General features: G+C 35.8%; 60 protein-coding genes and 1 riboswitch (2 of these 61 running past the window's edge). Of the genes, 38 read left to right on the plus strand and 22 right to left on the minus strand.

Going from position 1 to position 57,000, the window contains the following annotated elements:
- Positions 1-1,427, plus strand: the 3' portion of a protein-coding gene (locus VUJ46_RS21725; protein WP_326982743.1) for an NUMOD4 domain-containing protein. It extends 223 nt beyond the left edge of the window; the window shows 1,427 of its 1,650 coding nt (coding positions 224-1,650); its start codon lies off the left edge, out of view; it ends in the stop codon at positions 1,425-1,427.
- Positions 1,428-3,258: 1,831 nt separating this feature from the next.
- Here VUJ46_RS21725 and VUJ46_RS21730 read toward each other — a convergent pair.
- The 4 genes from VUJ46_RS21730 to VUJ46_RS21745 all read right to left on the minus strand — a co-directional run bounded on the left by VUJ46_RS21730 (position 3,259) and on the right by VUJ46_RS21745 (position 6,708).
- Complete coding sequence (locus VUJ46_RS21730) at positions 3,259-3,699, minus strand: PaaI family thioesterase (protein ID WP_326982744.1); 441 nt, start codon at positions 3,697-3,699, stop codon at positions 3,259-3,261.
- Between the two features lie 38 nt (positions 3,700-3,737).
- Entirely contained in the window at positions 3,738-4,334 is a 597-nt protein-coding gene (locus VUJ46_RS21735) for a 1-acyl-sn-glycerol-3-phosphate acyltransferase (RefSeq protein ID WP_326982745.1), read from the minus strand.
- A 305-nt stretch (positions 4,335-4,639) separates the two neighbouring features.
- Positions 4,640-6,367: a PspC domain-containing protein gene (locus VUJ46_RS21740; protein ID WP_326982746.1), complete on the minus strand. Its 1,728-nt coding sequence runs from the start codon at positions 6,365-6,367 to the stop codon at positions 4,640-4,642.
- 11 nt (positions 6,368-6,378) lie between these two features.
- Positions 6,379-6,708, minus strand: a complete 330-nt coding sequence (locus VUJ46_RS21745; protein ID WP_326982747.1) for a PadR family transcriptional regulator — start codon at positions 6,706-6,708, stop codon at positions 6,379-6,381.
- Between the two features lie 300 nt (positions 6,709-7,008).
- Here VUJ46_RS21745 and VUJ46_RS21750 point away from each other — a divergent pair, with 300 nt between their 5' ends.
- Together VUJ46_RS21750 and VUJ46_RS21755 are read left to right on the plus strand one after the other, a co-directional pair.
- Complete coding sequence (locus VUJ46_RS21750) at positions 7,009-7,701, plus strand: XAC2610-related protein (protein WP_326982748.1); 693 nt, start codon at positions 7,009-7,011, stop codon at positions 7,699-7,701.
- Between the two features lie 6 nt (positions 7,702-7,707).
- On the plus strand, positions 7,708-8,298 hold the full coding sequence (locus tag VUJ46_RS21755; protein ID WP_267405211.1) for an HD domain-containing protein: 591 nt from the start codon (positions 7,708-7,710) through the stop codon (positions 8,296-8,298).
- A 212-nt stretch (positions 8,299-8,510) separates the two neighbouring features.
- Here VUJ46_RS21755 and VUJ46_RS21760 read toward each other — a convergent pair whose 3' ends face one another.
- The 3 genes from VUJ46_RS21760 to VUJ46_RS21770 form a co-directional block, all read right to left on the minus strand.
- Positions 8,511-8,894 carry an acyl-CoA thioesterase gene (locus VUJ46_RS21760; protein ID WP_326982749.1) on the minus strand — a complete coding sequence of 128 codons (384 nt, stop codon included), beginning with the start codon at positions 8,892-8,894 and terminating at the stop codon, positions 8,511-8,513.
- 114 nt (positions 8,895-9,008) lie between these two features.
- A riboswitch (cobalamin riboswitch) is annotated at positions 9,009-9,197 on the minus strand.
- A gap of 49 nt (positions 9,198-9,246) precedes the next feature.
- Positions 9,247-10,047 (minus strand): hypothetical protein, encoded by an 801-nt coding sequence (locus VUJ46_RS21765; protein ID WP_326982750.1) that lies wholly within the window; start codon positions 10,045-10,047, stop codon positions 9,247-9,249.
- A gap of 30 nt (positions 10,048-10,077) precedes the next feature.
- Entirely contained in the window at positions 10,078-10,740 is a 663-nt protein-coding gene (locus VUJ46_RS21770; protein ID WP_326982751.1) for an ATP-binding cassette domain-containing protein, read from the minus strand.
- A 389-nt stretch (positions 10,741-11,129) separates the two neighbouring features.
- Here VUJ46_RS21770 and VUJ46_RS21775 point away from each other — a divergent pair, with 389 nt between their 5' ends.
- Positions 11,130-12,224 carry a GEVED domain-containing protein gene (locus VUJ46_RS21775; protein ID WP_326982752.1) on the plus strand — a complete coding sequence of 365 codons (1,095 nt, stop codon included), beginning with the start codon at positions 11,130-11,132 and terminating at the stop codon, positions 12,222-12,224.
- A 54-nt stretch (positions 12,225-12,278) separates the two neighbouring features.
- Here the strand turns inward: VUJ46_RS21775 and VUJ46_RS21780 are convergent, their stop codons facing one another.
- Together VUJ46_RS21780 and VUJ46_RS21785 are read right to left on the minus strand one after the other, a co-directional pair.
- On the minus strand, positions 12,279-12,767 hold the full coding sequence (locus tag VUJ46_RS21780; protein WP_326982753.1) for a YcxB family protein: 489 nt from the start codon (positions 12,765-12,767) through the stop codon (positions 12,279-12,281).
- Positions 12,768-12,776: 9 nt separating this feature from the next.
- Positions 12,777-14,924 (minus strand): endonuclease MutS2, encoded by a 2,148-nt coding sequence (locus tag VUJ46_RS21785; protein WP_326982754.1) that lies wholly within the window; start codon positions 14,922-14,924, stop codon positions 12,777-12,779.
- A gap of 40 nt (positions 14,925-14,964) precedes the next feature.
- Between VUJ46_RS21785 and VUJ46_RS21790 the strand changes: the two genes are divergently transcribed.
- Positions 14,965-15,525 carry a GNAT family N-acetyltransferase gene (locus VUJ46_RS21790; protein ID WP_326982755.1) on the plus strand — a complete coding sequence of 187 codons (561 nt, stop codon included), beginning with the start codon at positions 14,965-14,967 and terminating at the stop codon, positions 15,523-15,525.
- 157 nt (positions 15,526-15,682) lie between these two features.
- The gene (locus tag VUJ46_RS21795) at positions 15,683-16,324 is read left to right on the plus strand and encodes a uracil-DNA glycosylase (protein ID WP_326982756.1); all 642 of its coding nucleotides are present in this window, start codon (positions 15,683-15,685) and stop codon (positions 16,322-16,324) included.
- Here VUJ46_RS21795 and VUJ46_RS21800 read toward each other — a convergent pair.
- Positions 16,311-16,814, minus strand: a complete 504-nt coding sequence (locus VUJ46_RS21800) for a hypothetical protein (protein WP_326982757.1) — start codon at positions 16,812-16,814, stop codon at positions 16,311-16,313. The genes VUJ46_RS21795 and VUJ46_RS21800 overlap by 14 nt on opposite strands.
- A gap of 4 nt (positions 16,815-16,818) precedes the next feature.
- Positions 16,819-17,313 (minus strand): DUF456 domain-containing protein, encoded by a 495-nt coding sequence (locus VUJ46_RS21805; RefSeq protein ID WP_326982758.1) that lies wholly within the window; start codon positions 17,311-17,313, stop codon positions 16,819-16,821.
- Positions 17,314-17,658: 345 nt separating this feature from the next.
- On the opposite strand from VUJ46_RS21805, the gene VUJ46_RS21810 reads away from it, so the two are divergent.
- The 13 genes from VUJ46_RS21810 to VUJ46_RS21870 all read left to right on the plus strand — a co-directional run bounded on the left by VUJ46_RS21810 (position 17,659) and on the right by VUJ46_RS21870 (position 28,513).
- Positions 17,659-18,924, plus strand: coding sequence for a mechanosensitive ion channel family protein (locus VUJ46_RS21810; protein ID WP_326982759.1), 1,266 nt, complete (start codon positions 17,659-17,661; stop codon positions 18,922-18,924).
- A 117-nt stretch (positions 18,925-19,041) separates the two neighbouring features.
- Positions 19,042-19,377, plus strand: coding sequence for a DUF2085 domain-containing protein (locus VUJ46_RS21815; protein WP_326982760.1), 336 nt, complete (start codon positions 19,042-19,044; stop codon positions 19,375-19,377).
- 9 nt (positions 19,378-19,386) lie between these two features.
- Positions 19,387-19,617 (plus strand): hypothetical protein, encoded by a 231-nt coding sequence (locus VUJ46_RS21820; protein WP_326982761.1) that lies wholly within the window; start codon positions 19,387-19,389, stop codon positions 19,615-19,617.
- Between the two features lie 54 nt (positions 19,618-19,671).
- Complete coding sequence (locus VUJ46_RS21825; RefSeq protein WP_326982762.1) at positions 19,672-20,391, plus strand: pyridoxine 5'-phosphate synthase; 720 nt, start codon at positions 19,672-19,674, stop codon at positions 20,389-20,391.
- Positions 20,392-20,514: 123 nt separating this feature from the next.
- Positions 20,515-21,294, plus strand: coding sequence for an alpha/beta fold hydrolase (locus VUJ46_RS21830; RefSeq protein WP_326982763.1), 780 nt, complete (start codon positions 20,515-20,517; stop codon positions 21,292-21,294).
- A 115-nt stretch (positions 21,295-21,409) separates the two neighbouring features.
- Positions 21,410-21,658 carry a microviridin/marinostatin family tricyclic proteinase inhibitor gene (locus tag VUJ46_RS21835; RefSeq protein WP_326982764.1) on the plus strand — a complete coding sequence of 83 codons (249 nt, stop codon included), beginning with the start codon at positions 21,410-21,412 and terminating at the stop codon, positions 21,656-21,658.
- Between the two features lie 17 nt (positions 21,659-21,675).
- A complete protein-coding gene (locus VUJ46_RS21840) occupies positions 21,676-21,906 on the plus strand; it encodes a microviridin/marinostatin family tricyclic proteinase inhibitor (RefSeq protein ID WP_326982765.1) in 231 nt (76 codons plus the stop codon).
- Positions 21,907-21,929: 23 nt separating this feature from the next.
- Positions 21,930-22,160 (plus strand): microviridin/marinostatin family tricyclic proteinase inhibitor, encoded by a 231-nt coding sequence (locus VUJ46_RS21845; protein WP_326982766.1) that lies wholly within the window; start codon positions 21,930-21,932, stop codon positions 22,158-22,160.
- A gap of 83 nt (positions 22,161-22,243) precedes the next feature.
- Positions 22,244-23,230, plus strand: coding sequence for an MvdC/MvdD family ATP grasp protein (locus VUJ46_RS21850; protein ID WP_326982767.1), 987 nt, complete (start codon positions 22,244-22,246; stop codon positions 23,228-23,230).
- Positions 23,193-24,197, plus strand: a complete 1,005-nt coding sequence (locus VUJ46_RS21855; protein ID WP_326982768.1) for an MvdD family ATP-grasp ribosomal peptide maturase — start codon at positions 23,193-23,195, stop codon at positions 24,195-24,197. The genes VUJ46_RS21850 and VUJ46_RS21855 overlap by 38 nt, the downstream gene beginning before the upstream one ends.
- Before the next feature lie 244 nt (positions 24,198-24,441).
- Positions 24,442-25,455 (plus strand): NAD-dependent epimerase/dehydratase family protein, encoded by a 1,014-nt coding sequence (locus tag VUJ46_RS21860; protein ID WP_326982769.1) that lies wholly within the window; start codon positions 24,442-24,444, stop codon positions 25,453-25,455.
- Entirely contained in the window at positions 25,452-27,218 is a 1,767-nt protein-coding gene (locus VUJ46_RS21865; protein WP_326982770.1) for an AMP-dependent synthetase/ligase, read from the plus strand. Before VUJ46_RS21860 ends, VUJ46_RS21865 begins: the two co-directional genes overlap by 4 nt.
- Before the next feature lie 236 nt (positions 27,219-27,454).
- On the plus strand, positions 27,455-28,513 hold the full coding sequence (locus VUJ46_RS21870) for a diphosphomevalonate/mevalonate 3,5-bisphosphate decarboxylase family protein (protein WP_326982771.1): 1,059 nt from the start codon (positions 27,455-27,457) through the stop codon (positions 28,511-28,513).
- Between the two features lie 70 nt (positions 28,514-28,583).
- Here the strand turns inward: VUJ46_RS21870 and VUJ46_RS21875 are convergent, their stop codons facing one another.
- Positions 28,584-29,666 (minus strand): endonuclease/exonuclease/phosphatase family protein, encoded by a 1,083-nt coding sequence (locus VUJ46_RS21875; RefSeq protein ID WP_326982772.1) that lies wholly within the window; start codon positions 29,664-29,666, stop codon positions 28,584-28,586.
- 287 nt (positions 29,667-29,953) lie between these two features.
- Between VUJ46_RS21875 and VUJ46_RS21880 the strand changes: the two genes are divergently transcribed.
- Positions 29,954-30,400 carry a nuclear transport factor 2 family protein gene (locus VUJ46_RS21880; protein WP_326982773.1) on the plus strand — a complete coding sequence of 149 codons (447 nt, stop codon included), beginning with the start codon at positions 29,954-29,956 and terminating at the stop codon, positions 30,398-30,400.
- A 45-nt stretch (positions 30,401-30,445) separates the two neighbouring features.
- Positions 30,446-30,823 carry an SMU1112c/YaeR family gloxylase I-like metalloprotein gene (gene gloA2 / locus VUJ46_RS21885; protein ID WP_326982774.1) on the plus strand — a complete coding sequence of 126 codons (378 nt, stop codon included), beginning with the start codon at positions 30,446-30,448 and terminating at the stop codon, positions 30,821-30,823.
- A 330-nt stretch (positions 30,824-31,153) separates the two neighbouring features.
- On the opposite strand, the gene VUJ46_RS21890 is transcribed toward gloA2, so the two are convergent.
- Together VUJ46_RS21890 and VUJ46_RS21895 are read right to left on the minus strand one after the other, a co-directional pair.
- Positions 31,154-31,537, minus strand: coding sequence for a DUF1634 domain-containing protein (locus VUJ46_RS21890; RefSeq protein WP_326982775.1), 384 nt, complete (start codon positions 31,535-31,537; stop codon positions 31,154-31,156).
- Complete coding sequence (locus tag VUJ46_RS21895; RefSeq protein WP_326982776.1) at positions 31,537-32,367, minus strand: sulfite exporter TauE/SafE family protein; 831 nt, start codon at positions 32,365-32,367, stop codon at positions 31,537-31,539. The genes VUJ46_RS21890 and VUJ46_RS21895 overlap by 1 nt, the downstream gene beginning before the upstream one ends.
- Before the next feature lie 85 nt (positions 32,368-32,452).
- Here VUJ46_RS21895 and VUJ46_RS21900 point away from each other — a divergent pair, with 85 nt between their 5' ends.
- The 3 genes from VUJ46_RS21900 to VUJ46_RS21910 all read left to right on the plus strand — a co-directional run bounded on the left by VUJ46_RS21900 (position 32,453) and on the right by VUJ46_RS21910 (position 35,838).
- On the plus strand, positions 32,453-33,001 hold the full coding sequence (locus tag VUJ46_RS21900; RefSeq protein ID WP_326985118.1) for a DUF1543 domain-containing protein: 549 nt from the start codon (positions 32,453-32,455) through the stop codon (positions 32,999-33,001).
- A gap of 136 nt (positions 33,002-33,137) precedes the next feature.
- Entirely contained in the window at positions 33,138-34,250 is a 1,113-nt protein-coding gene (locus tag VUJ46_RS21905; protein WP_326982777.1) for a 5-(carboxyamino)imidazole ribonucleotide synthase, read from the plus strand.
- Positions 34,251-34,389: 139 nt separating this feature from the next.
- Positions 34,390-35,838 (plus strand): IS1182 family transposase, encoded by a 1,449-nt coding sequence (locus VUJ46_RS21910; protein WP_326980898.1) that lies wholly within the window; start codon positions 34,390-34,392, stop codon positions 35,836-35,838.
- A gap of 213 nt (positions 35,839-36,051) precedes the next feature.
- Here VUJ46_RS21910 and VUJ46_RS21915 read toward each other — a convergent pair whose 3' ends face one another.
- The 4 genes from VUJ46_RS21915 to VUJ46_RS21930 all read right to left on the minus strand — a co-directional run bounded on the left by VUJ46_RS21915 (position 36,052) and on the right by VUJ46_RS21930 (position 40,103).
- Positions 36,052-36,408 (minus strand): hypothetical protein, encoded by a 357-nt coding sequence (locus VUJ46_RS21915; protein WP_326982778.1) that lies wholly within the window; start codon positions 36,406-36,408, stop codon positions 36,052-36,054.
- A gap of 13 nt (positions 36,409-36,421) precedes the next feature.
- Positions 36,422-38,545: a cation:proton antiporter gene (locus VUJ46_RS21920; RefSeq protein ID WP_326982779.1), complete on the minus strand. Its 2,124-nt coding sequence runs from the start codon at positions 38,543-38,545 to the stop codon at positions 36,422-36,424.
- A 9-nt stretch (positions 38,546-38,554) separates the two neighbouring features.
- Complete coding sequence (locus VUJ46_RS21925; protein WP_326982780.1) at positions 38,555-39,118, minus strand: hypothetical protein; 564 nt, start codon at positions 39,116-39,118, stop codon at positions 38,555-38,557.
- Positions 39,119-39,197: 79 nt separating this feature from the next.
- On the minus strand, positions 39,198-40,103 hold the full coding sequence (locus VUJ46_RS21930; protein WP_326982781.1) for a DMT family transporter: 906 nt from the start codon (positions 40,101-40,103) through the stop codon (positions 39,198-39,200).
- Positions 40,104-40,259: 156 nt separating this feature from the next.
- Between VUJ46_RS21930 and purE the strand changes: the two genes are divergently transcribed.
- On the plus strand, positions 40,260-40,763 hold the full coding sequence (gene purE, locus VUJ46_RS21935; RefSeq protein ID WP_326982782.1) for a 5-(carboxyamino)imidazole ribonucleotide mutase: 504 nt from the start codon (positions 40,260-40,262) through the stop codon (positions 40,761-40,763).
- 350 nt (positions 40,764-41,113) lie between these two features.
- On the opposite strand, the gene rsmA is transcribed toward purE, so the two are convergent.
- Positions 41,114-41,884 (minus strand): 16S rRNA (adenine(1518)-N(6)/adenine(1519)-N(6))-dimethyltransferase RsmA, encoded by a 771-nt coding sequence (rsmA, locus tag VUJ46_RS21940; protein ID WP_326982783.1) that lies wholly within the window; start codon positions 41,882-41,884, stop codon positions 41,114-41,116.
- 92 nt (positions 41,885-41,976) lie between these two features.
- On the opposite strand from rsmA, the gene VUJ46_RS21945 reads away from it, so the two are divergent.
- From VUJ46_RS21945 to rluF, 6 genes are all read left to right on the plus strand, one after another.
- Entirely contained in the window at positions 41,977-42,876 is a 900-nt protein-coding gene (locus VUJ46_RS21945; RefSeq protein ID WP_326982784.1) for a cell division protein FtsX, read from the plus strand.
- Between the two features lie 3 nt (positions 42,877-42,879).
- Entirely contained in the window at positions 42,880-43,179 is a 300-nt protein-coding gene (locus VUJ46_RS21950; RefSeq protein ID WP_326982785.1) for a DUF3098 domain-containing protein, read from the plus strand.
- A 98-nt stretch (positions 43,180-43,277) separates the two neighbouring features.
- Entirely contained in the window at positions 43,278-44,096 is an 819-nt protein-coding gene (locus VUJ46_RS21955) for an undecaprenyl-diphosphate phosphatase (protein WP_326982786.1), read from the plus strand.
- 53 nt (positions 44,097-44,149) lie between these two features.
- On the plus strand, positions 44,150-44,851 hold the full coding sequence (gene truB, locus VUJ46_RS21960) for a tRNA pseudouridine(55) synthase TruB (RefSeq protein ID WP_326982787.1): 702 nt from the start codon (positions 44,150-44,152) through the stop codon (positions 44,849-44,851).
- Positions 44,848-45,423 carry a hypothetical protein gene (locus VUJ46_RS21965; RefSeq protein WP_326982788.1) on the plus strand — a complete coding sequence of 192 codons (576 nt, stop codon included), beginning with the start codon at positions 44,848-44,850 and terminating at the stop codon, positions 45,421-45,423. The genes truB and VUJ46_RS21965 overlap by 4 nt, the downstream gene beginning before the upstream one ends.
- A complete protein-coding gene (gene rluF, locus VUJ46_RS21970; RefSeq protein WP_326982789.1) occupies positions 45,423-46,142 on the plus strand; it encodes a 23S rRNA pseudouridine(2604) synthase RluF in 720 nt (239 codons plus the stop codon). The genes VUJ46_RS21965 and rluF overlap by 1 nt, the downstream gene beginning before the upstream one ends.
- Before the next feature lie 151 nt (positions 46,143-46,293).
- On the opposite strand, the gene VUJ46_RS21975 is transcribed toward rluF, so the two are convergent.
- On the minus strand, positions 46,294-47,478 hold the full coding sequence (locus tag VUJ46_RS21975; RefSeq protein ID WP_326982790.1) for a DUF1501 domain-containing protein: 1,185 nt from the start codon (positions 47,476-47,478) through the stop codon (positions 46,294-46,296).
- A 72-nt stretch (positions 47,479-47,550) separates the two neighbouring features.
- On the minus strand, positions 47,551-48,930 hold the full coding sequence (locus tag VUJ46_RS21980) for a DUF1800 domain-containing protein (RefSeq protein ID WP_326982791.1): 1,380 nt from the start codon (positions 48,928-48,930) through the stop codon (positions 47,551-47,553).
- A 288-nt stretch (positions 48,931-49,218) separates the two neighbouring features.
- Between VUJ46_RS21980 and VUJ46_RS21985 the strand changes: the two genes are divergently transcribed.
- From VUJ46_RS21985 to VUJ46_RS22015, 7 genes are all read left to right on the plus strand, one after another.
- Positions 49,219-49,782 (plus strand): hypothetical protein, encoded by a 564-nt coding sequence (locus VUJ46_RS21985; RefSeq protein ID WP_326982792.1) that lies wholly within the window; start codon positions 49,219-49,221, stop codon positions 49,780-49,782.
- Between the two features lie 115 nt (positions 49,783-49,897).
- Positions 49,898-50,947: a glucokinase gene (locus tag VUJ46_RS21990; RefSeq protein WP_326982793.1), complete on the plus strand. Its 1,050-nt coding sequence runs from the start codon at positions 49,898-49,900 to the stop codon at positions 50,945-50,947.
- Between the two features lie 144 nt (positions 50,948-51,091).
- The gene (locus VUJ46_RS21995; protein WP_326982794.1) at positions 51,092-51,658 is read left to right on the plus strand and encodes a YceI family protein; all 567 of its coding nucleotides are present in this window, start codon (positions 51,092-51,094) and stop codon (positions 51,656-51,658) included.
- A gap of 78 nt (positions 51,659-51,736) precedes the next feature.
- Positions 51,737-52,363: a YceI family protein gene (locus VUJ46_RS22000; RefSeq protein WP_326982795.1), complete on the plus strand. Its 627-nt coding sequence runs from the start codon at positions 51,737-51,739 to the stop codon at positions 52,361-52,363.
- Between the two features lie 157 nt (positions 52,364-52,520).
- Positions 52,521-53,162, plus strand: a complete 642-nt coding sequence (locus VUJ46_RS22005) for an alpha/beta hydrolase (RefSeq protein ID WP_326982796.1) — start codon at positions 52,521-52,523, stop codon at positions 53,160-53,162.
- Between the two features lie 106 nt (positions 53,163-53,268).
- Positions 53,269-54,612, plus strand: coding sequence for an ammonium transporter (locus tag VUJ46_RS22010; RefSeq protein WP_326982797.1), 1,344 nt, complete (start codon positions 53,269-53,271; stop codon positions 54,610-54,612).
- Between the two features lie 252 nt (positions 54,613-54,864).
- Positions 54,865-56,283, plus strand: coding sequence for an L-serine ammonia-lyase (locus VUJ46_RS22015; RefSeq protein WP_326982798.1), 1,419 nt, complete (start codon positions 54,865-54,867; stop codon positions 56,281-56,283).
- Between the two features lie 55 nt (positions 56,284-56,338).
- On the opposite strand, the gene VUJ46_RS22020 is transcribed toward VUJ46_RS22015, so the two are convergent.
- On the minus strand, positions 56,339-57,000 hold the final stretch of the coding sequence (locus tag VUJ46_RS22020) for a serine hydrolase domain-containing protein (RefSeq protein ID WP_326982799.1). Its footprint extends 982 nt past the window's final position; only the last 662 of its 1,644 coding nucleotides appear in the window; its start codon lies beyond the right edge, outside the window; the stop codon is at positions 56,339-56,341.

Consider the following 57,000-nt stretch of genomic DNA (forward strand, 5'->3'; position numbering starts at 1 on the left):
ATTTTAATAAACATCTAAAGGCCCATCTTTATAATGTAAGATGTAACCTCTGTATTGAAGGCAGGGTATATGGAAAATCAGTAGCCCGTTTGGTTTACTATCATTTTGTTGAAAAATTTGATATGGATGATCTTTCATTCCGTATGTCCTTTAAAGATGAAAATCGGTTTAATGTACATTTCAGCAATCTGGAGAGGCTAACTAGCGGTGAGGTTCGCAGTAAAGCTCTGAATACGGGCAGAGGAAAGAAAGGGAATTATAAGCAGGCAGTTAGCCAATATACAGTTGATGGAAATTTTGTTGCTACCTACGAAAGTATTTATGCAGCAAGTGAAACTTTGGGGATTCATCCAACCTATATTCTCCCGGTCATCAATAAAAAAAAGACTACCGCAGGAAAATTTAGATGGTTTACAAAAGATACTATGCCCACTAAAGAAGATTTTATCCCTGAAACTAAAAATAAACAGGAAAAAATACTTAATACAAGCCTCTGGACAAAGCTGGGGCAACCACCCATTGATGAGAATAATCCTCCAGCCTGTATGAATTTATCACTAAAGGATCTTTCCGGTGAAATATGGAGGCCGTTTCCTGATCTTGAGCAATATTTTGCCATCTCCAACAAGGGAAGAATAAAGCGACTAAACAGTTGGACGGAGAATAGAAACAAAACTTTTTGGAAAGAGCATATTATATCACTTTTTGTACTGAAGTCTGATAATAAATCATATTATTTCTATACTAAATTAACTTGTAATGGAAAGAGCTACAGCGTAGTCATTACCCGAATGCTTTATTATTGTTTTGTAGAAGAATTTGATCTTAAAAACAAAGATATGGTGATCGTAAACAAGAATGATCCACAATGGGATTTAGATATTTCGAAATTAACCTTACAGTCTACTAATGATATCCTTACAGAAAGGAATAAACTATATGCCACTAAGATAAGAACGATACTTAATTCCAAAGAAGTATTCAATAATTCTCTTTGGGAAAAACTCGGTAAACCAGAGATTAATAAAGAGAATCCACCGGCTATTTTTGATTTGTCTTTGAGCGACTTACCAGATGAACACTGGAAACCATTACCCGGTTTTGAAGGTAAATATGCTATTTCAAATAAAGGAAGAGTAAAACGGTTCAGTGGATGGGGAGTAGGCAATTATTTTTATGGAGAGGAACAGATTATCTCTCTCAATTTAAAGAAGACTGAATCTCCTTCTCTTTATTTTCATATTCATAAGAAGGAAGATGCAAACCCCAAAAGTCTTGTAAGGTTGCTTTACTATTGTTTTGTTGAAGAATTTGATCTGAGGAATACAACGTTGAGGGTGGTTAATGAAAATCAGGGGCTACTGGAGATAGATTTGTCAAAACTGCTATTATGCCCTATGGTAACTGCCTTTAAGAAAAAAAAATAAGATAGGGGATCATTATCAAAACTTGGAGAGAAATTGTTTAGATGTATTTTTTGCCACGAATGTACGAATATTTTTATTATCCACGGATGGCGCAGATTTTTACAGATGCTGCTGTTTCTGTTGGTTTTTCGCAAAGACGCGAAGATTGGTTTAATGCCGTATATTTTTAAGACGCAAGGATTTTATCTAAGATAAAATTGAGGGCTGAACATAATGGCCACGAATGCACGAATATTTTTATTATCCACAGATGGCGCAGATTTTTACAGATGCTGTTGTTTCTGTTGGTTTTTCGCAAAGACGCGAAGATTGGTTTAATGCCGTATATTTTTAAGACGCAAGGATTTTATCTAAGATAAAATTGAGGGCTGAACACAATGGCCACGAATGCACGAATATTTTTATTATCCACGGATGGCGCAGATTTTTACAGATGCTGCTGTTTCTGTTGGTTTTACGCAAAGCCGCAAAGCTATTTTTTAATGCTTTATGTCTTTACGTCGCAAGGATTTTATCAGAGATAAAATGGAGGGGTTTTAATATCGCCACGAATGCACGAATATTCTTATTTCTCACAGATTTCTCATATTTAGAGCCCATCATTAGAAAATCAAAGATTTTCAAAAACTTAGGTGCACTTCTATGCAGCTTAACATTAAGCTTAAATAACTAAAGTGTTAAAAAAACTTTTGTGACTTTTGACTCCGTCGAAATATCATTCATCGACTGAAAGGAGATAATCTTCGATTTGTGGTTAAATTTTTGTCACGAATGCACGAATATTTTTATTTCCCACAGATCGCAGATTTTCCAGATGATGCTGCTGATCTATTTTTACTTAATCTTCGTGATCTTTTACAAGTAGAACGGCTTGGTGAGCCTTAAAAATGGGGAGTTGTCAAAAAACTTGGTGAGCCTTGGTGTTCAATATTTAAAGTGTGAAAAAAGAAACTGCGTCACTTGTAAAATCTACGAGCGTAAAAAAACGTTCTGATGAGCTAAACAATTTTTTTCCAAGTTTTAAGATTGATCGATCTAAAACTGATTCTTATATTAAACCCCTTATAGAACATAAAAAAGATCTCCTTTCGGAGATCTACAAACACAAAATGATGAAAAAAAATTATTTCAGAATCTTCAAATTCTGAAAAATAGCTTATTAAAATAAACTACTACTACTACTTTGAGTGAATAACACTCAACACGTACTAACCGGAAAATCAGAAGTAGCCATTCTGATTTTCATAAACACTACTATGAAATAAAATCTATTTTTCGATTTTACTGATCACGATCCGATCTATGGGGTCACGAGGGTAAAATATTCAATTGTTTTATTGATGCAAAGCTATAGCAAAAACGGGGATCATGCTTTACTACAATTTTACTTCACAGGTTAAGTGTTTGTCAATCAGTTTTTTTATTTTTAACGCTCGCTGTGTTTAAATATACTTTTTTACTTTGTGTATTTCTGAATGTCGGTATTTTTGTGTTTTGTGATGGATTAAGTGGAGGGGCGGACCGTAAAGGGAAGGGGAGGAGTTGATCATTGTAGATCGTATTGGATCCGGGACTAAGGAATTTGATGTTATTTTTTTCAGGAATGTAAAACCTGCTATTTTCGTCGATTTAGATGCCCATCCCTGTGAGCTTTCAGCTTCTTTCTTGCTGTATTTCGTGAATTTCCGATCGTTGGACTGAGGTTATTGTGAGTTAATTTTTGTAAGGGAAGGGGGCCTCTAGACGCCATAACCTATTCCTCAGCAGGAGGATATCGTGCTGAAAAATAAAATGGGTGAGCTGGAGTTGATTCGGTTTTTGGAAAAGAAGCTTATCTTAAAATAATGGTATTGGTCATCGTAGTATGGTTGATCAGTTTTCCTTTTTCATCACGGATCTCGATTTCAGATACGTGCATTGATTTACCTTTTCTGATGAATCTTGCCATAGCGGTTACAATTCCGTCTTTTTTACTTCTTAAATGGTTGGAGTTGATATTGGTTCCCACTCCATAATACTTAGAACCATCGATGAAGATATTAGACAGGCTTGAACCCATTGTTTCTGCCAACACGCAGCTCGCGCCGCCGTGCAAAATGCCGAAAGGCTGGTGAACCTTTGGCTGAACAGGCATTGTTGCAGTCATGGTTTCGTTTTCAAGATCGATATCGATGAATTTTATTTCCAAATTTTTAGCTAAAGTTACTTCACCTCCCCAGCTGTTTAAAAAATGTAATATTTCTTCTTTCGTCTTACCTTCTGTATAGTGCATAATTATTAGTAATGGATAATTGATAATTTTGTTAGCTTCTAGCTTCTAGCTTCTGAATCGTTCCCCATGATATTCGGGTTCCAGTTTTCAGGGATTTTAGGAACAATATCATTTTTAATATAATACTCCTGAATTTCCGTCATGATTTCCGAAAAAGAAGCAGACGCAATTCTTTCATACGGAATGGTATATCCTAGATAAACGATATTTCTTTTGAAATCTCCTGCCGCCAGAACGATCGGGACTTTTGCTGCCAGCGCCATGTGGTAGAAGCCTTTTCTCCACTTAGGAACCCAGCTTCTTGTGCCTTCCGGAGTAATTACGAGGCTGAAATCTTCTTTCGCAAACTGATCAGCAACAAATTTTACCAGATCATTCTTTTGGCTTCTGTCGATCCCGATTCCGCCCAATCCTCGCACCACACTTCCGTACCAGGCTTTGGTATGCGCATCTTTAATGATAATCTTAATTGGTTTTTCTAAAGACCAGTAGGCAAGGTTTCCTAAAATATATTCCATATTATGGGTGTGGGGTGCCACCACAAGGATACAACGGTTAAGACTGTTTGCATCGCCTTGTAGAACGACCTTCCAGCCCAATAATTTTAGCATTGCTTTGCCGATTAGTTTTTTCATAGATCTCGTATTAAAACAGAAAAGTATAACCAAACTTTGGTTATACTTTACAAATATATTGAAATATTATTGCTCTTAAAACAAACCGCTGATTAAATCTACGATTTTCATTACTATTTCCAGGGCTACTTGTACCATTTGTTTATGTTTTTGATTTGGGTTATTAATTTTGTACGAATATACTATAATTTTCTGATATACAGTGATTAAAAATTATATTTTTTTCATGGTCGTGAGAGAAGAAGTGTGTGAACTTCAAACGGTTGGGTCTTCCGTTCACACCTTCTGCCACTCTCTGCAGTTTATTATTTGGTCTTTATAGAAATTTCGTTTTTACCTTCGTTTACTTTGATGTCTACATTTTTGCCTTTCATATGTTTAATGTTGCTTTTCATAGAATCAATTATCTGATCTGCCTGGTTGCTCGGAACTTTTTTCCCGTTAATAATGATGCTGTCGCTGTCGTCGTCATCAGAACTGTACTCAATCGTAGAACCATTTACGGTGATCTTGTTTTTTTCAATTCTTATGTTACCGTCTTCATCTCTGTCCTGATCATTATCGTTGATTCCGTCTCCGTTCAGATCTCCATCGAAATCAATTCCGTCTTTCTTTACAGGTATTACGATTGCTTTTGAAGGAATGACCAATTCATAATCAATATTATAATCTCTGAAACGGTGCTCGTAAGGATACTTGATGTAGTTTGGAAGAATGACTTTGTTGTTTACAATTTCTACCGGAATATTCACGTTTAGTGGAAGATTATATCCCTTCGCTTCTTTTTTAATAATTAAATAAGGTGTAGGAATATTCGCTTTTCTGGTAACTTCTACATGTACCCAATCTCTTTTGTATACAGATACTTTATCAGAATAAAGATCATCATCATATCCTTTAAAGTTGGAAGGAATCGTGATCTGTTTTACATCTACATACAAAGTATCAGATTTTGTACTGATCGCAATTTCTTCCGTATCTTCTTTATGGCCTTTCAGGAACATCTCTTTTTTCGCCATACTGAATCCGAAGTACGTACCCAAAGCAATCAGGGCAAGGAATAATGCGCCGATAACCCAACCTGTATTTCTTAATTTTGTTTTAGGTGAAATTAATTTAATACTTATCAATCCAAATAACATGGCGGGCAGTAAACTTCCTAATGTAATTAAGGCCATGATCACGTATTTCATGCTGTCATTATCGAAATAGAAATTCATTTCGCTGATCGGAGGGAAGTCACTGTCTGCGCCCATGAAACCGAACACTACAAAGACTCCGATTAAGCAAGAAATAGAGATGAATGCGAAGATTCCTCCTAACACGTAACGGATCACATTCCAGATTCCGCTGCTTGCGTTATTGATGTAAGGCTTGTTTTCGATGAATATTTCTCCGACCCTCTGAGTAGATTCATTGGCGAATTGTACCAATTTATTAGACTCATTCTTAAGATTGTCGAAGTTCATAGGCTTTCCCTGCATTTTCAGGAAATCTGCCGCAGATTCAGCTTTTGGTAAAACGGCCCAAAGGATAACGTAAAGTAAGAAAACTAAAGAGGAAGAAACGGCTGCTGTGAAAGCTCCTAAGACAAAAACTCCAAGCCAGATCGCTCTCATTGCCGTAATGTCCATTCCTACATATTGTGCTAAACCTGCACATACTCCGGCAATTTTCTGCTTTTCAGGATCACGGAATAATTGTTTTTTGTCGCTGTATCCTGCTCCTGAGTTGCTTTTTTTCGAAGAGTTTTTTTCAGAATAATAAGCTTCTTCCTGTTCTTCAATTTTTTCCGGTGTTCCAATTTGTGCAATTACCTTCTCTACATCAGAATCATTGATGACTTCACGTTTTCCCAAAGAATCTTTGAAGATTTCTACCATTCTGATTTCTATGTCATGCATTACCTCATCGGCTTCCGAAGCTTCCAGAGAGCTTCTCAGTGCGTTCAGGTAATCGCTAAGCTTGATATATGCATGCTCTTCTATGGTAAAAGAAAAACCTGCGAGTCCTATTGAGAGTGTTTTGTTCATAGCTTTGTTTTTTAATTTTTTTGAGTGATTTGGTTTACTGAATCGGTCAGCTCGGCCCAGGTATTCTGAAGTTCAGTCAAAAACAGTTTACCTTTTTCAGTGATCTGATAATATTTTCTTGGGGGCCCTCCGGTAGATTCTTCCCATCTGTAAGATAAAAATTCTCCGTTTTTTAATCTTGTTAAAAGAGGGTAGAGGGTTCCTTCCACTACATCCAGTTTTCCTTTTTTCAGTTCATCTATAAGGTCGGAAACATACATTTCACGATGATTGATAAGACTTAAAATACAGAATTCCAGAATCCCTTTTCGCATTTGCGCTTTGGTATTTTCAGTATTCATCTTTAATAAGTTTTGTTAATTAGTTATATACTAAAAACCGATTTACATTCCTAGCTAGTTGAACCTATTTCGATTTTACATTACAAAGATATGTAATTAAAATGGTATTATGCAATACAAAGTAGTGTTATTTTAAAAATAAAATGTTTAATTAATTGTAAATCAATGCAATAAATTTTAATTGAAAATTACTGAAGGTTTATATTAAATGAAAAATGGCTTTAAAAACTGTATTTTTTTGTACTTTTGTCTTGAAAACGCCGGAGATTTTTCGGTAAAATAATGTAAAAAATACCTGAAATGACTTATTTTAAATTTTTATTACCCCTGTTGCTGGCCGGAACTTCGGTTTTTGCTCAATATAAAATAGAATTAAAAAATATCTCGCCCAATTATCAGGCAAAGATCAGCATGGAAGACTGCTCTGGTGATGAATGCCGCGGAGAAGCAACTATTGAACTGATCAATAATGCAACAAAGAAAGTGCAGAACTTTACTTCAGGTAATTTTACTTTCTATATAAAAGATCAGCCGGCTCCCGTGAAGGGGCAGTTATCAACTGTTACCTTTGATGCATTAATGGAAAGTCCTGTTATTATCGACGATTTTAATTTTGACGGTACAGAAGATGTTGCGATACGAAATGGCAGTTTAGGAAATTACGGTGCACCTTCTTATGATGTCTATGTGTATAATATGACTCAAAAGAAGTTTGTTCCGAGCAAAGAACTTACAGAGCTTGCGAGTAATTATCTCGGATTTTTTGAGGTTGATCCTGAAAGAAAGCGTTTGATTGTTTACGGAAAATCCGGTGCCGCATTTCATTATACCGCAGAATATGCGGTAGTTCCGGGGAAGGGATTACTGAGAGTATTTGAAGTGGAAGAAGATGCAAGCGGTGGCGAAAAAGTAAAAGTAACCAAAAAAGAACTTATTAATCATAAATGGATAAAAACGGTTAAAAATTATCCCATTGAAGAATATTATAAATAATATAGAATGAAGATACAGAAGGAAATAGATTTTATTCTGGCGGTAGATGCCTTAAAAAATGTACAGAGAAGAAATTACAATGCAGATGATTCCAGAAGGGAAAACACCGCGGAACATTCATGGCAGATTATTATTCTGGCTCAGATTCTTTTCCCTTATGCCAAGAACAGGGCAGATATTGATCTTTTGAGAGTGATCAGGATGTTGTCTATTCATGATTTGGTAGAAATTGAAGCCGGAGATACTTTTCTTTTTGATGAAGCCGGAATGGTGGGCAAATTTGAAAGAGAAAAGGTATCTGCCCAAAATATATTCGGAATTTTAGATGAACCTTTAAGAACTGAGTTTTTCAATCTTTGGCTTGAATTTGAAGAAGAAAAAACTCCGGATGCTATTTTTGCCTGCGCTATCGACCGGATTATGCCTTTTATCCTTAATTCTCATACTTCCGGAAAAAGTTGGACTGAAGCTGGTGTTACCGAAAAACAAATCAGAAATATGCTGGAGAATGCAATCAGCAGAGCTTCAGATGAAATGGGAGAGGCTTTCCAAACATTATTGAATTTGAGCTTGGAAACTGAAAAGGTGTTGAGGTAAGTTTTTTAACAGAATATATCTTATTTCTCCAAGGATTGCATAGATGATTATATTTCAATTTTTAATAAAAGAAAATATTCTCTATCATTTGTGAATTCGTGGCAGAAAAAAATAAAAAAATCGGCGGGCAAAGACCCGCCGAAATTGCTTTAAAAAAACATTTTTGAAAATATTGAGCTCAGACCGCTAAAAGCAGTCCAAACATTTCTTCTTTATAGAATTTGAATTGGTTTTTTGAATTCATCGATCGCTACAAAAGTAAAATCTCCCACAATGGCTTTTTCCTTTTCATAAGAATACATTTGTTCTGTATAGATCTCAACGTTGACTTTCATACTTGTTTTTCCTACATGAGAAACTTTTCCTACCAGCTCCACAATGGTTCCCGCAGGAATAGGCTTTTTAAAATCTATTTTATCACTGCTCACTGTTACTACACGTTTTCTTGCAAATCGGGTCGCCGTAATAAAAGCCACTTCATCCATCAGCTGCATCGCTGTACCTCCGAAAAGAGTATCGTAATGATTGGTCGTATTAGGAAAAACCGCTTTGAAAATTCTGGTTTCGGATGTTTCAATTCTTTCTTCTGTAGTCATATTTCATTATTAAATTAAGGCAAAATGAAATAATATCAAACAACAGAATAATGACAGGAACATGAGAATTCCTGAAACATCCATCAGATCAATAAAACTTCAAATCGCGAAAGTTTTTTGTTTAAGAAAAAGGCAGGTCTCCTGACTCGTAACATCATTTATCTCCTTCCCATCTCGCCTCGCAGCGAAACAGTGGACTTTTGATAAAGACTTCAGTTACTTACAGTTGCGCGACAGTTCGTGATTTTCACACGATTCCCTTTTCATCTGCAGCTAAGCAGAACCTATTTCTGAAAAAGCAATCTGCTTTTCCGGGTGCAAAAATAAGGATAAAAACAGTAGAAAATAAGATTTATTCCGGATTATTATAAATTATTTGGTTGATGGCTCTTCCTTTATTGATGCTCCAGAGCGTGGTATAACGATTTTCACCGGAACCATTGATCATGTAAAGGAAAATATGATCGTCATCAAGCGCTGTTACTCCGATGTTTTCAAAATCCATAGAAGGCTGGAAGAGATTTTTAATCGCTTCTCTCACAAATACAGAACCTCTTCCCGGCTGTTGCACACGAATTGATTTTATCTCCATCATCCCTTCAGGAATTTCGTTGCCAATTCCCCAAGGTTTTACTTTATCAACCGTCAGAATTTTCCCGCTGGCATCTTTTTCCTGTCTTTTAAGATGAGCATACGAAGGATAAACATCAATAATAACCTTTGTTCTTTGGTTAGTCAGGATTTTAGGATTGGTATTATCTGTAAAAATTAATGATCTCCCGTTTTTAGATTTTGAAGGCGTAAATTTTGGAAGCTGATCGATAAAAGCCACACGCTCTTTATTCACCATTCCTTCTTTATTCAGGCTGTCATATCTTACGAAAGGCTTTTCAGAGTCTTGTTTTTCAGGATATTTAATCCAGATCCATTCCGTTTCTCCAGGCGCAGGTTTTACATAAACAAAAACATCTCCTGTTTTCATACGGATCTTATCAATGATTTTTCTATAATCATCTTTATGAACGCGTACCATCGCATAACCTTCCTGAGCTTTTACCACGCCAAAAGGTACTTTCGTCTGACCTTTTACAAAAGCTAAAGAAAATAAACTGAAAACAGATAAATAAAGTGCCTTGTTTACGGAAATCATCATGAATTTTTTTTGAATGTTCAAATATATAAATTAAATACTTTTCGGAAGATAATTCATCTGTTGCAATTCCTTTAAATCTTTAATTTTTTTAAGATACGTATTTGAAATCACGTATACTTCATCCGAAATGCTAAGAACTTCTTTAAAATGGTGATCTGAAATAATAATTCCTTTATGTTGGGATCTTTGCGTAATTCGTTTTTGAATTTCGTAGATAATTTTTGGCGAAAGTGCATTAAATGGTTCATCCAGTAAGATAAATTCGGCATCAGCATAAAGAATCAGTAAAACTTCAATTAATCTGGTTTCTCCACCTGAAAGATGAGCAACTGTTTCATTCAGAAAGGGTGTTATAAGACCAGACTTATACAAAAAATGTCTATCCTCTTCAGTACAGAAAAGTTTTATTAAGTTTTTAATCTTTATATTTTTTGGTAGAAAAGGGTGTTGTGGTAAATAGGCAATCTTTCCTTTTCTGTCGAACTGATTGGCGAGAATCTTAGTATTTACTTTTATAAATTGGTTGTCTCCCTGTTCAATTCCGAAAATAATCTTCAGAAGGGTAGATTTTCCGGTTCCGTTTCTTCCTAATAGTGCTATCGTTTTTCCGCTTTCACATTCCAAATATATATCACTTAGGATTTTTTTTTCGCCAAATGACTTAGTTACACTATCAACATAAAGTTTACTCATAACAATTTGGTGAAAATATTAATGAAAAAAGCTGTAGATAAGGTTAAAGTCCAAAGAAACCGTTTTGAAAACCCGAAATTAGCAAAAAAATAATATTCATCTTTTTTTCTTAATTCATAAATTAAATAATGAAGCGTAGGTAATAGAATGAAAAAGCATAATCCAAAATTTTCAATAGTAAAGGTAGTTATTGCACAAATAAATCCTGAAAATAAAAAAGAAGGAATAATAAGTTTTAAATAAAAAATGCTAAGAATTTGGAGATTTTTAATCATGATTAAATGTAAAATACAGATAAATTTATGAAATATAAATTAATATGGTGAAAATGTAATAAATATTTGAATTTTTTGCTTTATTTTTAAATTAATTTTAAAACCATGAAAAATATGACGAAAAATCTATTCTATATATTCCTTTTTTTATCAGGAATTTCTTTTTTCCAAAGTAAAGTTAAAATTACGGAAGAACCAAGATCGGCTTTTTTCCGTGACACCAATGTTCCGCTCAATGTTCAGGTATCCAATATCACACTCACTTCAGGCACTGTAACATGGACTGCAGATCCTAACACTCCAGATAATGCCGTAAGATTTAGATTAGTAGGATCAACAACTTGGTCGGTTGTTACCAGTCTGTCAGGTCAATCCGCTTTTAGTATGGTAGGATTAACACCTTGTACAGCATACGAAGTGCAGGTTGCCAAAATTTGTTCTGTGGTAGGAACCTGGTCTGAACCTATTATTTTCACAACCTCACTAAATTACTGCGCAAGTAATTCCACAAATAATAATGTGGTGCATATTTCTAATATTACCTTCAGTGCAACAGGTTTTCCGGCTATGATAAGCAATTCCGGAGCTTCACTGTATACAGACTACCGTCCGGATCCGGCGCGTCACATCAGTGCTAATATAGGAACTACCGGGAATACACTGGCCGTTAGCAGAACATGGAATGGTACACCAACTCCTTTTAGAGTACAGGCCTGGATCGATTTTAATGCTAATGGAATTTTTGATAATTCAGAAATGGTAATGAATACGAATTCCGGAACATCGCCCATTGTAACGAGTTCATTTAGCATTCCGGCGCTTGCATTTACGGGGACTAACAATGCGGTGTGCGGAACGGTCATGAGGGTTATTGTTTCACCGGAAATTATCAGCAACGGATGCGGAACTTTCGCAGAAGGTGAAGTGGAAGATTACGGAATTACATTCTCAAGCAGTTTCTTATCTACAAATGAAGTCAGCAAGAAAAATGAAGTGACGATTTATCCCAATCCAGCCTCGGAAATTCTTCATGTATCAGGAATTATCGCCAATGCAAATTTTGAAATTTATAATGTTTTGGGACAAAAAGTAGATGAAGGAACGGTCTCTAATAATAAAATTAATCTGCACAATATGACAAGAGGAAATTATTTTCTTCATGTAAAAGATAAAGATCAGTCAGTTCAATTAAAATTCATCAAAAAGTAAATAAAACAAAAGAGAGTGTCCATAAACCATAAACACTCTCTTTTTATTTTTAAATTAATCGTTTCTTAATTTTGACCGTACTTTATTATTTTTCACAATATTTCGGAATTCTAAAATCTGATCTTTCGTGAAAAACTTTTTCGGAACGATATTCATGATCTGAGCCGTTTGGTAGATCAAAAACCAGTCTTTCTTTTCTTTCACTTTATAAACCGTATTCCAGGCAAATTCTGAATCGAAGGTTTCTCCTTTAGATTGAATGTTTTCATTTGTAAACGTATAAGAAATATTTTCCTGAATCATTTGGTTTGAATAAAAAATTTTCCTTACGCTGAAATACGTTCTGATAATGATAAATACAAAAAATATCAGCAACCAGACGGATGATGACTCCAGAAATTCCCGATTGTCATTATCTGCATTGTAGTAATTGATTCCAAAAAAAATCAATGCGATTATAGGAAATACAATGATTCGTATTAATGAATTTTTTAAATTAAACATCAAAAAATCCTTGAAAACGATTCGTGTTTCTACCGTCATTATTAAAAATTAAATTCTTTCCAGCTCATCTGCATCAATCGTTGTCTTGAACGTGCCATAATTCACGATCACCTTATTTCTGGAAATTTTCTCAATCGTTCCGACACTTGTACTTCCTGAAATTCTTACACGTTGTCCCACTTTCATCCAAAGAGCGCGGTCGGTTTTACGTTTTTCTTCAAGCTTTTCGTTGGTCTCCGTGATTTTTTCAATCACTTCTTCTTTCTTCAGCTGTTGCGTAATTTTTCTTTTGACCACCTGAAGTCGCTTGCTTTCATCTTTATCAGCTCCGATTTTTCTGAACTTTTCCTGTTCCAGAATTTTTACGAAATCTTTCACCACATCTTTCCTCGATTTGCCTTTCACATAGCTGTCGATAAACGATTCGATCTTCGTTCCGAACTGAAGTTTACGGTGTTCTTCTTCATACAGTTTCTGGAAATTGAATAGCTTTTGTTGAAGCTGCTCATTCAGTTTTTGCAGATTATCACGCTTGTCTTCAACGGATTCTTTTCTTTCGGCAAGATCAGTTTTTAGTTTTTCAACTTCGTATTTTTCCTGTTGAAGTTTTACGATCGTTTTATCCAGATTCACAATATCATGCTCCACTTTTTTCTTCGCAGAATGAATAATAAATCTCGGAATTTTATTCTTTTCCGCAACTTCAAAAGTAAATGAACTTCCGGCTTGTCCCACTTCCAGTTTGTACATCGGCTCCAGCGTTTCTTCGTTAAATAACATTGCTGCATTTTCTGCGTGGGGAAGCTGTTCTATAACCAATTTGATGTTGGTGTAATGCGTTGTAATGATGGCAAAACTTTTCTTATCATAGAAAAATTCAAGGAAACTTTCTGCCAAAGCACCACCCAATTCCGGATCGGAACCTGTTCCAAATTCATCGATGAGTAACAACGTTTCTGCATCAGCTTCACGAATGATTCCGCCCATTTTCTTCAATCTTGATGAATAGGTCGAAAGGTGATTTTCAATAGATTGATTATCACCAATATCCGTCATGATTTTATCAAAGAAAAACATTTCGGATTTCGGGTGCGTCGGAACCAAAATTCCACTTTGGATCATCAATTGAAGCAATCCAACGGTTTTCAGCGTGATTGATTTTCCTCCCGCATTCGGTCCGGAAATACAGATAATTCTGTTTTGATCGGTTAAAGTCAGGGTTTGAGAGAAAATCGTTTTGTTTTCCGCTTTATTTCTTAAAAATAATAAAGGATGGAAAGCTTCTCTTAATCTTAACGTTCTGTGACGATTGATTTTCGGTAAAACTCCGTTAATCAGCTCAGCAAATTTTGCTTTAGCTCTCGTTAAATCGAGATCGAAAATATACTTCTGATATCTCCAAAGCTGAGGTTGAAATTCAGCCAATTCTGCGGTTAATTTTCTCAGAACTTTATCAATTTCCTTTTTCTCTTCTTCTTCGCTTTCTTTTAATTTGAAGTAATGTTTTACTACAGAATCCGGTTGCATGTAAGTGATTGAACCTGTTTTTGAAAGTCCTAAAACTCGCCCTGCGACTCTTTTCTTATAGGCAGATTTTACCGCCAACACTCTTTGATCGTCAATAATCGTTTCGCGAATATCATCCAAAAAATCACTTTGCCCATAATTGAACAAAGCGCGGTTGAAATTTTCAGTAATTGCTTTTTTAGCGTGTTGAATTTCTGTCCTTAATCCTTTTAAAATAGGAGAAGCTTCACTTTTTACTTCACCAAATCGGTTAAAAACTTTATCAACTTTATCAATAATCTCTTTTTTGAATTCCAACACAGAAACATCCTGAATTAAGGTAGGAAAAGTTTCAGGCATGGTGGGGAAAAACTTCTGCAGTTTCCCGATTTGCTCCGTGATGGTTTTGATTCTGATGAAAGCGTTGTTCTCAAGACGGTAATTCTCGATCAGCATTAGCTTAAGCTCACTTTCAATATCTTCATATTCATCAAACGGAATCGCATTTGAACTTTCAAAACTCGACAAATATTCGGACGTTTTTTTCAATGAAAGTTCTGCCTCGTCAATTTCCATCGGACGAAGTTGAAGAATTTTTTCTCTCGTTTTCGGAGAATACGCAAAAGGAGAAATTTCCGCGAGCAATTGCGGAAACTCTAATTCGTTTAAATCTTCTTTATTTATATACACAGTGCAAATTTAGTGAGAAAATGTGAATGTTAATTTGTAAATGAGTGAATTTGATGATTTGAAAATATCTATTGATCAGGATTTTTTATATTTGAGCATGAAACTTGAAACCGAAAGATTAGAATTAAAAGGAATCAACGAAAGCTACGTTGAAGATATTTTACGTATTCGAAGCAATGAAGTCGTTAATCAATTTGTTCGAAGAAATTCTCCGAAAAATAATTACGATGCGCTTCAATTTATTTTGACCATTAAAGAGAGAACCCAAAATAACCAAACGTGTTATTGGGGAATTTCTTTAAAGGATCAACCGAATTTGATCGGAACAATTTGTTTGTGGAATTTCTCTGAAGATCGAAAACAAGCGGAAGTCGGTTACGAATTATTACCTGATTATCACAGAAAAGGCATTATGTCTGAAGCTTTAAAAGCTGTTTTAGATTTTGGTTTTAATCATTTACATTTGCAGGAAATTGTTGCGATGACCAATAAGTTTAACGAAAACTCAAAAGGTCTTCTTTTAAAACATGATTTTGTGTTGGAAGAGGGAAGAGAGGATGAAGGTTTTCCTGATAATTTGGTTTTTAGCTTGAAGAAATAACGTTATGTTTATTATTTATACAAAGGAGAAATCTAATTTTTTATTCCTTAAATTTGTTGTTTAATAGAGATTCTCCACTGTGCTTCATTCAGAATGACAGTCTGGCGTTAAAATTGAATTCTCAAATTAAATCATTCTCAAATTTCAAATTAAAAAAATGACCTGGACAGAAATTTTAGCCCCCATAAAAAGCACTCCCTATTTTACCAACCTTTGGGAAAAAGTGAAACAAGAATACGCGACCACAAAAGTTTTTCCACCGAAAAATCAAATTTTTAGAGCACTGGAAATTACACCTTTTGATGATATTGAAGTGGTAATTATCGGGCAAGATCCTTATCATAACGATTATCAGGCGAATGGTTTGTGTTTTTCTGTTTCCGAGCAGGTTGCTGCACCGCCATCCTTAAAAAATATTTTTACAGAATTGAAAGATGATGTTGGCGTTGAAAGAACTTCAAAAGAATTAGACGATTGGGGGAAACAGGGCGTTTTACTGCTAAATGCGACGTTAACCGTTCGCGCACATACACCCAATTCTCATAAAGATCTCGGCTGGGAAACATTTACCAATTTTATCATTAAAGAAATTTCAGATAAAAAAGAAAATGTAGTTTTTGTTCTTTGGGGAGCTTTTGCACAAAAAAAAGCAGAATTCATCGATCCTACTAAGCATTTTATTTTAAAATCGGCGCATCCTTCACCATTTTCTGTCTATAGAGGGTTTTACGGAAGCAAACCTTTTTCAAAAATCAACGAATATTTAATCTCAAAAGGAAAGAAGCCTATCTCATGGTAGGCTTTTGTCCGGTTTTTTTGATGGTAATTCCTATTTTATAATTTCCGTTCAACGCTTTTACGCCATCTTTTGAATCAGGATAGGGGGTAAGTTCCGTTAAGGTAATAGTATATCCATTAAATTCTGCTGATTTAAAATAATTTCTTCCGGCGTTATCTGTTGTGGCAAGATGAAGATTGACCGGCCTTGTTGTAGTGCCCATAACCTGCACATCTGCTACTGCAGCACCTGCCCAGATACAATTGACATCTGCAGGGCAGCGGCTGTCCTCTGAGATTCCTGTAAAGGTGACATTCATTTGGTAGTCTTTTAGAAATTTATTTTCCCCTTCTTTAAAAAAGAGGGTTTCCCCGGTAAGATTCATCGGCTTTACCTTTTTTTCTTTAGTTTCTGAAACTGAAGATTTTGTTGCGGTTGCAGGCTCTTTCTGAGCATTGCAGTTCACTAGTGTTAAAAGTCCTAAACTGAATATAATGGTTTTATATAACATAACTTTAGTTTAAAATATTAAGCATATTCAACAATACTACCAAAAACATTGCCACGCCTACAATAAAACTGAAACCCGTTCCGTAAATAAACCCTACAAATGCTCCCTTTGTGGATTTCCACGCCTTGTGCAGGTCTTTGTGGTCATGCAATAATTCTCCTATAAAAACGCCCGCAAACATCCCGACTAAAAAACCTAAAGGAATAGGCAGAAATAAGCCTATGATCGTTCCCACGAAAGACCCTATACTTCCCCAGCGCGTTCCTCCGTATTTTCTGTTGGTTTTTGCAGGGATCACATAGCTTAACACCACGGAAGCCACCGTGAGTATTCCGAAAACCCAGACATACAGCATGGGGAGGCTTGCATCAGTACCGAATTTATATAGTAATAAACCACAAATGCTTAGCAGAAGTCCCGGTAAAACGGGCAAAAAAGTACCCAGCATTCCTATAAACAGAAGAACAAGGCAGAGTATATTAATTAAGGTGGTATCCATGCTGAAAATTTATACCGCAAAATACAAAATAAAGAAGAATTTTGTTTAAGGTAAATATTTTTTGGGATGATAATTGATGCAGTAAGACTAAGCAATCCGGTAAGATGGTATGAAAATATTTTTTTGAAGTCTTTAAAGGAAGCTGAAAATTAAAGTAATACTGTTTTCTTTTTTGATTTACCTTCATAAACTAAATATCAGTAGCGTTGGATGAAACCTGATGAATACGTATTCAATGATGTTACAGCCCCACAGGGGGTGAATAATGTAAAGGAAATTTCGGAGATAAAATGGTATAAAGCCAATTGTTTTTAAAATCGGACCTAAATTTTTAAATTTGCTGTAATGAATGACCAGATAAAAGAAACCAAAAGTTTTTTACAGGAACTTACCGAACCCCTTTATAGCTATATCAGCAAAATATCGCCTACCGGATTTGACTGGATTTTTCATATTATGATAAAGCTGCTTTTGCTTGGTGCCATTTTTTTGATACTGGATTTTGTATATAAATTTATTATCAATTTTGTATTCCGGTTTTTCCGAAATCAGGAAAAGTTTCCGGTAATACAGTCTATCTATCAGTCTAAAATTTCCAATTCCCTGGCGCATATCGGGGCGCTTATTTTTATTGGGGGGATTCACGAATCTATTTTTTACGGCGCATTGCCTGCCACAACTATATTCATCAGTCGATGTATTAATCTGGCTTTGGTAATGATTATTGCAGGTATGTTGTATCGAGCGCTCACGGCCTTTAGGTATTTTTTTACAATCAAACAGGATTTTTACAAAATCATGGCGCTGAATGCCATCTCTGAAACGGTGAAGATTCTGGGGATCTTTATTTTTTCCGTGGTGGGAATCTGTGTGGTCTTTGGAATAAAAGGAAGTACCATTGTAGGAAGTCTGGGGGCAATTACCGCGGTATTGGTTCTGGTTTTTAGAGATACGATTTTAGGGTTTGTAACAGGGATACACGTGGCCACCTCTAAAAATCTTAAAGTGGGGGATTGGGTAAGCATCCCAAAGTATGCCATTGAGGGAAATATCACTGAAATAAATCTTTTAACAACCAAAATCACCAATTTTGACAAAACAGTTTCTACCATCCCTACCTATGATCTTTTAACGACGGAGATTAAAAATATGCAGATCATGTCTGAATCTAATACCCGAAGAATAAAGAAATCTATTTACTTTAATATTACCTCTTTTAAATTTTTAAACGATGAAGATATTGAACGGCTTAAGCAAATCAATCTGATCTCGGATTATCTCGAAGGAAAAACTGCAGAGCTAAAAAAAGAGAAGGAAAATATTAAACATAAAGACAAAATAATCAATGGAAATCAATTGACCAATGTCGGGGTTTTCAGATATTATGCTCAGAAATATATTGAAAATGATCCGGATGTCAATCAGGACGCTACCAGAATGGTTCGCCAGCTCGATATTACCACACAGGGTTTACCTATGGAAATTTACTGTTTTGCAAATGATTCTAAATGGGAACATTTTGAACAGATTCAGGCTGATATTTTTGATCATTTAATGGTGGCTTCTAAGGAATTCGATCTTCAGATCATGCAGATCGGTCTGCCAAAATAATCTGTAGATCTTTTAATTTTATTATTTTAAGAATGTAATTAGTTAATTTGCATATGTTTATTGATTAAATTAATGTAAAAAGCGTTGTTGGAATATTTATTTTTGTATTTTCGTGACATGACAAAAATACAATGGGTAGATTGCCACAGAATGCCATCTAGATCTTTTTTCTATAAAAAGAAGCAATTTCCGGTATGTGCAAGATGCACAGGGATCTACATAGGCTTTCTTTTTATGATTCCTATGTTGTGGTTTCATCAGATTGGATTTTTTGTGAGTCTGCTTCTTATTCTGCCTACCCTTGTGGACGGTCTCACCCAGGCTTACCTCAATAGAGAAAGTAACAATTTTCTGCGTTGTGTTACCGGTGTTTTGGCCGGAATTGGAATGAGCGGATTAAGTGAACGAATTACTTATCATACATACAAATTCATCGAAATATTATTATCTTAAAAACAAACTATGAACGATTTTAATCAAGATTACCAAAAGAATTCAAACCAGCAGAATGAAGATTTACATGTTGGACTGAAGATTTTATCATTTTGTATTCCTTTGGCGGGTGCAATTATTTACTTTATTAAAAAAGATAAAGAGCCGGTGGCGGCGAAATCGGCCTGTAATTTGGCTTTGATCGGTTTAGGAGTTAATATTGTTCTTACCGTCGTGAGAATCGTCCTTCAAGGAAGTTAAAAATGTTTATACGAAAAGCCCAATTTTTAAATTGGGTTTTTTTATTTTTGTAGTATGACAAAATTAAGCGTAAACATTAATAAAATTGCAACCATTAGAAATGCAAGAGGAGGTGAAACACCCAGCGTGACAGAAGCTGCAATTAAAATTCAGGAGTTCGGAGGACAGGGGATTACCATTCACCCGAGACCTGATGAAAGACATATTACAAGAAAAGATGTTTATGATCTGAAGCCGCTGGTTACCACAGAATTTAATATTGAAGGGAATCCCCACAGGTCATTTATAGATATGGTTTTGGAGGTAAAACCGGAACAGGTGACTCTGGTTCCTGATGCTGACGATGCGATTACATCGAACGCGGGATGGGATACCCAAAAACAACTGGATTTTCTTAGTGAGATTATTGCAGAATTTAAAAATGCAGGAATAAGAACTTCAATTTTCCTTGATCCTAATCCTCAATTGGTGGAGTATGCTGCAAAAACAGGTGCCGACAGAATTGAATTATATACTGAAGCGTACGCAAAGAACTATTTAACTAATAAAGAACAGGCAATCAAACCTTATTATGATACTGCCGTTATCGCTTCTGGATTTGGATTGGGAATTAATGCAGGACACGATCTTAGTTTAGATAATTTAAAATATTTTGCGGACAATATCCCGAATTTGCTGGAAGTTTCTATCGGTCATGCGCTGGTTTCTGAAGCATTATACATGGGATTAGAAAATACAGTTCAGGCTTATCTGAAGAGATTGGCAAAATGGTAAATTTACAGACGATAGATAATAGATTTCAGATAAAAGACTAAAAATATAATGGTCAGTTTGTCATCTAATATCTGAAATCTAATATCTAAATATCTGAAATCTAATATCTAAATATCTAAGAAAATGGAAATTTTACATTCAAAAATATTTGGCGAAACAATTTCGTCTACACCTCTTTTGGTATTTCATGGATTATTCGGAATGCTGGATAACTGGGGAGGCTTTGGGAAAGATCTGGGAGAGTTTTTATCCGTTCATCTGATAGACCTTAGAAATCACGGAAGAAGTTTTCATTCCGAAGATATGTCTCATAATGATCTGGCTGATGATATCATGCGCTATATGAACCATTACGGAATTGAAAAGGCGCATATTCTAGGACATTCCCTCGGCGGAAAAGCAGTGATGCAATTCGCGATAAAATATCCTCAAATGGTTGATAAACTAATTGTTGTTGATATTTCTCCAAAGGCGTATCCTCCACATCATCAGGGCATTATTAAGGCATTGCAAAGTGTTGACTTTAATACGGTAAATTCAAGAAATGAAGTCGAAGCCATGCTCACACACTATATTCCTGAAAAATCCACCATCCAGTTTTTAACAAAGAATCTGTACTGGGATGATGATAAAAAGCTAAACTGGAGATTCAATCTCAAAACATTAGCTGAAAAATATACGGAATTTGTCTCTAATGCTGTGCAATTTGGTGTTTTTGATGGAGAGACTTTGTTTATTGCCGGAGAAAAGTCGAACTATATCCTTCCTCAGGATGAATTTTCCATTAAGCAGCAGTTCCCGAAAGCAAAAATAGTAACTGTAAAAAATGCAGGACACTGGGTTCAGGCAGAAAATCCTGTGGATTTTGCTATAATTGTAAAGGAATTTTTGAATTTGGGTTAATGTTATGCCGGTTTTAATTTAAATTTGTTAAAATTTTATTAAAATATATATTATTCTTCTCTGTGTGATTTTTTTTTAATACTTTAGAAGCACTAAATCACTAAATATTAATACCATGGAAAAGAAAAATTCTAAAAAACCTTTTTTTGCATCCTTCCTTGAAAAGCAGATCAAAGATCCGGAAACGATACAGGGAGGTTCGTCTCCGATTCTTACAGCAGCACTTGAAGATAGTCCTGTTACGACAAACCCTTTAAAAGATTCTGTTACTTCTGTCGTGATGGATACCGTAACTCGTCCCGGAGGCGATCATGTGACTCTGAAGTTTCCTTCTGACGGTGATGACGACACTCAAACCGTATAATCTGAGAACTGAAGAGTATGAAAAAGAAAAATCTGAAGAAGCCCTTCTTCGCTTTCTTTTTGGAGAAACAAATTCAGGAACCTCAAAATGTTCAGGGAGGAAGTACAGCCATCATTACGGCGCCACTTATTGATGCCAGTACAGCGCCTGTTATGGATGGTATTAGCAGTCCGGTTCAGGATCACGTTACCCTGAAGTATCCCTCTGACAGCGATGAGTCGGGAGAGATTTCAATCATTGAGCTTTAAAACAATATCTAAAAACTAATAATATGAACAATAAGAATGTAAAAAAACAGCCTTTTTTTGCTAAATTTTTGGAAAAGCAACTAAAAGATCCTGAAACAGTAAAAGGCGGTAGCGATATTATTACCATCCCTGAGAGAGATTCTAGTGTAACTAACAAATTTAATGATACGGCAACGCTTCCGGAAAAGGATCTTGCGCAGACACAGAAGTACCCTTCAGATGGTGATGACGATATCCAGTATATTGATCTTTAGACCCACAGGTAATTTAAACTATATAAAAAGGAAAGGAAGCTTAAAACGTTAAGTTTCCTTTTTTAATAAAAAAAAATAAATCAATGATCCTTTGTATTACCCATTCGCAGGATTTTTACAATATAGATCTCTTTTTTGAATATCTTCAGACCAAAAATATTCCGTATTTCAGGCTTAATTCCGATCATCTGAATCACCTTTATAAAATAAATGTGAATGAAGATTCTTTCGAACTTACTGATGAATCAGGAAATACCATTCACTCAAAGGATGTAAAAGCGGTGTGGCACAGAAAATCCTGGCGGATCACGGTTCCTGAAGAACTGGATGACCACTATGAAAAGATATTTACAAAGGAATATGTGGCACTTCGTGATAACCTGATCACCACACTGGAAAATGTTCCGTGGATCAATTCCTTTGAAAGTGAAAAGAGAATTGATACGAATAAAATGCTTCAGCTTAAAATCGCCAAAAAGAATAATTTAGTCATTCCTAAAACTCTTTTTTCCAACGATGAAGAGAAAATTACGGAATTTTTTCACCAGCATTGCAATGGAAAAGCGGTCGCCAAACTACACGGCGTGATTACTAAATCGATGAGCGGTGAAAACTTCCTTTCAACCACGGTTATTAATGAAGATAATCTGGAATATATTGCTGATATCGCCTACTGTCCCATGATTTTTCAGCCTTATATTGACAAAGAATATGAACTGAGGATTGTATATGTTGACGGTGAATTTTTTACTGGAAAGATCAATAACAGCGAAAATGTGGATTGGAGAGTTGCTCAGGAAAATTATTTTTGGTCTGATTATGATTTACCTCAACATATTAAGTCCAATTTATTATTCATGATGCAGGAAATGAATCTTTACTTAGGAGCCATTGATATGATTAAAGGAAAAGATGGAACATATTATTTCCTTGAAGTCAATCCGCAGGGAGAATGGGGGATGCTACAGAAGGAATTAAATTTCCCTATAGCACAAAGAATAGCAGACAATCTTATAAAAAGAATAAATATCCATGAACAAAATTTTAATTATCACTCATACAAAAGATAATTTTTCAATTGAAAAAGTGACGGAATATATTGACAAAAACGGATGTGAAGTCATTCGTTTCGATGTTGATTTATATCCTTTAAAAAATAAATTAACCACTTCATTTCAGGACGGAAAATGGAGCACAACGCTTGAAACCCCTGAAGCAAAACATCGTTTGGATGACATTGCAGCCATCTGGTATAGAAGAGCCTACAATATTGGGGAAGGTCTGCGTGAGGAATTGGAACCTAAGTTTTTTGGAGCCGCGATGGGCGAGATCCGTAATACGCTTTTCGGCTTTTTGGAGTCTGTGGATGCGTATTCATTGGGAAAACCCAGTATTTACAGAAGGCTGGACAGTAAGGAGGAGCAGCTGAAAATTGCTGAGAAAATAGGGTTGAAAATTCCTGAATCATGCCTTACCAACAATGCAGATGAAGCCAGACAATTTATATTAAAACATAAAAATGTAGTTGCGAAAATGCAGACCGGTTTCGCGATTTATGAAGATGGTGTTGAAAATGTGGTGTTTACCAACGTGGTTTCAGAAGATAAGCTGGAAGAACTGGATTCTCTTTTGTATTGCCCGATGCAGTTTCAAAAGATGATCGAAAAGAAAAAGGAACTTCGGGTAACCGTTGTCGGTCGTGATGTTTACGCCTTTGAAATTGATTCTCAACAGTCTGAAGATGCTAAAATCGACTGGCGAAAAGATGGGGTCAACTTAATTGATAAATGGGTACAGACCGAACTTCCCAAAGATATTGAAGATAAAGTTCTGGAATTATTGGATGTTTATCATGTAGATTATGGCGCGCTGGATATCATCGTTTCGCCGGATGATGAATATTATTTCATCGAGATCAATGCTGCCGGAGAGTTTTTCTGGCTAGATAACCTTACGGAAGGAAACCTTATTTCCAAAAGTATTGCCGATGTTTTGTGTGACAAAGCACCGAGAAGAGATAATATGGTTTTGATGTAAATTAAAGAAATTATAATTGATACGAATAGAAACGGACTTCAGTCCGTTTTTTTTGTTATAGCTAGAGTTGAAGTTGAAGCCCAATATGTATCAAATCTAAAATTTTGCGACTTTTATCGATATTTCACCTTAAAATCTCCTTTAAAAATCGCAAATTTGCAGTTGCCTATTTCGGCAGATTTTTCGGAATTGCCGATTAGAAAATATTGTTATAATTTAGTCCACAACCAAGTAAAAATAATGAATGGTTTTTGTAACAGGTGCCACCGGAATTTTGGGTAGAGTCGTCGCTCTGGAACTTCTGAAAAGAGGGAAAACAGTGCGCGCTTCAAAGCGTCCTACAAGTAATTTGGATGATGTAAAGCATTCTTATCAGTTTTACACTGAAAATCCGGATGAATTTTTTAGTAAAATTGAGTGGATTGATGTGGATTTTGATGATATTCAGTCCCTTCAGGATGCGCTGAAAGGAGTAGATGAGGTTTATCACTGTGCTGCAAAAGTGGGATTTAATCCTAAAGATGATAAAGAAATCTATCATACCAATATTAAAGGAACAGAAAATTTACTCTTTGCCTGTGAAGGTTCTGAGGTTCAAAAATTCCTTCATGTAAGTTCGATTGCGGTTCTTGATCTTTTTAATGAAAAAGGGGAGCTGGACGAGAGTTCCGATTTTAATCCCAAAGAAGAGCATTCTGCTTATGCCATTTCGAAACACCTTTCAGAAATGGAGGTTTGGAGAGCTTCTGCTGAAGGTTTGAATACCATCATCGTAAATCCGGGAATGATTATCGGAAGCGGAAATTGGGGCAACAGCAGTGGAGATATTTTCCCAACCTTTGAGAAGAACAGTTTTACGTTCTCGGGCGGTACAAGCTATGCAGATGTAAGAGACGTCGCGAAAATCTGTGTCGAATTGATGGAGAAAAATAGGTTTGCAGAACGTTTTATCATCATTGCTGAAAATAAAAGATATGCCGAGCTGGGAAGGCAAATCAGAAAGGCATTAGGCTTAAAAGAAGCGAAAATACTTTCCGATTTTCAGCTGAATGTAGGGGTTTGGGCAAACCGGCTTTTCGGATGGCTGATTCCCGTATTGAGAATGGCGACAAGAACGAATGTAAAAGCAATTTCATCGCTGAATATTGTTTCCAATCAAAAAATTAAAGATCGATTAAATTACCAGTTCATTCCGTTGGAAGAATCGGTAGATTTTCATCTTAAAAATTATATTAACGACAAAAAGCTGAAGAAATGAATCTTGCAGAGGCGATTATCCAAAAGAATGTAGAAAAACATCCCTTAAAAGCTGCTATTGGCTTTAAAAAGAAAGAAGGCGGATGGAAGGAGCTGAGCTGGAAAAAATTTAGTGAAGTGGTCTATAAAACTGCCAATGCATTAAGAAATGCCGGAATTGGGGAAAATGATAAAGTGGCTATTTATGCTGATAATTCCGGAGAGTGGATGATCTTTGATATGGCAATTATGTCCATAGGCGCGATTACCGTTCCTATTTACTCAACCAATAATACAGAACAGGCAGAATATATTATTACCGATTCTCAGGCTAAGCTTATTTTAGTAGGAAATCAGGCACAATATGATGCGTCTCTCGAAGTATTACAAAAGGGGAGCTGCCTTCAGACGATCATTATTTCTAAAAAAGCGGTCTGGATCAAAAAAGAATTCAGCAGTTTTTATCTAGAAGATTTTATCGCGAAATCATCACCAAAATTTGAAATTCAGAAAAAGGAATTTGATGATGTAGCGACTCTTATTTATACTTCCGGAACGACAGGAACTCCGAAAGGAGTGATGTTAACGCACGGAAATTTTATCAAAGCATTTGATGCTCATTTTGAATTTTTTAAGTTTAAAAATTTCGAAGAAGAATTATCACTGGCATTTTTACCGTTAACCCACGTCTTCGAAAGAAGCTGGAGTTTACTTTGTATGTATGGCGGTGCGAGAGTGTATTTCCTTGAAGATCCGAAGGATATTGCAAAAACATTAGAGGAAGTAAAGCCTACCATGATGTGCGCAGTTCCGAGATTTTTCCAAAAAGTATATGCAGGCGTTTTGGAAAAGGCCGAAGAAGGATCATCATTAAAGAAAAAGATCTTCAACTGGGCTGTGGAAGTCGGAAAACAGACGGCTGAATTCAGAAGAAATGAACAGGCGGCTCCGCTGGGTTTAAAGCTGAAAGAAGGAATTGCCGATATGCTGGTTTTCAGTAAAATTAAAGGAAAAATGGGCGGTAGATTATGGTTTTTACCTTGTGGCGGCGCGTCTTTATCCCCTGAAGTTACCCAGTTTTTCGAATCGGTGGGAATTCATATTACGGTTGGATATGGTCTGACGGAAACTACAGCAACTTTAACCCTTTTTCCGTTAACTCATTTTGAACATGGAACAAGCGGAAAACCTTTACCAGGCGTAGAAATGCGTATTGGAGAAAATGATGAAATCCAGGCGAGAGGAAACGGGATCATGAAAGGGTATTACAACAAACCTGAGGAAACACAGAAAGTTTTCACTGAAGATGGTTGGTTTAAAACAGGAGACGCCGGAAAATTTGATGACAAAGGAAATTTAATTATTACCGACAGAATCAAAGATCTGATGAAAACTTCTAACGGAAAATACATCGCTCCGCAACAAATTGAAAATCTTTTAACGAACAATAACTTTATTCAGCAGATTATTTTAATTGCGGAAGGAAGGCAGTTTGTTTCTGCGTTAATTGTTCCTAACTTTGAGTTTTTAAAAGAACATTTAAAGCGAAACAATATTCCGTTTACGAACTGGGAAGAAGTTGTTCAAAAGAAAGAAATTATCGATCTTTATAAAGAGAAAATAAAAGAATTACAATCTCATCTGGCAGATTATGAAAAGGTGAAGAAATTTACGTTGATGCCTGCAGAATTTGACATCAATACCGGAGAAATTACTCCGACTTTGAAGGTGAAAAGAAATGTGGTTCTTAAAAAATATTCAGATATTATTGAGAAAATGTATTAAGAGCCTGTTTAAAATTTTACCGTTTTATTTATTATCCTTAATGAAGTTGATCTTTGCTCAATTTTGATGCTCTTTTGAGCGTATTTTTCACTTCCTATTTTTGATTTAGCCCGCTAAATCTGCAAACACGAAGCAAAAAATTCATCTCAAAATAGCTATAAAAATTTTTGGCAATAAAATTTAAACAGCCTCTAAAAATTTAGCTTAATAAAGTTTTATCATTTTTAAATTAAACTATGACAACAACACAAGAATTTTTAGGAAAAGAAGAATTTTCGATATATACGCAAACGGTTTCGGAAAGCTGTCCTTCGAATATTGCCCTGATCAAATATTGGGGAAAATATGACAATCAGATTCCGGCGAACCCGAGCATCAGTTATACTTTAAATAACTGTAAAACCAATACCACAATGGAGTTTTTGGCGGATGAGCCTTTTTCTGTTCAGACTTTTTTGGCTGGAAATGAAGAACTGAAGTTTGCCGAAAAAATAGAAAAATATTTCAAAAATATTGAACAGTATCTTCCGTGGATTTTAAAAGGAAAATACATTATCAGAACTGAAAATACATTTCCTCACAGCTCAGGAATAGCGAGTTCGGCATCAGGTTTTGGAGCAATTGCAAAATGTCTGATGAAGCTTGACGGAGTTTTTTCGGGGATAGATTCAGAAGAAGAATCACTGAGAAAAGCTTCGTTTCTCGCAAGATTAGGAAGCGGAAGCGCATGCAGAAGTTTGTACAACGGATTAGTCGTTTGGGGAGAATCTCAGGTGAGAGGAAGTTCAGATCTTTTTGCGGTAAAATATCCTGATGAAGAAATTCATGATATTTTCAAAGATTTTAATGATTGGGTTTTACTGATTCATGAAGGGCAGAAAAGCGTTTCTTCAACGGTGGGACATGGTTTGATGAATACCAATCCGTATGCGGAAAGAAGATTCTTGGAAGCCAGAGAAAATTTTGGTCCGATGAAGGAAATTCTGGAAAGCGGAGATATGCAAAGTTTTATCCGCTTAGTAGAACATGAAGCACTTACTTTACACGCTATGATGATGATGAGCGAACCGGCTTTTATTTTAATGAAAACAGGAACGCTGGAAGTAATCAATAAAATTTGGGATTTCAGAAAAGAGACTAATTTACCTTTATTCTTTACATTGGATGCGGGAGCAAACGTTCATCTTTTATTCCCTAATGACGGTTCTGAAGAAAAAATTAAAACTTTCATCGAAGCTGAATTGCTACAGCATACTCAACATAATGGAGTAGTGAAAGACATCATGAAATTTTAAGATAAAATATCAATAGGAGCGGGCTTTAGCCCGCTTTTTTCGTTATAATGGAATTGACTTTAGTCAAAATTTAACCTTCCGTCACCACAGCATCACGTTCTCCATCCTCCTCTTTTCCTTCCCGAATCATTTCCTCAGCCTCCGCTTTTTCCTCCTGTGTAGCATGATCTATTCGTTCTTCCTGTTCATCATTTTGATGGTCAATGAAAAATTCACAATAAACCGGAAGGTGATCGGAACCAAAATTTTCAAGCGTTTTTAAATCTTTAATGAAAATATGCTCGCTGTGGAACATCAAATCAATAGGAAACCTCAGAAAACGGTATTTCGCATGAAAAGTAGAAACAAAAGAATGCCCGATTCTGGGGTCGATCAAATGACTTGTTTTTCTGAACAAAACCGAGGATTTCGACCAGGCAACATTATTAAAATCTCCCACTACAATCACAGGTTCTTTAATTTTTCTCACGCGTTTCGCAATACTTAGCAGATCGCCGTCTCTTTCCTTTGAGGTTTCTTCTTCCGTCGGACTTGGCGGTGGCGGATGTACTCCGAAAAATACAAATTGGAAGCCGTCTTTCGTCTGTAAATGAGCTTCAATACTAGGAATATCATCGGCAACGAAAAAGTAAGTTTGTGAATCTTTAACCTCAATTTTAGAGTAAAAATGCATTCCGTAGGTATTTTCCAGCGTCACTTTATGCTGATAAGGATAATCTTTCTCAAGCGGACGAAGGGCTTTTTCCCAATCACCATTGCTTTCCATGGTTAGGAAAATATCAGGTTGATATTTTTCTATCAATTGAGTAAATCTGTTATATTCATTATTGAATTGATACACATTAGCAGAAATAAAGTTCAGTTTTGCTGAAGATTGATATTGTTGAGTATGCTTTTTTACAGGATAAAGCGGGGTATATTTTACCAAAGTAACTGCGTGATGAATAAACAGAATAATTAAAAGTCCCTGATAATACCAGATATTATCCGAAGAACCTACGATAAAGCCTAGAATAAGCGTGAAAAGAATAAAATAGGTAATCTGTATTTTACCAAATTCTGGAACACGAAATATCCAGTGAGAATTTTGAATTTTCGGAAGGATGGTTAAAATTAGTAATAGTACAATCAGAATCAGGTAAGCTGTCCACATATATATTGAAATAAGAGGATAAATTTAACTCATTTTTATCATTTTTCAAATCAAGCGGTTTTTAAAGTTTGTTAATGTGTTCTCGGATTAATGCGGTTTTCTTTTTGAATTTGCCCCAATAAACCCTGAAGGGGGTAAATATCAGTAGCGTCGGGTGAAACCCGATGAATACGTATTCAATGATATTATAACCCCGTAGGGGTTGAATAATGTAAAGGAAATTTCAAAGATAAAATGGTATAACGTTTATTTTGCTTATTTTTATTCGTTTAGTTAAATACAAGATCATGAATAAATTACTTGCAGTCACAATATTTTTGAGTATTTTCTGTTTTGGACAAAGCGATCTGCACAAAGAGGTCGAAAAGCCTATTCGTCAACTGTTTTTAGGAATGAAAACCGCAAATCCTGAACTAGTAAAAACCATATTTGCCGAAAATGCTATTTTCCAAACGATTACTAAAGATGGAATTGTAAAAACAGATAAAGTGGAAGATTTTATTACATCCATTTCAAAGTCTTCCAAAGATGATCTGGATGAAAGAATTTCCATAGAAGCAATTCATGTGGATGGTCTTCTGGCAAGTGTTTTTACACCGTATTCTTTCTATTATAAAGCGAAACTTTCACATTGCGGTGCGAATAGTTTTCAATTAATAAAGCAAAATGGGGAATGGAAAATACAATATTTAATTGATACAAGACGAAAGGAAAACTGCAAGGATCAAAAGTAAAAAGTTTACAAAAATTATTAGAAGAAGAATTTAAAAAGTTTTAAAATGAAAATCCATCATATTGCCATTATTGGCTCAGATTACGAAGTTTCCAAGAAATTTTATACTGAAGTTTTAGGCTTAAATGCCATCCGTGAAGTGTATCGTGAAGAAAGACAGTCGTATAAACTCGATCTTGCGATTGGAGAGCATTATGTGATTGAATTGTTTTCCTTTCCCAATCCGCCGCAAAGACCTTCCAGACCGGAATCTTGTGGATTGAGGCATTTGGCATTTTCCGTGGATGATGTTAATGAAAAACGTCAGGAATTAATCGGTAAAGGGTTGGCTTGTGAAGATATTCGGATCGATGAATTTACAGGAAAAGAATTTTTCTTTATCCAAGATCCGGATCAGTTACCGCTGGAGTTTTATGAAGCTTAATTAATTGATATTTGATGCCACGAATGCACGAATTTTAAGTATTAATTCGTGCATTCGTGGCTAAAAAAATAAATTTATGCTGTGTTGTTCCTTTGGTAAATTTGTTTTTTTTACCGCAAAAGAATCAAAAGAAATTTTAGAAGTTTTTTGGATATTTCTTCAAAAGAAAACAAAATAAAAATTAAATAATTTTAAAACTATTGTGTTCTTCTCAACGACTTAGTATTTAGCTAAAATTCTAAAGTATTAAAAAATTTTGTGACTTTTGTGGTTTAAAAAGCACAATAAGACATTGAATTTGTATCAACGCTTCTGAAGAGATGATTAAAATTAATGTGCGTAACCCGTAAAAAAGCTAATCGCCATAATCGCTAACACGATAGAGGAAATGATTACATAAACGTAATCTTTTTCTTTTAAATACCCAATTAAAGCGAAAACAATTCTCATCAAAGGCGTGAAAATTAGCAAAAGAATTCCCAGCTGGATGATCGCAGAACCTTCACCCTTGCAAAGAGAATCCCAAAAATGCCCCCAAACTTTTTCGGAAGAAGTTCCGATAGCCAAGCTTGAATATTTTTTAGGCATTTTAAAGCCTTCCATGAATAATTTTACAAAACCAATCAGTGAAGTAATAACGGATAAAATTACGCCCAATCTCAGAAGATTTCCGACAGAGCGGTTCAAATCTACGTCTGTGAAGTCCTTTTTCATTATCTGAAACTTTTGTTGATACCGTTATACATCATATAAATTGACAAAATAGTGATCACAATCGCAAAGAACGTTTTCAGTTTTTTTGTTTTGGAGGCCATTAATGTTTTTGAACCGATGAAACTTCCCACTACAACTCCAATTAAAACCGGAGCTACAATTACAGGAATAATTTCACCTCTCTGGAAATAGATCAAAGCACTTGCAACAGCAGTTACTCCGATCATAAAGTTACTTGTAGTGGTTGACACTTTAAACGGTAATCTCATCATATTATCCATTGCCAAAACCTTTAATGCACCTGAACCGATCCCCAAAAGACCAGACATGGCACCTGCAAACATCATCATTAGAAATCCCGGAACAGTATTTCTTGCCGAATACGTTTTAATTACACCTTTATCAGGGAAAGTTCCGTGAAGCTTTAATTTATCCTCTAAACTTCCTTTAATTAAGGTTTCCTGATGATCAGGTTTTCCTTTTAGGTTTAAAATAACCGTTAAAAGAAGAATACTTGCGAAAATAATTCCAATGGTATTAGGATTTAGAATTCCCGAAACCAAAGCACCAACAATAGCGCCGGCTGTGGTTGCGATCTCTAAAAACATGCCGATTCTCATATTGGTAAATCCTTCTTTCACAAAAGCTACGGCGGCACCGGAAGAAGTTCCGATCACAGAAATAAGCGAAGCACCGATCGCATAATGCATAGGAACGCCGAAACCCAGCGTGAGTAAAGGAATGATGATAACTCCTCCTCCCAGACCCGTAAGTGAGCCCAGAAGTCCCGCCGAGATTGCTCCCAGGAAGAGAATAATAATTTCTGACATGCTACAAATATAAAACTATTGCAGAATTCTGCCAAACGTTTAAAAAAGATAAATTTTGACGTATTTTTGCAGGATGGAAAATCAGTTGAAATTATTCTATATCATCCTTGGTGCAACGCCAAAAGGCAGAAATATTGAGCAACACGATGTGTTTTTCGGAATTGCAGAAAGTCTTAAAGATCTGGTTCCTGAGATGAAAAATTTCTGGAAAGAGGCAGACGGAAAAATACATTTAGACTGTTATCAGGAGGTGAAATTTGCGGATGGATATGAAGTGAAAATTGTGGAGAAAGGGGAAAAAACATCGGAAGAGCAATTATATTTTATTAATCTTGGAGGTTATAAAAAAGGTTTTTTTGAAGAGTTTCATGAACAGCATTTGATGGTCGGGAATTCGATGGGAGATATTGTGAAAAAAGCAAAAGCAACTGACTTTTATAAAACGATGGGCTTTGAAGGAGCGGTGAGTCATATTGATGATAAGCATGGAGTAGATATTGACGATATTTTTAATGTAAGCGATATTTTGCCTCAGGAAATGAAAGAAAAATATTCCATTGTATTGACTAAATCGGATGCGGAAAATCAGGAAAACCCGATGGGATTGGGATATTTGAAAATTGATAAAATTTAATAAAACTTTAGTGTTCTTTCTTAAGTGAAACGCCTTTGCGCACTTAAAAGCATAAAGTATTTTAAATAGAACCTTTGCGAACTTTGCGTTTTAAAAAAGTTTTAAATTAAATCTAATAGAAAAAATAAAAGTAAAAATGAAAATAGGAATTTTAGGAGGAGGACAATTGGGAAGAATGCTGATTCAGGAAGCATTGAAATATGACGATCAGTTTTATACACTAGATCCGGCTTCTGATGCGCCTTGCCATACGATCTCTAACTTTACTCAAGGGAATTTTAATGACTATGAAACGGTTTTAAATTTCGGGAAAGATAAAGACGTGGTAACCATTGAAATTGAACACGTAAATGCAGACGCGTTGGCAGAATTGGAAAATCAGGGAATAAAAGTGGTTCCGAATTCAAAAATCATTAAAACGATTCAACAAAAAATCCTTCAAAAACAATTTTATAAAGAACACGATATTCCAAGTCCGGAATTTGAAGTGATGGACGGAAGTTCAGACGAAATAAAAATGCCACTGCCATTTGTACAAAAAATGAATACAGGCGGTTATGACGGAAAAGGCGTTCAGGTAATTCGTACTGCTGAGGATATGAAAAATCTTTGGGTTGAAGATTCTGTTATTGAAAAATTAGTAGACATCGACAAAGAACTTTCTGTAATCGTAGCAAGAAACGAAAACGGAGAAACCAAAATATTCCCGGTAACGGAAATGGTGGCAGATCCGAAACTGAATTTACTTGATTTCAATGTTTGTCCGGTTTATTTATTGGAAGAAATTGAAGATCAGATTACGGCTATTACTGAGAAATTTTTAGCTGCTGTGAATTCTCCGGGACTTTTTGCTATTGAGTTATTTTTAGATAAAGAAGGAAAAATCTGGGTGAATGAGACGGCTCCGAGATTGCACAATTCAGGACATCAAAGTCAGGAAGGAAATGCCAATTCTCAGTTTGAGCAGATGTATCGTGTGGTGAAAAATTTACCGTTGGCAGATACAGACGCGATTGTTTACAGCGGAATGCTGAATTTGGTAGGTGCGGAAGGATTCTCAGGAAAAGTAATTTATGAAGGCATGGAAGATGTGCTGAGATTGCCGGAAACCTATGTTCACCTTTACGGAAAAACAGAGACCAAGCCGGGAAGAAAAATGGGACATATTAACGTATTGGCCGATTCCAGAGAGGAATTGATGGAGAAGCTGGTGCAGGTGAAAGCGATGGTGAGAGTAATTGCGGAGTAAATAAAAGAACTTATTATATTGAAAAAGACTGCCCAAAAGGAGGGCACTGAAAAAGTAAACTTCATTAAAAAAAATAAGCAAAACTTTAAAAGTTTTGGTTATTTTTTTATCTTCAATGTAAATTTCAATAGCAAAGCAAATGTTAATACAGCAAGAAAAACTTCCGTTGAGTGCCTATTCCGGTTTGTATGATTTAATTGTACCGAAGGAAAACCTTCTTAGAAAAATTAATGAGCTGATTGATTTTTCTTTCATCTATGATGAGCTTTTGAGCAAATACTGCTTAAACAATGGTCGCAATGCTGAAAGTCCGGTACGGATGTTTAAATACCTGCTTTTAAAAAGTATTTATACAGTTTCTGATGTAGATGTGGTAGAGCGTTCCCGGTATGATATGTCCTTTAAATATTTCTTGGATATGACTCCGGAAGAAGATGTAATCAATCCCAGTTCCCTTACAAAATTCAGAAAACTGCGTTTGAAAGATAGTGATCTTTTAAGCTTGCTCATTGGTAAAACCGTGAGTATTGCGATTGAAAAAGGCATCATCAAATCCAGATCCATCATTGTAGATGCCACTCACACCTTGTCGATGAGCAATCCTTTTTCAACGATAGAAGTATTGCGGGAGCGCTCAAAACTGCTTCGCAAGACCGTTTATCAGTTTGATGAAGAATTTAAAACTAAAATGCCCTCAAAAAATATTGAAAATGATTTAAACAAAGAATTGGATTATTGCAGAGAACTCGAAAAACGCATTGAAAACGAAGCTTCTATCAGGGAGATTCCTGCTGTAAAGGAGAAGCTGAATCTTTTGAAGGAAACAGTGAGAGACACCGGGGAGCAGATGGTTTTTTCAAAAGATGCCGACGCTAAAACGGGTCACAAATCGGCTGACAGTTCTTTTTTCGGATACAAAACGCACTTGGCGATGAGCGAAGAGCGGATTATTACGGCGGCCGTGGTAACTTCGGGAGAAAAAGGCGACGGCCCGGAACTGCCAAAATTACTGCAGATGAGCCAGGACAACGGGATGGAGGTAGATGCCATCATTGGTGACGCTGCTTACAGCGGAAAAGAAAATCTGAAAATTGCGGGCGAACAAAATATTAAAATAGTAGCCAGACTTAATCCTTCCATCACCCAGGGTTTTCGAAAAGATGAAGACCGTTTTGATTACAATAAAGATGCCGACCGTTTTGTGTGTCCTGCAGGGCATTTGGCGATTCGCAAAGCTCGTGGCGGGAAGAAACACGTAGGCGGAAATCAAGTGGATACCTATTATTTTGATATTGAAAAATGCAAGGTTTGCCCATTAAAAGAAGGATGTTATAAAGAAGGAGCAAAATCTAAAACTTATTCGGTTTCCATAAAATCAGACTTACATAAGGAGCAAATGATTTTTCAGGAAAGCGATTATTACAAAGAAAAATCGAAACACCGCTATAAAATCGAAGCCAAAAACAGCGAGCTTAAAAACGTACACGGCTACGACAGGGCGATTGCAAATGGTATTGAAAATATGCAAATGCAGGGTGCAATGGCTATTTTCACTGTCAATTTGAAGAGAATCCTGAAATTAATATAGAGAAATCGATCTATACTCCGTCTTTTATAAACATCGCAGGCGTGGCGCAATATCAATCCCGTTAAACCTCAAAAATTTGATACTGAAAAAAAGAAAAAAAGCTTATTACGAAGGTTTAATTTTCGTAATAAACTCTTAATTCTAACTCCAAATCAATTGGTAATTCTATATGAACGGGGTTTTTCAGTGCCCTCGCCCAAAAGCAGTCTTTTTTTATTTGAATTTAGGAAAATCAATAGTCCATTTTTGTTCGTTGGAATTCCATAATAGATATGGGCCGTCGAAACCATCAATATAAATCAGTTCAAAATTTCCTTGATGATCTGTTGCGTAATCTAAATAAGGAGCTTTTTCTTTTAAAGGAAAACCTAATTTTCTTAAAGTATTCCAATCGTTATTGTCAGGGAGTTTTCCATTTGTTTTTTGATAATTTTTAATATTTTGAATGATCTTATTTCCAGATTCTATATCAGATTTTCGTGTTATCGTAATAGGTAAATTCCAGTAAATAGTAACAAAAATTATGATGAAAATTATAATTGATGCTCCAATTATTAATGCTTTTTTCATATTCACCTAAATCTTATTTAAAAATTTTCTTAATCACATTTCCGATTTCCATAAAATCATCGTGATTTCCTACAGAGCGTCTTTCAGAATTATCTTTATCAAAATCTGAGAAAGGGTAGATTAAAAGGTAATTGTTATCATGCAGCTTTCTGTTTAAAAGTTCCGGAATCAATCGCATTTGAGGAATAAAAGACTGCATTCCTTTTTTTGCCATGAAGAGAATCAGCGCTTCATCTTCTTTTAATTCAGAAGCAGTTTTTTCACCATCTCTCCAGGTTTTCATAATAATGAATTCGGCTTCAATATTGGCTTTTTTAATGATTCTCTGTAAAATACTCAGAATATTTTCCGGGGTATAAAAAACGATAGTGGCTCCGGAATTTCGGGCAATATTCCAAACCCTGAGCAAAGCATGGAAAAATCCAGCTTCTTTATGAGCATTTTCCGGAATCATCACTGCATATTTCTTAATCGTAGAAAGAGGTTGCGCTGCATGGTAAACCAATACATTAGCGTTGTCATTCTGAAGATAGCCATTATAAAGATTATAAACGAATGCTGGCGAGAATCCTTTTTCATCTTCCAGACCAATGATAAGATCTGTGATATTTTGTTCTTTAATAACGTTGTTGATTCCGTTTACCACATCATTGTCATATCTTTTTATAGTCTTGATTTTAACGTCGGCTGCAGAAGCTGAATCGGTAGCTTTATGTAACAATTTTTCAGCATTTTTTACCGAAGATTCATTTTTATCTTCATTAATCACGTTCAATGCGGTAAGATTTTCTGTATTGGAATGCGCTTTAATTAAAATTCCCAAGTTGACCATTCTTTCCACAGTTTCTTCGTGGTTGATTGCCAAAAGAATGTTTTCTTCTTCATGATTGTTCCCGGAAACGGTATCTTCATTGTCACTTTCTGCAATTTTCTGCGCACTCGACATGGAGATAAATGATGAGATGGTACAGGAAATTAATATCAACAAAATACTTCCGTTTAGAACATGTTCATTCAAAAGTCTTACAGGTTCTCCGGTTTCAGTTTCAGAAAGGATAATATTATACCCAACCATTACCGAGGCTAAGGTTGCCGCTGCTGAAGCAGAACTTAATCCAAAAATAAGTTTTCCTTCTTCTTTAGACAATTTAAATGTCTTTTGCGTTGCCACTGCTGAAAGATATTTTCCACCAATGGAAGCAACGAGCATAATTCCTGCTACTTCTATGGTTTCCCAGCTTTTGAAAAATACACTGAAATCGATCAACATTCCGACACTGATCAGAAAGAAAGGAATGAAAATAGCGTTTCCGACAAATTCCACACGATTCATTAAAGAAGATGTATGCGGAATCAGTCTGTTCAAGGCTAATCCTGCGAAAAATGCTCCGATAATGGCTTCAACTCCGGCTAATTCCGCCAAAAGTGCAGCCAAATAAATCATTACTAAAACAAATATATATTGTGATATTTTGTCGTCTACTTTTTTGAAAAACCATCGTCCAATAATCGGAAAAATAACAAGTACAATTAACGCGAAAACAATAAATGATACAGATAATTTAACCCAAAATTCTGTTCCTACATCGCCCTGCGACATTCCTACAATAATGGCAAGTACCAATAGGGCAAGGATATCTGTGATCATTGTTCCGCCAACGGTAATATTAACGGCTAGATTTTTAGAAATACCCAATTTGCTAACTAATGGATAAGCAATTAAGGTGTGAGACGAAAATAAGCTGGCGAAAAGAACCGAGGTTAGTACGGAAAAATGTAAAATATAATATCCGCCTAAATATCCTAAAATAAATGGAACGATGAAGGTATAAAGACCAAAAGTGAGGCTTTTCCATTTATTTTTTTTGAAATCTCCCATATCGATTTCCAGACCGGCGAGAAACATAATGTAGAGAAGGCCCGTTGTCCCAGTCACCACGATGCTGCTGTCACGCGCCAGAACATTGAATCCGTTGGGGCCAATAACCGCTCCGGCAATAATTAATCCTAACAGATGCGGAACTTTTATTTTGTTTAATAGAAGGGGTGCTGCCAAAATAATAATCAACACCAATAGAAATTTCAGTACCGGATCTTCGATAGGAAGACTCAGGTTGTGTATGCTTAGCAATGTCATAGGTGTTTTTTATTTAGTGGAACGTGTTAATTCTACAGAAAATTTAGCCAGACAATTGTCGACGGCAACCGTTCTTGTTCCCCGGATTTTATTATCCGAAATATCATTAAGCAGAACATTCATTTCTACTTTTTTCTTGGCTGTGGAATCGGTCTTGAAATTTAATTTGATCTCGTTATTTTCAAATTTTCCTGTATAAAGCCTGATAAGATTATTATTGTTGATGATCTTTGCCACCAGTTGGGTCGAGTCATTATCGAATTCCCAATTGTCGGTTCGTTGATCACCAACTACATAATCGCTGCAGTTAGATTCTGTACAAATTACTTTACCACTCCATAATCCTGAAATTTCTTCTGGCCATCTTACGACTTTCACTGAATCTTTTTTAGAAAAAATACTATCTTTCATTTTTAAAAGAGCCTGATATTGAGATTCCTTTTTGGCAAAAAGTTTTTCCTTTTCCAATAACTGCTGTTCTCGTAAAGCCAGATTGTTTTCTTTCTCCTTATCGGTACAATTGATTAACAAAAGTGAACAAGCACAAAGAGTAAGTAGTGTTTTTTTAAGCATATTGTAAATCTTGATCTAAACAATATAAGAAAATTTGAGGGAAATAGAAAATTTAATGTGCTTACAAGTGATCTTTAAATTATTCAATTCTCTGTTTTTTAAACATTTCCCGATTATAATTAATCACAAAAACTCCTGCGATAATTAAAACGGCTGCAATGATAAATTTAGCAGAAATTTGTTCATCCAAGATCAACCAACTTAAAAATATTGAAATAATAGTATTGATATAGGCTAAAATAGAAACCTGTACGGGTGAAACTTTCGTTAGTGCATAATGATAGCAGAAAAATGCTGCCACCGAACCAAAAAGCGATAAATACAACATGGCTGAAATACTTTTCAAAGTCCAGTTTTCGAAATTATAATTTTCTAGAAAAGTGAAAGCAAAAATAATCTGCAGAATTCCGGCAAAGGCAAACTGATAAAAGAGATTTAACGAAATATTACTGCTCTGGATATTCAGTTTTTTGGTGAAAATAGTTCCGGAAGCCCAACCTAAAATAGCTATGAATAATAGAAGTATTCCGAATCTGTAATCCGGATTGGCGAGATCTTTAATTCCGTCCCAAAAAATAAAGAGAATTCCGCTAAAACACATGAGAATTCCTATCAGAGCCCGAAAAGTGAACTTTTGTAAACCAAGCGCAACACTTCCTAAAAATACCAAAATAGGCGAGGTGGCACTTATTAATGAGGTTAAACTGCTCGTTAAAGTTTCTTCGGCAACCGTTGTTAATCCGTTGGCAATAACCAGCATCAACAAAGAGAAAATAAGTTGATATTTCAGATTTTTCCAGCCAATCCATTTGAACTGTTTTCTGTAAACCAAGATAATCAACATAATAATCGCCGCCAAAAACTGTCGGATTCCTGCCACAAACCAAGCGGGAATGGTTTCTACTGCAACCCGAATGGATAGGAATGTGGTTCCCCAAACAATGGCAACCGTAAGAATGGCGAAGGTGAGTGTATAGTTTTTCAAATTTCAAATGATGTGTGATTGGCAAAAATATTGAGTAAAAGACAATATCAATGGATACAGTTCCTGAACTTCATTGGGTAACAGAACAAGTTTTGCGCCTTTTTGCATTTAACCTTATTAATTTTTTATCTTTGAACATCTAATAAAAATTGAAGAATGGTAGGAATTATTATGGGAAGTCAAAGCGACTTGCCGATCATGGAACAGGCTGCGAATTTTTTGAAATCTCTGGATATTCCTTATGAATTAACCGTAGTTTCAGCGCACAGAACGCCTGAAAGAATGTTTGATTATGCTAAAACAGCTCAGGAAAGAGGTTTAAAAGTAATCGTTGCCGGTGCCGGAGGTGCCGCGCATCTTCCGGGAATGGTGGCCAGCTGTACCACCTTACCTGTAATTGGAGTTCCTATTTTATCCAGTAATTCTATCGACGGATGGGATTCTGTTTTATCAATTCTTCAGATGCCGGGCGGAATTCCTGTGGCTACCGTTGCCCTGAACGGTGCTTTGAATGCCGGAATCTTAGCGGCAAAAATCATCGGAAGTGCAGATGCTCTTGTGGCTGAAAATCTTCAGAAATATCAGGAGTCTCTGAAGGATAAAGTGTTGGGAACGGTAGATGATATCAAGGCTCAGCATCCGAACCATTTTGATCAGTAATTTGAAATTTTAATCCAAATAGAAAAGCCCCACCTGCCGGTGAGGCTTTTCTATTTTAGTTATTGGTGAACCAGAATAAGCAAATTCACTTTTTAAGACCGGTTGCAGAACAGAAATTCTCAGGCAGATAAGCCTTGCGCAGATTTTGGAATTCTTGTTCTCCGTCGGTGAATTATTTTTAAGATATGGACCATAGCCTATGATCTGATTGTTAAAATAAAAGACTTATTTCTGCTAGGTCTTGCTTTAAATTAATGACTGAAGTATAGCCCCGATTGCAACGGCATCCTTTTGTGCAGCGCAGCGGAACAAAAGATACAGTGGAAAGCGGGAATAGCTTCTCATAGATGTTATTGGTTTTCTTTCCAAAGCTGAGTGAATGCAATAAAGTCTGCCACACTTAACTCTTCGGCTCTTTTATCCATGAATTCGTGAGTTTTCAGGGCTTCCGGGATATTTAACGGTTTTAATGCATTGGAGAGCTTTTTTCTTCTTTGGTTAAAGCCTGTTTTTACGATTTGCTTAAATAATATTTCATTTCCGGCTAAACCTGCTTTCGGATTTCTTGTGATCCGAATCACTCCTGATTTTACTTTTGGAGGTGGGTTAAATACATTTTCATGTACCGTAAACATATAAGACGTATCGTAATAGGCCTGAATTAAGACAGACAGTATTCCGTAATCCTTTGTTCTCGGACTGGCGGCTGTTCTTTCCGCTACTTCCTTTTGAAACATGCCTACCATTTCGGGAATGATCTCATAATGATCGATGATCTGAAATAAAATCTGTGAAGAAATATTATAGGGAAAGTTTCCGATAATGGCAATCTGTTCTTTGTTGATAAAGGTGAAATCCTGTTTCAGGAAATCTCCGACAAAATTGCTTTCCGTCACTTGGGAATAGTTGTTTTTAAGGTAGTCGATCGACTCTGTATCGATTTCTGCAAGATAGATATTCTGATTTTTTTCCAGAAGATATTTGGTAAGAACTCCCATGCCGGGACCTACTTCCATGATATTGTTATAGCCTTCAAAGCTAAGACCTTCTACGATTTTTCTGGCGATGTTCTCATCGGTCAGGAAGTGCTGGCCGAGATGTTTTTTTGCTTTTACACTCAATGTTTTTTATGATTTTATTAACAGTGATTTTATCTTTTTCGTTCCCAAATTTCGGAAGATTTTTTCTATTTTAGCCAAAAATTTTAATATTAATGGCTAAATCTGTAGATGAATTTAATAAAAAAAGGCTTAGATCCAGCAATATTACAGTGGTGATAAGTATTGCCTTAGTGTTGTTTTTGTTGGGGTTAATGGGGCTTATTTTAATTAATGCTCAAAAGTATTCCGACTATATCAAGGAACAATTGGTGGTGAATGCTTATTTTGATGAAAATTATGATGCCAAAGATTCTGTAAAAATTGCTAAAATGGAGGCTGAGGTCTTAAAGGAAGTGCAGACCCTGGCTCCTGTAAAAAAGGCAACGTATATTTCCAGAGAGGTGGCTTCCAAAGAAGCAAAAAAAAGCATGGGAATTGATACAGATGCGCTTTTCGAAGAAAATATTTTTCCATCGTCTATAGAGATTGCTTTGAAGCCGGAATATGTAGATCCCGCGAAGATTGACGGAGCTATTAAGGCTATTAAAGGGGTTCCTGGAATTCTGGAAGTGAAGAATGACAGTACACTAATGGTGGATGTATATAATAATCTGAGCAGAATTCTGAAATGGATTTTAGGTTTTTCCATTCTGTTTTTAATTCTGGCGGTGGTTTTAATTAACAACTCCATTCGTCTGAAAATATTTTCGAAAAGATTTATTATTAAAACGATGCAGCTGGTAGGGGCAAAGAGAAGATTTATCCTGAAACCGTTTATTATAGAAGCCGTTATTTTAGGAGCTATAGGTTCTGTAATCGGACTGCTGGCACTGTTTGGTGTTTGGTATTATTTCACAAGCCAGATTGGATCTGCATTTGTTCAGGACAATAATCAATACTTCTGGCTGGTGCTTATGGTGATTGGTGTAGGTATTTTTATTACGGTTTTAAGTACGGTGATAGCCACCTGGAGATTCTTAAGATCTAATGTTGACGATTTATATTACTCTTAAAAAATGAGCAAAAAAACAAATAAATTTTCGGCTGAAAGTTTTGGTAAAGAAACCGCTGAAACCACTCAGGAAAACAATTTTTACTTCGGGCAGCAGAACTTTAAATGGATGCTGATCGGGTTGGCGTGTATTGTTGCAGGGTTTCTTCTGATGATGGGGGCAGATGCCAACACTGTGGATGGAAAATATGATCCGCACTCATGGAATGAGGGGATTTTCTCGTTCCGCAGGATCAGAATTGCTCCAATGCTGGTGGTTGCAGGTTTTGTGATCGAGGTATATGCGATTTTAAAAAGAAAATAAAGCATTAAACTTTTACTTTAGAGATTAAAAGATTCAGAAATTTAGAACATAAAATCTAAATCTCTCAATTTCTTAATCTCTATATTTTTTATAAAATTATGGATTTAATCAAAGCAATAATTATTGCCATTATTGAGGGACTTACGGAATATCTTCCGATCTCTTCCACTGCCCATATGGGATTTACTGCCAATTTGATGGGACTTGAAGAAACTGAGTTTTTAAAAATGTTTCAGGTTTCGATTCAATTTGGAGCCATTTTATCAGTTGTTGTGGCGTACTGGAAAAAATTCTTTGATCTGAATAATTTAAAGTTCTATTATAAACTTGCTTTTGCCGTAGTTCCGGCATTGGTTTTAGGTTATTTGTTTGATGATAAGATTGAAGCTGTTTTAGGAAATCAGATTGCCATTTCATCCGTTTTGGTATTGGGTGGGGTTGTGCTCTTATTTGCTGATCGATGGTTTAAAAATCCAAAAATTGATGATGAAAAAGGAATTACCATTAAGAATGCAGTAACCATCGGTTTCTGGCAATGTCTTGCGATGATGCCGGGAACGAGCCGGAGTGCAGCTTCTATTATTGGAGGGATGGCTCAGGGACTCACAAGAAAAGCGGCAGCTGAATTTTCATTCTTTCTGGCGGTTCCCACAATGTTGGCGGTTACCGTATATTCTGTCTTTGTGAAAACCTGGGGTAAGGAAACTCCAAACCCGCAGAAAGGATATGAAATGATTTTGGCTTCACAAGATCACATTATGATTTTTATTGTCGGAAATGTGGTGGCATTTATTGTGGCCCTAATAGCTATTAAAGCATTCATCGGAGTATTGAATAAATATGGTTTCAAACCTTGGGGTTGGTATCGTATTTTCGTTGGATTAGCTTTGTTGATTTATTTTTATTTTTTTAAATAAGCTAATAAAATAACTAAAAAACATCAACTAACAACAATTATTCCTTATAATTAATGACAGCTGAAGATCTGCAATCAGGACATATTTTTTTATTAGACAAGCCTTTGGATTGGACTTCATTTCAGGCAGTCAATAAAATGAAATATAAACTCAAAAGAGAGTTTAATTTACCTAAAAAATTTAAAATCGGGCATGCGGGAACATTAGATCCACGTGCAACCGGGCTTCTTATTGTTTGCTGCGGAAAATTTACCAAGAAAATCCCAGAAATACAGGATGCTCCCAAAGAATACTGGACCGAAATAAAGATTGGAGTTCAGACAGAATCTTACGACACCGAAAAGCCTGAAATTCTTCATCAGGATATTGCTCATATCACCGAAGAAGCGGTAAATACTGCTTTAGAGAAATTCATTGGTGAGATCGATCAGAAACCGCCTGTATTTTCAGCGATTAAGATTGATGGGCAAAGAGCTTACAATCTAGCCAGAGCGGGTGAGGAGGTTGAAATGAAATCCAGAAAAACGACTATTCTTTATATTAAAGATGTAGAAATCAATTTTCCATTGGTAAGTTTTACGGTGGGATGTTCTAAAGGTACTTATATCCGTAGTTTAGCTCATGATATTGGACAGGAATTAGGTGTTGGCGCTTATCTTACCCAATTGAGAAGAACGAAAATTGGAGATTATAAAATTGAAGATGCAACATCTGATTTTTTAGAAAACGAGTTCAGATTTGAAAATAATATATGATAAAAAATCTATTTTTATTACTTACTTTATCCAGCTCAATGCTGGTTTTTTCACAAAATACAGAGGCTAAAAAGCAATCGATGGGGTTTTATTTTAATCCTTCGGTGAATGTTGGTCTCAATTTGAAAAAAGAAAGAAATACAGATTACAATTCTCAGTATGTTCAACAGGAAATTCCACGTAAACTAACGTACGGAATTACAGCGATTGGTGGTTATAATTTTCTTCCTAACTTTGCAGTTGGAACTGGTTTTCGATATAGTTTTATGCAGGATAATTTCCATTTAATTTATTGGGTTATTCAGCCGAAAATTATCTTTGAACCGGGAGATCGCCCATTTTATATAGATCTTAATTATGGAAAGCAATTGAATAATGCGGTAGTAAATAATTCAGAATTTTGGGGCGGAAGATTGGGAATTCAGGTTTCTTATTCGAAAAGATTGAGCCAGGAAGGAGGAATCTTTTTTGAAGGACATAAATTAGGAAACTCTAATGCTACATTCATTGGACTGAGCTATGGAGTGACTATTTTCAGCAATAAAAATTATACAGGTTACGGAGACGATTAATGGAAAAAACACGTATTAATAAATATTTATCAGAAGTTGGATACTGCTCACGAAGAGCGGCAGATAAACTTTTGGAAGAAGGAAGGATAAAAATCAACGGAGAAATTCCTGAGTTAGGAACAAAAGTTTCCGATGAAGATGTGGTGGAAGTAGACGGAAAACCGATTCGCGAACCTCAGGAAGAACATGTTTATATTGCTTTTAATAAGCCCGTGGGGATTGTCTGTACCACAGATTCCAAACGCGAAAAAAATAATATTGTTGATTATATTAACCATCCCAAAAGAATTTTCCCGATTGGAAGGCTGGATAAACCCAGCGAAGGATTAATTCTTTTAACCAGCGACGGTGATATTGTCAATAAAATTCTAAGAGCTAAAAATAATCACGAAAAAGAATATTTGGTACGGGTAGATAAGCCGATTAATCCACGGTTTCTCGAAAAAATGAGAAATGGAGTTCCGATTTTAGATACGGTGACCCGAAAGTGTGAAGTAGAGAAAATAGATGAAATGAACTTCCGGATTGTACTTACCCAGGGTTTAAACCGCCAGATCCGACGGATGTGTGAGCATTTGGGGTACGAGGTAAAAAAACTGAAAAGAATTCGTATCATGAACATCAAGCTGGATCTTCCTGTCGGAAAATGGAGAGATCTGACGGAGAATGAATTTGCAGAACTTAATAAAAGCCTGGAAAATTCAAGTAAAACGTTTTAAGATATACAATTAGTGAAATACTACTTCTAGTAGTATTTTTTCGTTTCATATATTAACCTTTTGGATAAAGCCATTGTCCAATCAAAACGAAATTTACCAAAATATAGCTTAACTTATACTGGAATTTTTATTTGTATATCCATTTCGCCCTTTATATAAAATCATAGACCCCGTTTTTCCAGCCCAATACTTTTGAAGAATCTGCTTTCAGCCAGTTTTTAAGAATAGTAGCATACACTTTTCTGAAATCTTCTGAATACAATAAATCGCCTTCATTCAATAGGGTTAAATCCGGATGGGCATTTAAAAGGCCTTTTTTCTTCAATCCGCCACTGATGAAAAACATCTGGTTGGCAGTTCCGTGATCGGTCCCATTACTTGCATTTTCGGCAACGCGCCGTCCGAATTCTGAGAAAGTCATCAATAAGATATCATCAAAAAGTCCGTTGTTTTTCATGTCTGTCACAAAAGATTTTACCGCCTCATTAATATCTCCGAATAATTTTTGCTGTCTTTCATTCTGATTCACATGGGTGTCAAAACTTCCGACAGAAAGATAATAAACCCGCGTATTAATGTCAGATTTAATCAATGATGCAACGGTCTTGAAATCTTTTCCTAATTGCGAATTCGGATAAGCATGTTCTGTCTTTTTGGCTTTACTTTTATCAAAAATATAGCCCGCATTATTGATGGTGGAACCTAAAGTTTGATATAAATAAGAAACCGTTTCGTCGTCATGATGATGATCGTATAATGATTTGAAGTATTTTTCCTGACTCGTTTGATATAATCTTTTCGGATCTTTGAAGGCGAATGCTTTATTATTTTCGCCTTTTAAAGCTAAACTTAGCATATCATCAACTTCCAAAGCCTGAGTCGGATGTTCGCATTTATAACATTCCTCATCCAAAAAACGTCCAAGCCAGCCTGTTTCCAGATATTCGTCGCTTTTGCTTGCAGAATGCCATATATCCATGCTTCGGAAGTGAGATTTATCCGGATTTGGATAACCGACGTTATTTAAAATAGAAAGTTCTCCGTTATCATGCAGTTCTTTAAAATAGGAAAGAGCAGGATTAATCCCGGTTTCATCGTTCAACGGCAAAGAATCTTTGATAGCGATATTTTTTCTTTCTTTAAAATAAATGTCATTTCTTGCCGGAATAATGGTATTTAAACCATCATTTCCGCCAGTGAATTGTAGAACCACCAAAATCTTCTGATTGGGTTCCAATGAATCTTCGAATGTCATTGCTTTCAGGAAATTCGGCATCAACAATGATGCGGTAGCCAATGAACTTATTTTCAGGAATTCTCTTCTTTTGATTAACATATGCTTAGGTTTTAGATTAAAGATGACGGGTTGCAGCATTAAACTATACGCTAAAATCTGTAGCCTGATACCTTACATTAGCTGATATTCCGGAGTTGACATGAGATTAATGATAGTCATTTTCACACTGCGATCCGAAAAGTTTTTCACCGAATCCATGTCCAATGACCCGGAATTTTGAATTAAATAATCTTCAATATTTTTTCCGTTAAAGATCTTTTCCACTCTTGCCCAGTCGATTGTAATATTCGGGTTTTTGAAGCTTTTCGCCAGATTATTTGGGTTCTTTTTTAAACCCATATCCACATCATCATCTTCTTTAGGATGATAGTCAAGCGGACGTAAGCCCGACCAAATCTGAGGAATCTGTAATCTCAACATTAAAGTCGAGCTGTCGATCCATGATTTTCCGTTGGGCCAGCCTGCAACGTTTGGCGGATATAAAAGCGTTTGTCCCAATAATTTCTGATAAACGATGAGGTTTTCCGGATTTTGAATATTCATCGGAAGGGTTCGCATCATTCCAGCCATTAATTCGATGGGAGATTTTATTCTGTTTCCTATATTTTTTTTATCATAAAACCATGAACTTGAAAAAATATCTTTCATGAGTTTTTTGATGTCGTAATTGGATTGATAAAAACTTTCGCTTAGGACATTTACGATCTTATCATCCACATTTTCATTCACGAAAAATCTGTAAATTTTTGTGGTGATGAATTTTGAAGTTGCTTTTTGCTCAAGAATAATATTTAAAGCATCAGTTCCCGTGAAATTTCCGGTTTTATTGAGGAATGTTTTTGTGCCTTCATCATGCTGTTTTGGTCTTTCAACAAAGTTCCCTTCTTTATCATACCCCCAGCCGGTAAAAGCTCTTGCGCCTTCTCTGATATCTTTTTCTGTATAATTTCCTCGCCCCATCGTGAAAAGTTCCATCACTTCGCGGGCAAAATTTTCATTGGGATGATCTTTTTTATTTTGTTGATTATTTAAAAAGTTCAACATCGCAGGAGCCTGGCTCACTTCAAACAAAAGATCTTTGAAGTTTCCCAACGCATTTTTTCGGATAACATTTAGAATCTGCCGATTAAATCTAGGATTTTGAACTCTCGAAGCAAAATGCCCATGCCAGAAAAACGCCATTTTTTCTCGCATCTGCTCTTTGCTGTTAACCATTTTATCCAGAAAATTCAGATTGAGCTCTTCGTTTTGTTCACGATTAATCTTCTGCATTTCTTTTTTCTTTTCTGCAGGTGATGGGGCGGTCATAGAATCGTGGATTTCCGGATCGGGGGTTTCGTAATTAATTTCAGTAAAAGTTTCTTCTTTAAATAAATCATTAATTAAGTCTTTTACGTTTATATTTTTCAAACCTTCCAATTGGTTGATTCCCGCTCCAAAACCGGCTCGCCATAGAAGATGTTTATTATTAATAAGTGATGAAGGTATCATTACAATTTTTTGTTTTTTGCTGCTTAGATTAAGATAGGATTAAAATGATAACGGTTAAGAATTCTTAATACGGCTATTTTTTGCAATCCTTAAGATAGAGCTCTCATTAAAATCTCAATTCTGTATTAAATATAAAGAATTACTTAAACGCATATTTAATTTTTAACTAAAATTAACCTGTTGATTCACTTTTTGTTGTGTCATTGTTGGGTGTTAAAGTAGAGTTATTTGCGGTTCTTGGCATGATTTTTACATCTTACACGATAGTAAAATTTAAAAATCAGTGTTATGAAAATGTTAAAACAAGCAATCTTATTGGCTGGTATTATGACGGCAGGTGTTGTAAGTGCTCAGAGCTCCCAAATGAATAATATGCTGAAAGTAGGTGCTAATGTAGGTTTAGCAGTTCCCGCAGACAACCTTTCTGCAGCAGTAGGGGTAGATGTAGCTTACCAAAACCTCATTACTCCCGGATTCGGATTGGGTATTGCTACGGGATATACTCATTATTTCGGGAAAGATAACAACGGATATAGTAATAATGATGTAGGAGTTGTACCGGTGGGTGCTTTAATCAGAATTTATCCTAAACAGACAGGATTTTATTTTGGAACTGATTTAGGATATGGTTTCCTGGTTGGTAATGATAAAGTTGCCTCAAACAGCAGCGTAGACAGACCTGATGGAGGGTTTTACATCAAACCGGAGATCGGTTATCACAACAAAGACTGGAATTTCTTCGTACAATATCAGAAGGTATTTACAGGAAGCAAAGGAGATCTTACAGGACAGGACTATAATGTGGGGAATCTTGGTCTAGGGTTTTCTTACAATATACCATTAGGGAAGTAGTTAGATTTAAATATAAACAATTATTAGCCAAACCTTTTCAGATTTTTGGAAAGGTTTTTTCATTCCCTTGAGAATTTACAAAAAGTATTATTATATTTAGATAAAATTTGAGATAATGAATTTGAATCCAAAATTTCCACTTTATTTACCGGGAGTACAGAACGGGAATAATGATAATGTTTCTATTATCGGGGCAAACCTTCGTGAAGATGTTACCACTGTGGGATATTTTATCTCCGGAAACGGTGGTCTAGAAGTGAAAATCCAAAATAATTATCCTACAAAAGAATTTTCTTCATTCTCAGATATTTTGAAGAAATTCATTCAGGATAACAATTTGGAAAATGTAAAGCGTCTGGGAATGGCAGTTCCGGGACCTGTAATTGACGGGAGGAGTGCTCCTGCAAGGCTGGGGTGGAATCTGGAGGTAGAAGACTTTAAGAAAGATTTCGGATTCGAAAGAGTAGAAATGCTTAATGACCTTGAAGCTTCAGCATACGGGATGGGGCTGTTGGAGGACAGTGATCTGGATCCTATCTACACCAGCGGTCAGCTTGAAAAAGGAAACGTGGCTATTCTTGCTCCCGGAAACGGGTTGGGAGAAGCCGGATATTTCTTCGACGGAAAATATTTAAGACCTTTTGCTACAGAAGGCGGTCACTCAGAGTTTTCACCAAGAACGAATGTTGAGGTGGAATTTTATCAGTTCCTGAATAATATCTACGGAATTGTAAGCTGGGAGAATGTGCTTTCAAAAACAGGTCTATTTAATATTTACCGATTCCTGAGGGATGTGAAAAGACATCCTGAACCGGAATGGTTAGCCGATCGGTTCGCGAATGGCAACTTTGCTGAAGAGCTTTACAAAGCTGCGATTGAAGAAGATGTATTGATCTGTAAAATTACACTGGATACTTTTATTGAATTCCTGGCGAGGGAGGCCAATAACCTTACTTTAAAGCTTAAAGCTACCGGTGGTTTGCTGATCTCAGGAGATATTGCTCAGACAATACGGGAATATATTAACAAGGATAAATTCTACGAAAAATATAAGATCAGTGATAAAATGGAAGATATGTTGAGAAATATCCCCATTTACCTGATCAAGACAAAGCATACAGGATTGAACGGTATTGTGCTATACACTGCTTATTATCAAGACTAAAGAACGGCTCCGAAGAAATTCGGAGTTTTTTATTTGCTGATATGAGTCATGAAAATAATTACTTTAATTGATATACATCAATGAAATCTATCAAATAAGTATCCTATTTTTGCATCGGTAAACAAGGTAAATAACTTTATTCAAATGAAAAAAATATTATTATTAGCAGTTTTAGCCGGAGGTCTGGCTTTCGGTCAGTCAAAAAAAGTAGTAGCTTCTGATGTTCACTGGTGGGGATATAAAGTAGCTAAATCTGAGGCGAGCTCTCACGACGGTACTGTGAAAGTAAAATCTGGGGATATGATCATGAAAGGAAACCAATTGGTTGGAGGTTCTTTCGTATTGGATATGACTTCGATCAACGCAACAGACCTTTCTGGTGAGTATCAGGGTAAATTAAACGGTCACCTTAAAAACGGTGATTTCTTTGAAGTAGAAAAATTCCCGACAGCGGCTTTTAAAATTACCGGTGTAAAGAAAAATGACGATAAAGTATACAACAGCATCGTAACAGGAGATTTAACAGTAAAAGGAAAAACAAACGCTATTTCTTTCCCTGCGAAAATTTCATACAGCAAAGGAGTAGTAAGTCTGGTATCTAATAAATTCTCTTTCGACAGACAGAAATTTGATGTGGCTTATAAGTCTACCATGCAGGATGTTTTTGTGAAAGATGATATCGATATGCTTGTAAAAGTAACCGCTAAATAATTTAAACAAAAAAAGATTGTTAAAAGTGTAGAAGTTCTACACTTTTTTTTATTTTTGTTGAATTGTAAATAAAAAAGAATGAAAAGATTACTATTGTTTGCTTTGATGTGCGTAAGCATGTCATTTGTTTTTGCTCAAAAGAAGGGGGATAAGATCGTAAAAGTGACTTCATCGGAAATCAGATGGTGGGGATATAAGGTTGTAAAAACTCAGGCATCATCGCACTCAGGAACAGTAAAGCTGAAAAGCGGGAAGTTTAATTTTGATAAAACTGTTCTTATCGATGGTGAGTTTATTATAGATATGAAAAGTATTATGGCCGGAGATGTGTCGGACGAAGATCAGGTAAAGCTTACCGATGATCTGAAAAGTACCAATTTTTTTGAAGTTAAAAAGTTTCCTACGGCTAAATTTCACTTAACTAAAATTATCCCTTTAGCCAATAGTGAGTATAATTCTACCATTTATGGTGATATTACAATCAAAGGCGTGAGAAAAACGATTTCTTTCCCTGCGAATGCCTATATTACTCAGTTTACAGTGATTATTGAATCTGCTAAGTTCTCATTAAACAGAAGAGACTTTAAAGTATTTTATCAATCTTCATTAAAGGATTATTTCATTAAAAACGAAATGGATTTTCAATTTAAAATTTCAACAGAAAAACTGGATAATGAAAACAGAATTCCTGTAAAAAAGAAATAAGATCAATATTGTTATCAATAACGGAGCGGCTTTTAAGTCGCTCTTTTTTTTGTGCAGTTGTAAACTATTTCCATGATGGTAAAACCTGAGTGTATTCATTGATAATAACCAAAAAGAGATGCGAGTCTATTTTGATGATTTTTACTATTTTAGTTCTATGAAAATTTATGTTGTAAGCGGTCTCGGTGCAGATTTTAAAGTGCTGGAAAAAATAAAATTCCCGGCGCAGTATGAAATTGTTTTTATAGACTGGCTCATTCCACAGATGAACGAACCTTTCAGTCATTATATCCAGAGAATGGCTGAAAAAATAGATGTTTCAGAGCCTTTCAGCCTCTTGGGATATTCTTTTGGAGGTATTGTGGTTCAGGAAATTAATAAGATAAAACCGGCACAAAAAGTAGTAATTCTTGGAAGCATAAAATCCGACAAAGAAAAATCGAAATTCATTAAACTGGGCGAATACACAAAAATTCCGAGGGTTTTGCCTGTTGGTCTTTTCAACGATAAGGCTGCTAATATGTATTCTGTGGTGAGAAAACTGTTTGATCCTAAAAATCCTAAGATCCTACAATATTTTAGAGTCAGAGATCCCTATTATTTAAAATGGTCTGTCGAAAAAGTATCAGAATGGAAATTTGAAGAAACCCCTGAGGTGATTCAGATTTTGGGAGATCGGGATATTGTTTTTCCGATAAAATATTCAAAACCTAATTTCATCATAAAAGGAGGTACCCACCTTTTTCCGGCAACAAAACCTCATGAGGTGTCCAAAATTTTAGGGGATATTTTGAAATAAATATATTTTTAAATTAATTTTAATTAAAATTTAGGGGGTTTTAAAAATATTTTATTGTTTTTATGAAATTAATGCTTACTTTTGAGGGGGTAAACAGAAAAATTTTATGAAAGTAGGTTTGAAATGGATCGTTTCATTTAGTATGATTAGTTTGGTGGCAATAGGAGGACTGTTTTGGAGTCCGATTGCTGATTTTCCAAATACCGGAGAATTTCTTAGTGAAGATAAGATCGTGGGTTCAGATGTCGCCTGGATTTTGGCGGCAGCAGGACTCGTTTTACTCATGACCCCGGGCTTGTCTTTTTTCTATGGCGGTATGGTGGGTAAAAAGAATGTAATTTCAACAATGCTTCAGAGTTTTATCGCATTAGGGGTGATTTCAATTTTATGGGTGGTCATTGGTTTTTCTCTGTCTTTTGGTGATTCTATAGGATTTACTTTAAATGGTGAACATTACGGAATTATAGGAAATCCTTTAAGCTATCCGTTTTTCAGCAGAGTAGGTGTTTTACCTCATAAGCAGATGGCTTCCACAATTCCTTTCGTGCTTTTTGCTTTATTTCAGATGAAATTTGCGGTCATTACACCGGCTTTGATTACCGGTTCTTTTGCGGAAAGGGTTCGTTTTGTGTCCTATCTTCTATTCATGGTGCTGTTTAGTCTTTTGATCTATACGCCGCTATGCCACATGGTTTGGCATCCGGAAGGGCTTTTAAATAAATTTTTCGGAGTTAAAGATTTTGCCGGAGGAACAGTGGTTCATATGAGTGCGGGATTTGCAGCCTTGGCAGGTGCTCTCGTAGTCGGGAATAGAAAGAATCCTCATCATGAGCCTTCCAATATTTCTTACGTGATGTTGGGAACGGGAATGCTTTGGTTTGGTTGGTTTGGTTTCAATGCTGGTTCGGCTTTAAGCGCTAATGCAACAGCAGCCATGGCTTTCGGGACAACAACTATCGCCTCAGGTTCTGCGATGATGACCTGGATCTTTTTTGACAGAATTAATAAACGTAAAGTTTCTGCTTTGGGAGCTTGCATCGGTGCGGTAGTTGGTTTAGTTGCCATTACACCGGGATGCGGATTTGTTTCTATTCCTGAAAGTATTTTTATCGGATTTATTTCTGCAATTGTATCCAATATAATGGTTAATTGGAAAGCATTAAAGAAAATTGATGATACATTGGATGTTTTTGCCTGCCACGGCGTTGGCGGAATTATGGGAATGATCCTGACTGCTATTTTTGCTCATGGAGAAAATGCAAGTTTGCTTCACGGTGGTTGGGAAGTGTTTGCGCATCACATGATGGCATTGGTACTTGTTTCTCTATTTGCATTTTTTGGTTCATTCATTTTATATAAAATTACAAATAGTATCATCACATTAAGGGTTTCTGAAGAATCAGAGAAAATGGGATTGGATATGTCTCAGCATGAAGAAAGTCTTTGTTAAAAAGAATTGCGAGTTTTAAGCTAGACTTAATTAAATTCACAACTCACATAAAAATAGTTTATCTACAGTGTTCATATAGTTTTAATTTGAAGCCAAAGATTGTCACGATCTTTGGCTTTTTTGTTTTAAATTATTTTGGTCTAATTATAAATTGGCGGTACTTTTTAGCAAAGTTTTCCTCCCGTACAGATTACAATTTTTTTATCCGATTAAACCTTTATCTTTGTTTTTTTGTGGAAATGAAAATCAATTATGGAATCAATATCGGTTTTTGAGATTATAAAAGTGGGAATAGGCCCGTCTAGTTCGCATACAATGGGACCTTGGAATGCAGCATCTGCATTTATCAGAATTATTAAAAGAGAGAGATCAATAGATGAGGTGAAGGAAGTTTTTCTGGAATTCTTCGGTTCACTTGCCAAAACGGGGATTGGTCATGGAACCGATATTGCCGGAATGCTTGGGTTGAATGGGGAAGACTTTAAGACCATTGATACGACAAAAATTGATGACAAAATAGAACATATTAAAAGTTCTCAGATTCTTAATTTAGGGGGTGAAAAAGAAATTCCATTTATTTACGGGCATCATTTGGTATTGAATATGTCCCGGTCTTTAGATTATCATCCAAACGGAATGATCTTCAAAGCGATTTTTGAAGACGGAACCGAACTTGTTCAGGATTTTTACTCTGTAGGGGGTGGTTTTATTATGAGTCAGGAGAAAAACTCTATAGAAAAGCAGTGTGTTCGTACGATATATCCTTGTCATAAATCTTCGGATATTGTAAAATATTGCCAGAAACTTGGGTTTGATAAAATGTCGGATTTAATTTTAATTAATGAAGAAAGCTGGCGATCTCAGGAGGAGACAAGAGCAGAAGCACTTTACATTTGGCAGCAGATTAAAGAATGTATTTACAAAGGCGTAAACAAAGAAGGTATTCTTCCGGGCGGCTTGAACGTTACGAGAAGAGCAGCCGGAATCAACAGGAAATTATTAGGAGACAAGATCTATAAAAATAAAGATGAATGGTTTCAACAGGTAGTTGATGCTGAAGAAAATTTTACCAATATCAATAAATGGATTGCCTGTTTTGCATTGGCTGTAAATGAAGAAAATGCAAGCTTTGGAAGAATTATCACGGCTCCGACTAACGGTGCGAGTGGTGTAATTCCTGCGGTATTAATGTATTCTCAGGCTTTTACAGATTGCATCAGTGATGATGATATTGTAAGATTCTTACTGGTAGCCGGAGAAATCGGAACCTTATTTAAGAAAAATGCAACTATTTCCGCAGCAATGGGCGGTTGTCAGGCAGAAGTTGGGGTTTCCTCAGCAATGGCGGCGGCTGGTTTAACGGAGATTCTTGGTGGAAGCGTTGGTCAGGTTTTGATGGCGGCAGAAATTGCGATGGAACATCATTTAGGGCTAACTTGTGATCCTATTAAAGGTTTAGTTCAGATTCCTTGTATTGAAAGAAATACGATGGGAGCGATAAAAGCGATTACGGCAGCAAATATCGCCTTGGAAAGTGATCCCGCAAAAGCAAAAGTAACTTTAGATGAAGTGATCCAGACGATGTGGGAAACGGCACTTTCGATGAGCGACCGATTTAAGGAAACCTCAGAAGGCGGTCTCGCAATTGCAGTGAATGTGCCTGAATGTTAATATTGTAGATTTATTATACATGAAAAAATCCTTAGAAATTTCTAAGGATTTTGTTTTATCTATTTTTACTGAACTGAAATAAACTACCCTTTTGATAAAGTTCAAATTCTTGTTTTTCAGGATTGAAGATTATTTTTAATCCGGCAGTATTAAACGTAAAAATATGGTCTTTTACATATTCCAGTGGAAATTCCGGTTGTCCGGTTCCTTGGGCAAAAAGAATCCCGTCTTTTATAAATATTTTTAAGCCTAAAGGAATACTTTTAGAACTATATTCACCTGTATACTTTTGTAAATCTGCTTCTGAAAGTGCTGTTTCGTTGAATTTAGGGTATTCAAAATCTTTATTGTAAAGAATATTAGTAATATAAGTGATGAAATTTTTGCTGCTGACTCTTGGTGCATTTAATGAATAAGAAATAGAAAAATTGTCATCTTTATTCATCAACATAAAAGAATAAGTTCCGTAAGTACCGCCGCTATGTCCTAGATATTTTTTGTTTAAGAAATCAACTTGCATAATGCCTCTGCCAAAATTATCTTCGTTTTTAGGAAGCATTTGTTCAATAGAACTTTTACTCACGAGCTTTCCATTGAAAAAGGCATTGATGATTATGTTCAGATTGTTAGGGTTTGTTGCAATATCGCCAACGCCCACAACATTATTGAAGTCAAAATCTTTCACGAAAGTCCATTTATTAGTGAAAGTAAAGGACT

Origin of the sequence: Chryseobacterium sp. MYb264, assembly GCF_035974275.1 — a bacterium.
GTDB lineage: Bacteria > Bacteroidota > Bacteroidia > Flavobacteriales > Weeksellaceae > Chryseobacterium.

What these genes read in the sequence shown, in the direction of transcription:
- VUJ46_RS21730 (WP_326982744.1), bottom strand. Translation starts at nt 3,699, where the DNA reads ATGCACTATACAGAAGGTAAGACGAAAGAAGAAATATTACATTTTTTA.
- VUJ46_RS21735 (WP_326982745.1), bottom strand. Translation starts at nt 4,334, where the DNA reads ATGAAAAAACTAATCGGCAAAGCAATGCTAAAATTATTGGGCTGGAAG.
- VUJ46_RS21740 (WP_326982746.1), bottom strand. Translation starts at nt 6,367, where the DNA reads ATGAACAAAACACTCTCAATAGGACTCGCAGGTTTTTCTTTTACCATA.
- VUJ46_RS21745 (WP_326982747.1), bottom strand. Translation starts at nt 6,708, where the DNA reads ATGAATACTGAAAATACCAAAGCGCAAATGCGAAAAGGGATTCTGGAA.
- VUJ46_RS21750 (WP_326982748.1), top strand. Translation starts at nt 7,009, where the DNA reads ATGACTTATTTTAAATTTTTATTACCCCTGTTGCTGGCCGGAACTTCG.
- VUJ46_RS21755 (WP_267405211.1), top strand. Translation starts at nt 7,708, where the DNA reads ATGAAGATACAGAAGGAAATAGATTTTATTCTGGCGGTAGATGCCTTA.
- VUJ46_RS21760 (WP_326982749.1), bottom strand. Translation starts at nt 8,894, where the DNA reads ATGACTACAGAAGAAAGAATTGAAACATCCGAAACCAGAATTTTCAAA.
- VUJ46_RS21765 (WP_326982750.1), bottom strand. Translation starts at nt 10,047, where the DNA reads ATGATGATTTCCGTAAACAAGGCACTTTATTTATCTGTTTTCAGTTTA.
- VUJ46_RS21770 (WP_326982751.1), bottom strand. Translation starts at nt 10,740, where the DNA reads ATGAGTAAACTTTATGTTGATAGTGTAACTAAGTCATTTGGCGAAAAA.
- VUJ46_RS21775 (WP_326982752.1), top strand. Translation starts at nt 11,130, where the DNA reads ATGACGAAAAATCTATTCTATATATTCCTTTTTTTATCAGGAATTTCT.
- VUJ46_RS21780 (WP_326982753.1), bottom strand. Translation starts at nt 12,767, where the DNA reads ATGACGGTAGAAACACGAATCGTTTTCAAGGATTTTTTGATGTTTAAT.
- VUJ46_RS21790 (WP_326982755.1), top strand. Translation starts at nt 14,965, where the DNA reads ATGAGTGAATTTGATGATTTGAAAATATCTATTGATCAGGATTTTTTA.
- VUJ46_RS21795 (WP_326982756.1), top strand. Translation starts at nt 15,683, where the DNA reads ATGACCTGGACAGAAATTTTAGCCCCCATAAAAAGCACTCCCTATTTT.
- VUJ46_RS21800 (WP_326982757.1), bottom strand. Translation starts at nt 16,814, where the DNA reads ATGTTATATAAAACCATTATATTCAGTTTAGGACTTTTAACACTAGTG.
- VUJ46_RS21805 (WP_326982758.1), bottom strand. Translation starts at nt 17,313, where the DNA reads ATGGATACCACCTTAATTAATATACTCTGCCTTGTTCTTCTGTTTATA.
- VUJ46_RS21810 (WP_326982759.1), top strand. Translation starts at nt 17,659, where the DNA reads ATGAATGACCAGATAAAAGAAACCAAAAGTTTTTTACAGGAACTTACC.
- VUJ46_RS21815 (WP_326982760.1), top strand. Translation starts at nt 19,042, where the DNA reads ATGACAAAAATACAATGGGTAGATTGCCACAGAATGCCATCTAGATCT.
- VUJ46_RS21820 (WP_326982761.1), top strand. Translation starts at nt 19,387, where the DNA reads ATGAACGATTTTAATCAAGATTACCAAAAGAATTCAAACCAGCAGAAT.
- VUJ46_RS21825 (WP_326982762.1), top strand. Translation starts at nt 19,672, where the DNA reads ATGACAAAATTAAGCGTAAACATTAATAAAATTGCAACCATTAGAAAT.
- VUJ46_RS21830 (WP_326982763.1), top strand. Translation starts at nt 20,515, where the DNA reads ATGGAAATTTTACATTCAAAAATATTTGGCGAAACAATTTCGTCTACA.
- VUJ46_RS21835 (WP_326982764.1), top strand. Translation starts at nt 21,410, where the DNA reads ATGGAAAAGAAAAATTCTAAAAAACCTTTTTTTGCATCCTTCCTTGAA.
- VUJ46_RS21840 (WP_326982765.1), top strand. Translation starts at nt 21,676, where the DNA reads ATGAAAAAGAAAAATCTGAAGAAGCCCTTCTTCGCTTTCTTTTTGGAG.
- VUJ46_RS21845 (WP_326982766.1), top strand. Translation starts at nt 21,930, where the DNA reads ATGAACAATAAGAATGTAAAAAAACAGCCTTTTTTTGCTAAATTTTTG.
- VUJ46_RS21850 (WP_326982767.1), top strand. Translation starts at nt 22,244, where the DNA reads ATGATCCTTTGTATTACCCATTCGCAGGATTTTTACAATATAGATCTC.
- VUJ46_RS21855 (WP_326982768.1), top strand. Translation starts at nt 23,193, where the DNA reads ATGAACAAAATTTTAATTATCACTCATACAAAAGATAATTTTTCAATT.
- VUJ46_RS21860 (WP_326982769.1), top strand. Translation starts at nt 24,442, where the DNA reads ATGGTTTTTGTAACAGGTGCCACCGGAATTTTGGGTAGAGTCGTCGCT.
- VUJ46_RS21865 (WP_326982770.1), top strand. Translation starts at nt 25,452, where the DNA reads ATGAATCTTGCAGAGGCGATTATCCAAAAGAATGTAGAAAAACATCCC.
- VUJ46_RS21870 (WP_326982771.1), top strand. Translation starts at nt 27,455, where the DNA reads ATGACAACAACACAAGAATTTTTAGGAAAAGAAGAATTTTCGATATAT.
- VUJ46_RS21875 (WP_326982772.1), bottom strand. Translation starts at nt 29,666, where the DNA reads ATGTGGACAGCTTACCTGATTCTGATTGTACTATTACTAATTTTAACC.
- VUJ46_RS21880 (WP_326982773.1), top strand. Translation starts at nt 29,954, where the DNA reads ATGAATAAATTACTTGCAGTCACAATATTTTTGAGTATTTTCTGTTTT.
- gloA2 (WP_326982774.1), top strand. Translation starts at nt 30,446, where the DNA reads ATGAAAATCCATCATATTGCCATTATTGGCTCAGATTACGAAGTTTCC.
- VUJ46_RS21890 (WP_326982775.1), bottom strand. Translation starts at nt 31,537, where the DNA reads ATGAAAAAGGACTTCACAGACGTAGATTTGAACCGCTCTGTCGGAAAT.
- VUJ46_RS21895 (WP_326982776.1), bottom strand. Translation starts at nt 32,367, where the DNA reads ATGTCAGAAATTATTATTCTCTTCCTGGGAGCAATCTCGGCGGGACTT.
- VUJ46_RS21905 (WP_326982777.1), top strand. Translation starts at nt 33,138, where the DNA reads ATGAAAATAGGAATTTTAGGAGGAGGACAATTGGGAAGAATGCTGATT.
- VUJ46_RS21910 (WP_326980898.1), top strand. Translation starts at nt 34,390, where the DNA reads ATGTTAATACAGCAAGAAAAACTTCCGTTGAGTGCCTATTCCGGTTTG.
- VUJ46_RS21915 (WP_326982778.1), bottom strand. Translation starts at nt 36,408, where the DNA reads ATGAAAAAAGCATTAATAATTGGAGCATCAATTATAATTTTCATCATA.
- VUJ46_RS21920 (WP_326982779.1), bottom strand. Translation starts at nt 38,545, where the DNA reads ATGACATTGCTAAGCATACACAACCTGAGTCTTCCTATCGAAGATCCG.
- VUJ46_RS21925 (WP_326982780.1), bottom strand. Translation starts at nt 39,118, where the DNA reads ATGCTTAAAAAAACACTACTTACTCTTTGTGCTTGTTCACTTTTGTTA.
- purE (WP_326982782.1), top strand. Translation starts at nt 40,260, where the DNA reads ATGGTAGGAATTATTATGGGAAGTCAAAGCGACTTGCCGATCATGGAA.
- VUJ46_RS21945 (WP_326982784.1), top strand. Translation starts at nt 41,977, where the DNA reads ATGGCTAAATCTGTAGATGAATTTAATAAAAAAAGGCTTAGATCCAGC.
- VUJ46_RS21950 (WP_326982785.1), top strand. Translation starts at nt 42,880, where the DNA reads ATGAGCAAAAAAACAAATAAATTTTCGGCTGAAAGTTTTGGTAAAGAA.
- VUJ46_RS21955 (WP_326982786.1), top strand. Translation starts at nt 43,278, where the DNA reads ATGGATTTAATCAAAGCAATAATTATTGCCATTATTGAGGGACTTACG.
- truB (WP_326982787.1), top strand. Translation starts at nt 44,150, where the DNA reads ATGACAGCTGAAGATCTGCAATCAGGACATATTTTTTTATTAGACAAG.
- VUJ46_RS21965 (WP_326982788.1), top strand. Translation starts at nt 44,848, where the DNA reads ATGATAAAAAATCTATTTTTATTACTTACTTTATCCAGCTCAATGCTG.
- rluF (WP_326982789.1), top strand. Translation starts at nt 45,423, where the DNA reads ATGGAAAAAACACGTATTAATAAATATTTATCAGAAGTTGGATACTGC.
- VUJ46_RS21975 (WP_326982790.1), bottom strand. Translation starts at nt 47,478, where the DNA reads ATGTTAATCAAAAGAAGAGAATTCCTGAAAATAAGTTCATTGGCTACC.
- VUJ46_RS21980 (WP_326982791.1), bottom strand. Translation starts at nt 48,930, where the DNA reads ATGATACCTTCATCACTTATTAATAATAAACATCTTCTATGGCGAGCC.
- VUJ46_RS21985 (WP_326982792.1), top strand. Translation starts at nt 49,219, where the DNA reads ATGAAAATGTTAAAACAAGCAATCTTATTGGCTGGTATTATGACGGCA.
- VUJ46_RS21990 (WP_326982793.1), top strand. Translation starts at nt 49,898, where the DNA reads ATGAATTTGAATCCAAAATTTCCACTTTATTTACCGGGAGTACAGAAC.
- VUJ46_RS21995 (WP_326982794.1), top strand. Translation starts at nt 51,092, where the DNA reads ATGAAAAAAATATTATTATTAGCAGTTTTAGCCGGAGGTCTGGCTTTC.
- VUJ46_RS22000 (WP_326982795.1), top strand. Translation starts at nt 51,737, where the DNA reads ATGAAAAGATTACTATTGTTTGCTTTGATGTGCGTAAGCATGTCATTT.
- VUJ46_RS22005 (WP_326982796.1), top strand. Translation starts at nt 52,521, where the DNA reads ATGAAAATTTATGTTGTAAGCGGTCTCGGTGCAGATTTTAAAGTGCTG.
- VUJ46_RS22010 (WP_326982797.1), top strand. Translation starts at nt 53,269, where the DNA reads ATGAAAGTAGGTTTGAAATGGATCGTTTCATTTAGTATGATTAGTTTG.
- VUJ46_RS22015 (WP_326982798.1), top strand. Translation starts at nt 54,865, where the DNA reads ATGGAATCAATATCGGTTTTTGAGATTATAAAAGTGGGAATAGGCCCG.